50 protein-coding genes and 2 pseudogenes (1 of these 52 running past the window's edge) are annotated in these 57423 nt (G+C 60.4%); 27 read left to right on the top strand and 25 right to left on the bottom strand.

Annotation, left to right across the window (positions count from 1 at the left end):
• From ACEN83_RS24225 to arcD (ACEN83_RS24170), 12 genes are all read right to left on the bottom strand, one after another.
• On the bottom strand, positions 1-185 hold the 5' portion of the coding sequence (locus ACEN83_RS24225; RefSeq protein WP_116582958.1) for an RDD family protein. The gene continues 304 nt to the left of window position 1, outside the view; 185 of the gene's 489 nt are visible here — the first part of the coding sequence; the start codon lies at positions 183-185; its stop codon lies off the left edge, out of view.
• A gap of 95 nt (positions 186-280) precedes the next feature.
• The gene (locus ACEN83_RS24220) at positions 281-493 is read right to left on the bottom strand and encodes a cold-shock protein (RefSeq protein ID WP_007977299.1); all 213 of its coding nucleotides are present in this window, start codon (positions 491-493) and stop codon (positions 281-283) included.
• Between the two features lie 403 nt (positions 494-896).
• Positions 897-2021, bottom strand: coding sequence for a glycine cleavage system aminomethyltransferase GcvT (gene gcvT, locus ACEN83_RS24215; protein WP_095965383.1), 1125 nt, complete (start codon positions 2019-2021; stop codon positions 897-899).
• A gap of 36 nt (positions 2022-2057) precedes the next feature.
• A complete protein-coding gene (locus ACEN83_RS24210; protein WP_007977293.1) occupies positions 2058-3434 on the bottom strand; it encodes an L-serine ammonia-lyase in 1377 nt (458 codons plus the stop codon).
• Positions 3435-3619: 185 nt separating this feature from the next.
• Positions 3620-6472, bottom strand: a complete 2853-nt coding sequence (gene gcvP / locus ACEN83_RS24205) for an aminomethyl-transferring glycine dehydrogenase (protein WP_495578640.1) — start codon at positions 6470-6472, stop codon at positions 3620-3622.
• 11 nt (positions 6473-6483) lie between these two features.
• Positions 6484-6867: a glycine cleavage system protein GcvH gene (gene gcvH, locus ACEN83_RS24200; protein WP_007977291.1), complete on the bottom strand. Its 384-nt coding sequence runs from the start codon at positions 6865-6867 to the stop codon at positions 6484-6486.
• 396 nt (positions 6868-7263) lie between these two features.
• Positions 7264-8772, bottom strand: a complete 1509-nt coding sequence (gcsR, locus tag ACEN83_RS24195; RefSeq protein WP_007977290.1) for a transcriptional regulator GcsR — start codon at positions 8770-8772, stop codon at positions 7264-7266.
• Positions 8773-8974: 202 nt separating this feature from the next.
• Positions 8975-9337, bottom strand: a complete 363-nt coding sequence (locus ACEN83_RS24190) for a DUF5064 family protein (protein WP_495578639.1) — start codon at positions 9335-9337, stop codon at positions 8975-8977.
• 12 nt (positions 9338-9349) lie between these two features.
• Positions 9350-10279, bottom strand: a complete 930-nt coding sequence (gene arcC, locus ACEN83_RS24185) for a carbamate kinase (RefSeq protein WP_116582974.1) — start codon at positions 10277-10279, stop codon at positions 9350-9352.
• A 137-nt stretch (positions 10280-10416) separates the two neighbouring features.
• The gene (locus ACEN83_RS24180) at positions 10417-11427 is read right to left on the bottom strand and encodes an ornithine carbamoyltransferase (RefSeq protein WP_007974406.1); all 1011 of its coding nucleotides are present in this window, start codon (positions 11425-11427) and stop codon (positions 10417-10419) included.
• Positions 11428-11508: 81 nt separating this feature from the next.
• Entirely contained in the window at positions 11509-12765 is a 1257-nt protein-coding gene (gene arcA, locus ACEN83_RS24175) for an arginine deiminase (RefSeq protein WP_495578638.1), read from the bottom strand.
• A 33-nt stretch (positions 12766-12798) separates the two neighbouring features.
• The gene (arcD, locus tag ACEN83_RS24170) at positions 12799-14226 is read right to left on the bottom strand and encodes an arginine-ornithine antiporter (protein WP_495578637.1); all 1428 of its coding nucleotides are present in this window, start codon (positions 14224-14226) and stop codon (positions 12799-12801) included.
• Between the two features lie 444 nt (positions 14227-14670).
• Between arcD (ACEN83_RS24170) and arcD (ACEN83_RS24165) the strand changes: the two genes are divergently transcribed.
• Positions 14671-16098: an arginine-ornithine antiporter gene (gene arcD / locus ACEN83_RS24165; protein ID WP_102698362.1), complete on the top strand. Its 1428-nt coding sequence runs from the start codon at positions 14671-14673 to the stop codon at positions 16096-16098.
• On the top strand, positions 16095-16958 hold the full coding sequence (locus tag ACEN83_RS24160; protein ID WP_495578636.1) for a DNA-3-methyladenine glycosylase family protein: 864 nt from the start codon (positions 16095-16097) through the stop codon (positions 16956-16958). Before arcD (ACEN83_RS24165) ends, ACEN83_RS24160 begins: the two co-directional genes overlap by 4 nt.
• A 127-nt stretch (positions 16959-17085) precedes the next feature.
• Here the strand turns inward: ACEN83_RS24160 and ACEN83_RS24155 are convergent, their stop codons facing one another.
• The 6 genes and pseudogenes from ACEN83_RS24155 to gap form a co-directional block, all read right to left on the bottom strand.
• Positions 17086-18435 carry a CoA transferase gene (locus tag ACEN83_RS24155; RefSeq protein WP_495578635.1) on the bottom strand — a complete coding sequence of 450 codons (1350 nt, stop codon included), beginning with the start codon at positions 18433-18435 and terminating at the stop codon, positions 17086-17088.
• Positions 18436-18605: 170 nt separating this feature from the next.
• Positions 18606-19361, bottom strand: a complete 756-nt coding sequence (locus ACEN83_RS24150; protein WP_376739137.1) for a methyl-accepting chemotaxis protein — start codon at positions 19359-19361, stop codon at positions 18606-18608.
• Positions 19362-19463: 102 nt separating this feature from the next.
• A pseudogene (locus tag ACEN83_RS24145) lies at positions 19464-20480 on the bottom strand (methyl-accepting chemotaxis protein); the annotation flags it as partial.
• A 473-nt stretch (positions 20481-20953) separates the two neighbouring features.
• A pseudogene (locus tag ACEN83_RS24140) lies at positions 20954-21046 on the bottom strand (DUF454 domain-containing protein); the annotation flags it as partial.
• Entirely contained in the window at positions 21043-21507 is a 465-nt protein-coding gene (locus ACEN83_RS24135; protein ID WP_116582949.1) for a methylglyoxal synthase, read from the bottom strand. The gene ACEN83_RS24135 and the pseudogene ACEN83_RS24140, both read right to left, overlap by 4 nt.
• Before the next feature lie 504 nt (positions 21508-22011).
• On the bottom strand, positions 22012-23013 hold the full coding sequence (gap, locus tag ACEN83_RS24130; RefSeq protein WP_495578634.1) for a type I glyceraldehyde-3-phosphate dehydrogenase: 1002 nt from the start codon (positions 23011-23013) through the stop codon (positions 22012-22014).
• 220 nt (positions 23014-23233) lie between these two features.
• On the opposite strand from gap, the gene edd reads away from it, so the two are divergent.
• From edd to ACEN83_RS24075, 11 genes are all read left to right on the top strand, one after another.
• Positions 23234-25060: a phosphogluconate dehydratase gene (gene edd / locus ACEN83_RS24125; RefSeq protein ID WP_495578633.1), complete on the top strand. Its 1827-nt coding sequence runs from the start codon at positions 23234-23236 to the stop codon at positions 25058-25060.
• Entirely contained in the window at positions 25057-26007 is a 951-nt protein-coding gene (locus ACEN83_RS24120) for a glucokinase (protein ID WP_495578632.1), read from the top strand. The genes edd and ACEN83_RS24120 overlap by 4 nt, the downstream gene beginning before the upstream one ends.
• Before the next feature lie 176 nt (positions 26008-26183).
• The gene (locus ACEN83_RS24115) at positions 26184-26915 is read left to right on the top strand and encodes a response regulator (RefSeq protein WP_007974429.1); all 732 of its coding nucleotides are present in this window, start codon (positions 26184-26186) and stop codon (positions 26913-26915) included.
• Between the two features lie 31 nt (positions 26916-26946).
• Positions 26947-28374, top strand: coding sequence for an ATP-binding protein (locus ACEN83_RS24110; RefSeq protein ID WP_015096573.1), 1428 nt, complete (start codon positions 26947-26949; stop codon positions 28372-28374).
• A gap of 236 nt (positions 28375-28610) precedes the next feature.
• Positions 28611-29870, top strand: coding sequence for a D-mannose isomerase (locus tag ACEN83_RS24105; protein ID WP_495578631.1), 1260 nt, complete (start codon positions 28611-28613; stop codon positions 29868-29870).
• 117 nt (positions 29871-29987) lie between these two features.
• Positions 29988-31286 (top strand): ABC transporter substrate-binding protein, encoded by a 1299-nt coding sequence (locus tag ACEN83_RS24100; protein ID WP_429394284.1) that lies wholly within the window; start codon positions 29988-29990, stop codon positions 31284-31286.
• A gap of 132 nt (positions 31287-31418) precedes the next feature.
• Positions 31419-32327, top strand: coding sequence for a carbohydrate ABC transporter permease (locus ACEN83_RS24095; protein WP_007974433.1), 909 nt, complete (start codon positions 31419-31421; stop codon positions 32325-32327).
• The gene (locus ACEN83_RS24090) at positions 32320-33165 is read left to right on the top strand and encodes a carbohydrate ABC transporter permease (RefSeq protein WP_007974434.1); all 846 of its coding nucleotides are present in this window, start codon (positions 32320-32322) and stop codon (positions 33163-33165) included. The genes ACEN83_RS24095 and ACEN83_RS24090 overlap by 8 nt, the downstream gene beginning before the upstream one ends.
• 4 nt (positions 33166-33169) lie before the next feature.
• Positions 33170-34330, top strand: coding sequence for an ABC transporter ATP-binding protein (locus ACEN83_RS24085; protein WP_095967934.1), 1161 nt, complete (start codon positions 33170-33172; stop codon positions 34328-34330).
• A gap of 205 nt (positions 34331-34535) precedes the next feature.
• Positions 34536-35882, top strand: coding sequence for a carbohydrate porin (locus tag ACEN83_RS24080; RefSeq protein ID WP_495578630.1), 1347 nt, complete (start codon positions 34536-34538; stop codon positions 35880-35882).
• 292 nt (positions 35883-36174) lie between these two features.
• Positions 36175-37029, top strand: a complete 855-nt coding sequence (locus ACEN83_RS24075; RefSeq protein WP_495578629.1) for a D-hexose-6-phosphate mutarotase — start codon at positions 36175-36177, stop codon at positions 37027-37029.
• An 87-nt stretch (positions 37030-37116) separates the two neighbouring features.
• Here ACEN83_RS24075 and ACEN83_RS24070 read toward each other — a convergent pair whose 3' ends face one another.
• Positions 37117-37977 carry a MurR/RpiR family transcriptional regulator gene (locus ACEN83_RS24070; RefSeq protein ID WP_170948639.1) on the bottom strand — a complete coding sequence of 287 codons (861 nt, stop codon included), beginning with the start codon at positions 37975-37977 and terminating at the stop codon, positions 37117-37119.
• Between the two features lie 228 nt (positions 37978-38205).
• Between ACEN83_RS24070 and zwf the strand changes: the two genes are divergently transcribed.
• From zwf to ACEN83_RS24050, 4 genes are all read left to right on the top strand, one after another.
• Positions 38206-39675: a glucose-6-phosphate dehydrogenase gene (gene zwf / locus ACEN83_RS24065; RefSeq protein ID WP_495578628.1), complete on the top strand. Its 1470-nt coding sequence runs from the start codon at positions 38206-38208 to the stop codon at positions 39673-39675.
• Positions 39662-40375 (top strand): 6-phosphogluconolactonase, encoded by a 714-nt coding sequence (pgl, locus tag ACEN83_RS24060; protein ID WP_007974444.1) that lies wholly within the window; start codon positions 39662-39664, stop codon positions 40373-40375. The genes zwf and pgl overlap by 14 nt, the downstream gene beginning before the upstream one ends.
• A gap of 17 nt (positions 40376-40392) precedes the next feature.
• Positions 40393-41058, top strand: coding sequence for a bifunctional 4-hydroxy-2-oxoglutarate aldolase/2-dehydro-3-deoxy-phosphogluconate aldolase (locus ACEN83_RS24055; RefSeq protein WP_495578627.1), 666 nt, complete (start codon positions 40393-40395; stop codon positions 41056-41058).
• A 204-nt stretch (positions 41059-41262) separates the two neighbouring features.
• Positions 41263-42003 (top strand): peptidase associated/transthyretin-like domain-containing protein, encoded by a 741-nt coding sequence (locus tag ACEN83_RS24050; RefSeq protein ID WP_495578626.1) that lies wholly within the window; start codon positions 41263-41265, stop codon positions 42001-42003.
• A gap of 2 nt (positions 42004-42005) precedes the next feature.
• On the opposite strand, the gene ACEN83_RS24045 is transcribed toward ACEN83_RS24050, so the two are convergent.
• A complete protein-coding gene (locus ACEN83_RS24045) occupies positions 42006-43187 on the bottom strand; it encodes an aminotransferase class V-fold PLP-dependent enzyme (protein ID WP_495578625.1) in 1182 nt (393 codons plus the stop codon).
• Between the two features lie 20 nt (positions 43188-43207).
• The gene (locus ACEN83_RS24040; RefSeq protein WP_003227425.1) at positions 43208-43444 is read right to left on the bottom strand and encodes a DUF3820 family protein; all 237 of its coding nucleotides are present in this window, start codon (positions 43442-43444) and stop codon (positions 43208-43210) included.
• A gap of 202 nt (positions 43445-43646) precedes the next feature.
• Here ACEN83_RS24040 and ACEN83_RS24035 point away from each other — a divergent pair, with 202 nt between their 5' ends.
• Positions 43647-44114, top strand: coding sequence for a ferritin-like domain-containing protein (locus tag ACEN83_RS24035; protein WP_116582939.1), 468 nt, complete (start codon positions 43647-43649; stop codon positions 44112-44114).
• A 131-nt stretch (positions 44115-44245) separates the two neighbouring features.
• Here ACEN83_RS24035 and ACEN83_RS24030 read toward each other — a convergent pair whose 3' ends face one another.
• Together ACEN83_RS24030 and ACEN83_RS24025 are read right to left on the bottom strand one after the other, a co-directional pair.
• Positions 44246-44716, bottom strand: a complete 471-nt coding sequence (locus tag ACEN83_RS24030) for a MaoC family dehydratase (protein WP_095967928.1) — start codon at positions 44714-44716, stop codon at positions 44246-44248.
• Positions 44717-44758: 42 nt separating this feature from the next.
• A complete protein-coding gene (locus ACEN83_RS24025; protein ID WP_495578624.1) occupies positions 44759-45703 on the bottom strand; it encodes an alpha/beta hydrolase in 945 nt (314 codons plus the stop codon).
• A 239-nt stretch (positions 45704-45942) separates the two neighbouring features.
• Between ACEN83_RS24025 and fadD2 the strand changes: the two genes are divergently transcribed.
• Positions 45943-47631, top strand: a complete 1689-nt coding sequence (gene fadD2, locus ACEN83_RS24020; protein WP_102700519.1) for a long-chain-fatty-acid--CoA ligase FadD2 — start codon at positions 45943-45945, stop codon at positions 47629-47631.
• A gap of 356 nt (positions 47632-47987) precedes the next feature.
• Positions 47988-49688, top strand: coding sequence for a long-chain-fatty-acid--CoA ligase FadD1 (fadD1, locus tag ACEN83_RS24015; protein WP_102700520.1), 1701 nt, complete (start codon positions 47988-47990; stop codon positions 49686-49688).
• A 179-nt stretch (positions 49689-49867) separates the two neighbouring features.
• Here the strand turns inward: fadD1 and ACEN83_RS24010 are convergent, their stop codons facing one another.
• Positions 49868-50245, bottom strand: a complete 378-nt coding sequence (locus ACEN83_RS24010; RefSeq protein ID WP_008054262.1) for a hypothetical protein — start codon at positions 50243-50245, stop codon at positions 49868-49870.
• Between the two features lie 202 nt (positions 50246-50447).
• Here ACEN83_RS24010 and ACEN83_RS24005 point away from each other — a divergent pair, with 202 nt between their 5' ends.
• The 3 genes from ACEN83_RS24005 (at position 50448) to def (ending at position 52315) form a co-directional block, all read left to right on the top strand.
• Positions 50448-50639: a CsbD family protein gene (locus tag ACEN83_RS24005; protein WP_007974460.1), complete on the top strand. Its 192-nt coding sequence runs from the start codon at positions 50448-50450 to the stop codon at positions 50637-50639.
• Positions 50640-50816: 177 nt separating this feature from the next.
• The gene (locus ACEN83_RS24000) at positions 50817-51773 is read left to right on the top strand and encodes a YihY/virulence factor BrkB family protein (protein WP_495578623.1); all 957 of its coding nucleotides are present in this window, start codon (positions 50817-50819) and stop codon (positions 51771-51773) included.
• 2 nt (positions 51774-51775) lie between these two features.
• Positions 51776-52315, top strand: coding sequence for a peptide deformylase (gene def / locus ACEN83_RS23995; protein ID WP_015096556.1), 540 nt, complete (start codon positions 51776-51778; stop codon positions 52313-52315).
• Positions 52316-52446: 131 nt separating this feature from the next.
• Here the strand turns inward: def and ACEN83_RS23990 are convergent, their stop codons facing one another.
• Positions 52447-52866, bottom strand: a complete 420-nt coding sequence (locus ACEN83_RS23990) for a GNAT family N-acetyltransferase (protein ID WP_495578622.1) — start codon at positions 52864-52866, stop codon at positions 52447-52449.
• A 328-nt stretch (positions 52867-53194) separates the two neighbouring features.
• Between ACEN83_RS23990 and ACEN83_RS23985 the strand changes: the two genes are divergently transcribed.
• The 4 genes from ACEN83_RS23985 (at position 53195) to ACEN83_RS23970 (ending at position 56822) form a co-directional block, all read left to right on the top strand.
• Entirely contained in the window at positions 53195-54136 is a 942-nt protein-coding gene (locus ACEN83_RS23985) for a fatty acid desaturase (protein WP_495578621.1), read from the top strand.
• 141 nt (positions 54137-54277) lie between these two features.
• Positions 54278-55069, top strand: coding sequence for a phosphate/phosphite/phosphonate ABC transporter substrate-binding protein (locus ACEN83_RS23980; RefSeq protein WP_495578620.1), 792 nt, complete (start codon positions 54278-54280; stop codon positions 55067-55069).
• Positions 55070-55263: 194 nt separating this feature from the next.
• Positions 55264-55812, top strand: coding sequence for a sigma-70 family RNA polymerase sigma factor (locus ACEN83_RS23975; protein WP_495578619.1), 549 nt, complete (start codon positions 55264-55266; stop codon positions 55810-55812).
• Entirely contained in the window at positions 55809-56822 is a 1014-nt protein-coding gene (locus ACEN83_RS23970) for an ABC transporter substrate-binding protein (protein WP_495578618.1), read from the top strand. Before ACEN83_RS23975 ends, ACEN83_RS23970 begins: the two co-directional genes overlap by 4 nt.
• The last annotated feature ends 601 nt before the right edge of the window (positions 56823-57423 follow it).

Here is a 57423-nt window from a genome sequence, read left to right as displayed (position 1 = left end):
CCGGCTTCGGTCAGGGTGCGCATCCTTTCTTCGCCGATGATCGCCATCTGGATCATCTTGTAGAGGCCGCTGGTGACGATCAGCAGGGCGGTGCACAGCAGGAAATCATAGAACATGGCTGCCAGGCGACGACCCAGGCCAGCGGCAGGAAAGTCGCCCTGGGGAGTAAGCAGGTGTTTCGACATGGCAGGCTCTCGGCGAAAAAAGAAGCCATTTTACGGATTTACGCGCACAAAAAAGCCCCTGATGTCAGCATCAGGGGCTTTTTCGTTACAGAAGATTAGGCTTCTGCTTGTACTTCGTCAGCCTGCATGCCTTTCTGGCCTTGCACGGCGATGAAAGTCACTTTCTGGCCTTCTTTCAGGCTCTTGAAGCCGTTGCCCTGGATGGCGCGGAAATGCACGAACAGATCCGGACCGCTTTCAGGAGTGATAAAACCAAAACCTTTCTCGTCGTTAAACCACTTGACGGTACCGCTCTGACGTTGGGACATTTCTTATTTCCTTTGACGCAAAAAATTAATGACAGTCTCCTTCTCATGAAAGAGTACTGGGGCTGGTTGCAGGAGAGTAAGAAGACGTCGAACGGGATGTAGCTAACTTGTAGGCTACTGCCCAGGTCACGATTCCAAGCGACCCATGCAAACACAGTGAACAAACTCTACGCCAACTACGGGAGAAAAAACAAGCCCTGTGAAGGCCCCGTATTTCCTCAGGTTGATGGCAAAGTCAGTCCACTAGTGAGGCCTTATACGCTAGCGCTGTTCAAATGTTTTCGATCGTTATAAGCAAAGTTCATAATCGAAGCTTAGAGCCAAACAATGCACTATTTTATGGCGGTTGCGTTACACATTAGTGCACAGTTAACGCAACCGCGTTACTTATAGGAACATTCAATCAGCCGCGATAGTAGCGTTGTGGAACAAATGGCATTTTGCTTACAAGCAAAGGCACCTTTTTCCCACGCACAATCGCCCAGACGGGGGTGTCCAGTGCGATATAGGCGCTGTCGACATAACCCATGGCCAGCGGGCCGCCCAGGGTCGGCCCGAAACCGCCGCTGCAGACGCTACCGATGATGTCGCCGGCTTCGTTGACGATCTCGGCACCCTCGCGCACCGGTGTGCGTTCCTGCGGTAACAGGCCGACGCGTTTGCGGCTGACACCTGCCTGTTGCTGGGCGAACACGGTTTCGGCGCCAGGGAAGCCGCCGGCCCGTGCGCCATCGGCGCGACGCGGCTTGGAGATCGCCCACAGCAGGCTCGCTTCGATCGGGCTGGTCTCGGTGTTCATGTCATGCCCGTACAGGCACAAGCCCGCCTCAAGGCGCAGGGAGTCGCGGGCGCCAAGGCCGATGGCGGCCACTTCCGGTTCGGCCAGCAGGGCGCGAGCCAGGGCTTCGGCGTTGGCGGCGGGGACGGAAATTTCGAAACCGTCTTCGCCGGTGTAACCCGACCGGCTGACAAAACAGTCCACGCCCAGCAGCTTCACGCGGGCGAACTGCATGAAGGTCATCTTCGCAACTTCCGGGGCCAGGCGTGCCAGCACGGTCACTGCAGCCGGGCCTTGCAGGGCAAGCAGGGCACGCTCTTCGAACAGCGGCTCGATCGTGCACTGCTCACCGATGTGCTTGCGCAGGTGGGCCAGGTCCTGATCCTTGCAGGCGGCGTTGACCACCAGGAACAGTTCGTCGTTGCCCAGGTTGGCGACCATCAGGTCATCGAGGATACCGCCCGTCGCATTGGTGAACATCGCGTAACGCTGCATGCCGACCGGTAGGTCGATGATGTCCACTGGTACCAGGGTTTCCAGGGCCTTGGCGGCATCGGCGCCGGTCAGGCGGATCTGGCCCATGTGCGAGACATCGAACAGCCCGGCCTGGTCGCGGGTGTGCTGGTGTTCCTTCATCACGCCCAGCGGGTATTGCACTGGCATGTCATAGCCGGCGAACGGCACCATGCGTGCGCCGAGTTCGATGTGCAGCGCGTGCAGCGGGGTTTTCAACAGTTGTTCGGTGGACATATTCAGCTCCTGAAGAAGGGTGCAGATGAGCGCGCATCAGCACTCGATAATGTTGACCGCCAAACCGCCACGGGCGGTTTCCTTGTATTTGCTTTTCATGTCGGCGCCGGTCTGGCGCATGGTGCGGATGACCTTGTCGAGGGAGACGAAGTGTTGCCCGTCGCCACGCATGGCCATGCGCACGGCATTGATGGCCTTGACCGAACCCATGGCGTTGCGCTCGATGCAAGGCACCTGCACCAGCCCGCCAATCGGGTCGCAGGTCAGCCCGAGGTTGTGTTCCATGCCGATTTCCGCGGCGTTCTCCACTTGTTGCACGCTGCCACCGAGCACTTCGCACAAGGCTCCGGCCGCCATCGAGCAGGCGACGCCGACTTCACCCTGGCAGCCGACTTCGGCGCCGGAAATCGAGGCGTTTTCCTTGTACAGAATGCCGATGGCGGCGGCAGTGAGCAGAAAGCGCACCACCCCGTCATCATTCGCGCCGGGGATAAAACGCATGTAGTAATGCAACACAGCCGGAATGATCCCGGCCGCACCATTGGTGGGTGCCGTGACCACGCGTCCGCCGTTGGCGTTTTCTTCGTTGACGGCCAGGGCGTAGAGGTTGACCCAGTCCAGCACGGACAGCGGATCGCGCAAGGACGATTCAGGGTTGCTGCACAATTGCCGATGCAGCGCTGCCGCCCGGCGTTTGACCTTCAAGCCTCCGGGCAGGATGCCTTCATTACGGCAACCGGCGGCGACGCAGTCCTGCATGACCTGCCAGATCTTCAGCAGGCCGGCGCGGGTTTCCGCTTCCGGGCGCCAGGCGCTTTCGTTCGTCAGCATCACCTGGCTGATCGACAGGCCGTACTTGGCGCAATGAGCGAGCAGGTCCTTGGCGCTTTTGAAAGGAAAGGTCAGGGGCGTGGCGTCTTCGACGATGCGGTCGGCGCCGGCGGCGTCCTCATCGACCACGAAACCGCCGCCGACCGAGTAGTACTCGCGGCTGCGGATTTGCAGACCCGCCGCATCGAAGGCGCGAAAAATCATGCCGTTGGGGTGATAGGGCAAGGGTTTGCGAATCATCGCCAGGTGTTCTTTCTCGTTGAACGCAATGCTGTGTTCGCCGAGCAGGTTCAAGCGTGCGTTGCTGCGAATCTCTTGCAGGCGCGCAGCGACGGTTTCGGTATCCACGGTGTCCGGGTGTTCGCCTTCCAGGCCCAGCAGCACAGCCTTGTCACTGCCGTGGCCTTTGCCGGTGGCGCCGAGCGAGCCGTACAGCTCGACCTTGACGCAGGTGGTGGCCGTCAGCAGCCCTTCACGGCGCAGGCCTTCGACGAAACGCGCAGCGGCGCGCATCGGGCCAACGGTGTGGGAGCTGGAGGGGCCGATGCCAATCTTGAACAGGTCGAACACGCTTAACGACATGGTGGTTCTCCGGTTTCTTGTTATAGGCGTATCACGGGAGATGCTTTGTGTGTAGGAGCTGCCGCAGGCTGCGATCTTTTGATCCTGTTTTTTCAAGATCAAGATCAAAAGATCGCAGCCTGCGGCAGCTCCTACAGGATATTGCGGTGTTGTGAAGGGAGCGGTGTGACCGCCCCCTCATTGGTTTAAGCGTAGCTTTCGATCGACGGGCAGGCGCAGACCAGGTTGCGGTCGCCGAACACGTTGTCGACGCGACCGACCGGCGGCCAGTACTTGCCTTCGATCAGCGACGCAACCGGGTAAACCGCTTGTTCGCGGCTGTACGGGTGCGACCACTCGCCGACCAGTTCCTTGGCGGTGTGTGGAGCGTTTTTCAGCGGGTTGTCGTCCTTGTCCAGGGTGCCGTTTTCCACCGCGCGGATTTCTTCGCGGATGCGGATCATGGCGTCGCAGAAGCGGTCCAGTTCTTCCTTGGATTCGCTTTCGGTCGGCTCGATCATCAGCGTGCCGGCTACCGGGAACGACATGGTCGGCGCGTGGAAGCCGAAGTCGATCAGGCGCTTGGCCACGTCATCGACGCTGATGCCGCTGCTGTCTTTCAATGGACGCAGGTCGAGGATGCATTCGTGCGCCACCAGGCCGTTGCTGCCGGTGTACAGCACTGGATAGTGCTCTTCGAGGCGACGGGAGATGTAGTTGGCATTGAGGATCGCCAGCTGCGAAGCGCGCTTGAGACCCGCGCCACCCATCATGCGAATGTACATCCAGGTGATCGGCAGAATGCTCGCGCTGCCGAACGGTGCCGCGCAAACGGCGCCTTCCTTGCGCTCCATCTGTGCGTGGCCCGGCAGGAACGGCGCCAGGTGCGACTTCACACCGATCGGGCCGACGCCCGGACCGCCACCACCGTGGGGGATGCAGAAGGTCTTGTGCAGGTTCAGGTGCGACACGTCGCCGCCGAACTTGCCCGGCGCGCAGAGGCCGACCATGGCGTTCATGTTGGCGCCGTCGATGTACACCTGGCCGCCGTTGTCATGAACGATGCCGCAGATTTCGCGGATGCCTTCTTCGAACACGCCGTGGGTCGACGGGTAGGTGATCATCAGCGCGGCGAGGTGCTCGCGGTGCTCGATGGCCTTGGCGCGCAGGTCTTCGATGTCGACGTTGCCACGGGCATCGCACGCGGTGACGACCACGCGCATGCCGGCCATCTGGGCGGTGGCCGGGTTGGTGCCGTGGGCCGAGGACGGGATCAGGCAGATGTCGCGACGGTCTTCGCCACGGCTCTGGTGGTAGGCGCGGATCGCCAGCAGGCCGGCGTATTCACCTTGCGAACCGGCGTTCGGTTGCAGCGAGATCGAGTCGTAGCCGGTGGCGGCGCAGAGCATCGCTTCCAGTTCGTCGGTCAGTTGCTGGTAGCCGGCGCTTTGCTCGGCCGGGGCGAACGGGTGCAGGGCACCGAACTCGGCCCAGGTCACCGGGATCATTTCGCTGGCGGCGTTGAGTTTCATGGTGCACGAACCCAGCGGGATCATGGTGCGGTCCAGCGCCAGGTCCTTGTCCGCCAGTTTGCGCAGGTAGCGCATCAGCTCGGTTTCCGAGTGATAGCGGTTGAACACCGGGTGGCTGAGGATCGGCGACTGACGTACCAGCGCGGCCGGGATGGCGCTCTGCACCGAGGCGGCGAGGGCGGCGAAGTCCGGCAGGGCCTTGCCGTCGGACAGCAGGCTCCACAGTGTTTCAACGTCGGCCTGAGTGGTGGTTTCGTCCAGGGACAGGCCCAGGCGCTCGCCATCGACCACGCGCAGGTTGATGCGCTGGGCGTGCGCCTTGTCGTGCAGGGCGGCGGTTTGAGCGCCGGTCTTCACGGTCAGGGTGTCGAAGAAGTTCGCTTGCTCGACGTTCAGACCCAATGCGCTCAAGCCTTTGGCCAGGATCGCAGTCAGGTGATGCACGCGATTGGCGATCTGCGTCAGGCCTTTCGGACCGTGGTACACGGCGTACATGCTGGCGATGTTGGCCAGCAGCACTTGCGCGGTGCAGATGTTCGACGTGGCTTTCTCGCGACGGATGTGTTGTTCGCGGGTCTGCATGGCCAGGCGCAGGGCCGGGTTGCCGAAACGGTCTACGGAAACACCGACCAGGCGACCCGGCATGTCACGCTTGAAGGCGTCCTTGGTGGAGAAATAAGCGGCGTGCGGGCCACCGAAGCCCAGCGGCACGCCGAAGCGCTGTGCGCTGCCGATGGCCACGTCGGCACCGAATTCGCCCGGTGCGGTCAGCACGGTCAGGGCCAGCAGGTCGGCCGCCACGGCGACGAGGGCGTTGGCAGCGTGGAAGCGTTCGGTCAGCTCGCGGTAATCGAACACGTCACCGTTGCTTGCCGGGTATTGCAGCAGGGCGCCGAAGAACGGCGTTACGTCGGTCAGTTCGCGCTCGTCGCCAACCACCACGTCGATGCCCAGAGGCTCGGCACGGGTGCGCAGGACGTCGAGGGTCTGCGGGTGGCAATGCACGGAGGCGAAGAACTGATGGCTGCCTTTGTTCTTGCTCAGGCGTTTGCAGAAGGTCATGGCTTCGGCAGCGGCGGTGGCTTCGTCGAGCAGCGAGGCGTTGGCGATCGGCAGGCCGGTGAGGTCGCTGATCAGGGTCTGGAAGTTCAGCAACGCTTCGAGACGGCCTTGGGAAATTTCTGGCTGGTACGGGGTGTAGGCGGTGTACCAGGCCGGGTTTTCCAGCAGGTTGCGCAGGATCGGCGACGGCGTGTGGGTGCCGTAGTAGCCCTGGCCGATGAAGGTCTTGAACAGCTGGTTTTTGCTCGCGATGGACTTGATCAAGGCCAGGGCATCGGCTTCGCTCAAGCCGTCTTCCAGGCCGAGGACGCTGGTGCCCTTGATGCTGTCGGGAATCACGCTGGCGCTCAGGGCTTCCAGGGAGTCGAAGCCGAGGCTGTTGAGCATGGCTTGCTCGTCACCGGCGCGCGGGCCGATGTGACGGGCGATGAATTCGTTGGCAGTGGTCAGATTCACTTGGGTCATGTCAGTGCTCCTCAGGCTTCGGCTTGGGCTTTGATCAGGCGGTCGTAGGCGTCCTGGTCCAGCAGTTGGCCGACAGCGGAGGCATCGGCAGGTTTGAAACGGAAGAACCAGCCTTCGCCCAGCGGATCTTCGTTGACCAGTTCAGGGCTGCTGTCCAGCGCCGGGTTCACTTCCAGCACTTCGCCGTCCAGCGGCATGTACACGCCGCTGGCAGCCTTTACCGATTCCACGGTGGCGGCTTCGGCGCCTTTGTCGTAGGACTGCAGCTCAGGCAGTTGAACGAAAACCACGTCGCCCAGGGCGTTCTGTGCGAAAGCGGTGATGCCGACCGTGACGCTGCCGTCAGCTTCGGTGCGCAGCCATTCGTGATCTTCAGTAAAACGCAACTCGCTCATGGAAACTCCTAAGGGGCCAGACTCGTCTGGTGGACGCGATTGAATGCTTGGGCGATGCCCTGTGATGGAGAACTACATAGCAAGAACGCGGCCAATGTTATTTTTATTGTTATTGATCAATGATTTAGGTGGTTTCGATAAAGCTTGAAATTCATTCGCTGTAGCGAAATCGATACGGCGTATGTCGATGATAAAAGCCGAGGTGGATCAAAGCCTTGCACAGCCGTGGTCGGAGAGGGGTGTAGCGATATCGTTCCGCTGTAGCGCTTTCAGTACAGATGGAGGTCGTTTTTGAACGGGTATGTAGGAGCTGCCGCAGGCTGCGATCTTGTTGCAGGCACCATAAGATCAAAGTCAAAAGATCGCAGCCTGCGGCAGCTCCTACAGGGGGAGGGGTTAGGCTTTGCCGGGTATGCCGTACTTGCGCAACCGATGGGCAATCGCGGTGTGGGAGGTTTGCAGGCGGGTCGCCAGTTGCCGGGTCGAGGGATAGCTGACGTAGAGTTTTTCCAGCAGGGTCTTCTCGAATTCGTCCATGGCCTGTTCCAGGCTGTCGACGTCATGGTCGCCCTGGCGGGCCACTGAGGTGCCGGCGATGTCGAGGTCGCCGATGTCCACCAGGCTGCTTTCACAAATCGCCGCGGCGCGGAAGATCACGTTCTGCAATTGCCGCACGTTGCCCGGCCAGCGGTTGCCCAGCAGTGCCGGGTAAGTGCCCGGTGCCAGGCGACAGATCGGGCGCTGGATCTGCGCACAGGCCTGCTGCATGAAGTAGCGGGCCAACAGCAGGATGTCCTGGCCGCGCTCGCGCAACGGCGGCACTTCAACATTCAGGACGTTGAGGCGATAGAACAGGTCTTCGCGGAACAGGCCTTCGCTGACCATTTTTTCCAGGTCGCGGTGGGTGGCGCTGAGGATCCGTACGTTGACCTTGACCTCACGGTCACCGCCGACCCGGCGAAAACTGCCGTCGTTGAGGAAACGCAGCAGCTTGGCTTGCAAATACGGCGACATCTCGCCGATTTCATCGAGAAACACCGTGCCCTGGTTGGCCAGCTCCATCAGCCCAGGCTTGCCACCACGTTGCGCGCCGGTGAAAGCGCCGGGGGCGTAGCCGAACAGTTCACTTTCGGCGAGGTTTTCCGGCAATGCCGCGCAGTTCAACGCCAGAAAGGGGGAGCTGTGCCGGGCGCTGATGGCGTGACAGGCACGGGCCACCAGTTCCTTGCCGGTGCCGGTTTCGCCCTGGATCAGCAACGGTGCATCGAGGGCCGCCACCCGCTGGGCGCGCGCCTTGAGGGTGCGGATCACCGGGGACTCGCCGAGCAGTGCATCGAAACCTTCGGCGTGATCATGGTGCAGCGCGGACAGACGTTCGCCGATGCGGTTCGGCTGGTACAGGGTCAACAGGGCGCCGGCGTCGGTGATCGGCGTGGCGTCGAGCAGGAAGGTCTGGCCATTGACGATGATTTCCCGCAGGGGCAGGCGAAAGCCGTGTTCGAGCAGGGCGTCGAGCAAGGCCGGGTCGGCAAACAGCTCGGCCACACTTTCACCATTCGGTTCGCGGCCGTACAGGGCGATCAACGCCGGGTTGGCCAGCAACACCTTGCCGTCGCTGTCCAGTGCCAGCACCGGGTCGGTCATGGCGGCCAGCAATGCGTCGAGCTGCAAGTGCCGACGCTGGCCGGGCAGGATGTCGACCACCGTCACCGCTTGTACGCCACGCACGCTGAACAGGGCATCGCGCAGTTCTTCGAGGACTTGCGGGCTCAGGGTCGGGGCGTCGATGTAAACATTGGGCGGGACCATTTCCACCGCATCCAGGTTCAGATTGCGCCCGCCAAGCAGGGCCAGGACTTCCTGGGTAATACCGACGCGGTCGATGAAGCTGACGTGGATACGCATGGGGCGGTTTCGGGTTCTGCAGTGCGGAGGGTGGCAAGTATGCCTTGGGGCGGGCTAATGGTGAAATCTTGCGCGGACTTCGATAGGTCGATGATCTCCCCTGTGGGAGCGGGCTTGCTCGCGAAAGCGGTGTATCAGTCGCCAACGATGGTGCCTGACACGACGCTTTCGCGAGCAAGCCCGCTCCCACAGGAAATGTGGGCTACTCGAATTTCTCGAGATCTATCGGGTCGCCGGATTTCATATTCAGTTGCGTGCGGATGTCTTCGAACATCAGGTCGTAATGTTCGTGTGACGAACCAATGGCGATTTTTTCTTTGGGAATGCCATATTTCTCGGCGATTTTCGTTACGTTGCTGGCGAAGTTGTAGGCTTCCTCCTTGGGCAGGAAGAAGGGCTCCTTCAGGTCCTTGCCCTGAATGCTGCCATGCATGGTGAACTGAATGCCTTTTTCCCCTTTGGGGTTCTTGCTGACTTCATAGTCGAGGTGGATGTTGTAGCTCACATCATCCTTGGTCAGCGCGTGACGCTCGATGTGCAAGTGGCCTGGCTCAAACATTGCCATGGACGTCTCTCCTTACGAGTAAATAATGCCCGGTGTTGCCGTGCTGATGCGCGTACCGGCCTTGCCCTGAACGATCGCTTCGATGTCTGCGAGCGAGCCAATCACTGCCACTTTTCCAGTATGGCGCGCGAATTCGCAGGCTGCCTGCACCTTCGGTCCCATGGAGCCGGCGGCGAAGCCGAGTTTTTCCATTTCGTCGGGGTGCGCCTGGGCGATGGCTTTCTGCGTGGGTTTGCCAAAGTCGATGAAAGCGGCGTTGACGTCGGTGGCGATCACCAGCAGATCGGCTTCAAGCTGTTCGGCCAGCAGCGCCGAGCACAGATCCTTGTCGATGACCGCTTCGACGCCCTCGAGTTTGCCGGGCGAGGTATACATGGTCGGAATGCCGCCGCCGCCGGCGCAGATCACGATGCTGCTTTTTTCCAGCAGCCATTTGATCGGACGGATTTCGAAGATGCGCTTGGGTTTCGGGCTGGCGACCACGCGCCGGTACTTGTCGCCGTCCGGGGCAATGGCCCAGCCTTTTTCGGCGGCGAGTTGTTCCGCTTCGGCCTTGCTATAGACCGGGCCGATGGGCTTGGTCGGGTTCTTGAAGGCGGGGTCATTGGCATCGACTTCGACCTGGGTCAGCAGGGTCGCGAAGGGCACTTCGAAGTCCAGCAGGTTGCCCAGTTCCTGTTCGATGATGTAGCCGATCATGCCTTCGGTCTCGGCGCCGAGCACGTCCAGCGGGTAGGGTGAAACCGAGGTATAGGCCGCCGCCTGCAATGACAGCAGGCCGACCTGGGGGCCATTGCCGTGGGCGATGACCAGTTGGTTGCCGGGATGGATCTTGGCGATCTGTTCGGTGGCGATCCGGATGTTGGCGCGCTGGTTGTCAGCGGTCATCGGTTCGCCGCGGCGGAGCAGGGCATTACCGCCCAGAGCAACGACGATACGCATGGTGCAGTCCTTTTGGGGGTAGGAGCTGCCGGAGGCTGCGATCTTTTGATCTTGCTATTGATCTTCAAAGATCAAAAGATCGCAGCCTTCGGCAGCTCCTACAGGTCAGTGATCGATCGTGGAAGCGTGATCGGTTGTTAAAGGTCAGCCAGCGTCGACACCAGAATCGCCTTGATGGTGTGCATGCGGTTTTCCGCTTGCTCGAAGGCGATGCAGGCCGGCGACTCGAACACGTCATCGGTCACTTCGATGCCGTTGCTCAGGTGCGGGTACTGCTCGGCAATCTGCTTGCCGACCTTGGTATCACAGTTGTGGAACGCCGGCAGGCAGTGCATGAACTTGGTGCGCGGGTTGCCGGTGGCTTTCATCAATTCGGCATTGACCTGATACGGCAGCAGTTGCTGGATGCGTTCGGCCCAGGCTTCAACCGGTTCGCCCATCGAGACCCAGACGTCGGTGTGGATGAAATCCACGCCCTTGACGGCGGCTTTCGGATCTTCGGTGAGGGTGATGCGGGCGCCGCTTTCTTCCCCGTACTGTTTGCAGCGGGCGACCAGGTCGTCCGCCGGCCACAGGGCTTTTGGCGCGCAGATGCGCACGTCCATGCCGAGCTTGGCGCCGATCAGCAACAGCGAGTTGCCCATGTTGTTGCGCGCGTCGCCGAGGTAGGCGTAGCTGATTTCGTGGATCGGTTTGTCGGCGTGTTCACGCATGGTCAGCACGTCGGCGATCATTTGTGTCGGGTGATACTCGTCGGTCAGGCCGTTGAACACCGGTACGCCGGCGAACTTGGCCAGCTCCTCGACGATTTCCTGCTTGAAGCCACGGTACTCGATGGCGTCGTACATGCGCCCGAGCACGCGGGCGGTGTCCTTCATGCTTTCCTTGTGGCCGATCTGCGAGGAGTTCGGGTCGATGTAGGTGACGTTGGCGCCCTGGTCATAGGCTGCAACTTCGAACGCGCAGCGGGTGCGGGTCGAGGTTTTTTCGAAGATCAGCGCGATGTTGTTGCCCTTGAGATGCTGCTGTTCGGTGCCGGTGTACTTGGCACGCTTGAGGTCGCGGGACAGGTCGAGCAGGTAGCGCAATTCGCGAGGGGTGTGGTGTTCCAGGCTCAGCAGATTGCGGTTATGGATGTTGAACGCCATTTTGGATCTCCTAAGGTGTCGGTTATCCCCTTGGTCCGAGCATGCCCTGGGGTAGAGGGCAGCGCGGGCCAAGGTAATAGGTTAGTAGTCAATCGGATCGCGGATGATCGGGCAGGTCATGCAATGGCCGCCGCCCCGTCCCCGGCCGAGTTCGCCGGCGCTGATGGTGATGACCTCCACCCCGGCCTTGCGCATCAGGGTATTGGTGTAGGTATTGCGGTCGTAGCCGATGACCACGCCCGGCTCCACGGCCACCACGTTGTTGCCGTCGTCCCATTGCTCGCGTTCGGCGGCGAAGCTGTTGCCGCCGGTTTCCACCACGCGCAATGCCTTGAGGTTGAGGGCCTGGGCGACGGTGTCGAGGAAGTTGCTGTCTTCGCGACGGATGTCGATGCCGCCGGCCTTGCTTTCATCGGGACGCAGGGTGAAGGCGACAATCTGGTTCACCACTTCCGGGAAGATCGTGACGAGGTCGCGATCACAGAAGCTGAACACGGTGTCCAGGTGCATTGCCGCCCGGGATTTCGGCAGGCCGGCGACTATCACTTTCTCGACGGCCTTGTTCTTGAACAGGTTCACCGCCAGTTGGGCAATGGCCTGGCGCGAGGAGCGTTCGCCCATACCGATCAACACCACGCCGTTGCCGATCGGCATCACATCACCGCCCTCAAGGGTGGAGTTGCCATGCTCCTTGTCCGGGTCGCCGTACCAGATCTGGAAGTCGGCGTTGGTGAACTCGGGGTGGAATTTGTAGATGGCGGTGGTCAGCAGGGTCTCCTGACGGCGCGCCGGCCAGTACATCGGGTTGAGGGTGACGCCACCGTAGATCCAGCAGGTGGTATCGCGGGTGAACTGGGTGTTGGGCAGCGGCGGCAGGATGAAGCTGGAGTGGCCGAGGAAGTCGCGGAACATCTCGATGGCCTTGCCGCCGAAACTGGTCGGTAAGTCGTCGCCCGATACGCCGCCGATCAGGAACTCGGCGATGTGACGTGGCTCCAGGCTGCGCAGCCACGAAGCGGTTTCGTTGATCAGGCCCAGGCCCACCGAGTTGGCGGTGATCTTGCGTTCCAGAATCCAGTCCAGGGCTTCGGGAATGGCGACGATGTCCGTCAGCAGGTTGTGCATTTCCAGCACATCGACGTTACGTTCGCGCATCTTGGTGACGAAGTCGAAGTGGTCGCGCTTGGCCTGGGCCACCCACAGCACATCATCGAACAGCAGTTCGTCGCAGTTGTTCGGGGTCAGCCGCTGATGGGCAAGTCCTGGGGAGCAAACCATGACTTTGCGCAGTTTGCCGGCTTCGGAATGGACGCCGTACTTAACTTTTTCCGTGGTCATTACAGTGATCCTCCAGATGACAAAACAATTGCATTACAGGGTCAGGAAGCCGTCGTAGAGACCGTAGGCCGCCACCACGGCGCCAACGACCACCGCAGCGAAAATCAGCTTCTCGACGTTGGTGAAAACCGGTTTGTTGATTTCCAGCTTGGCCTTGGCGAACAGGATCACGCCGGGGGCATAGAGCAGGGCGGACAGCAGCAGGTATTTGGTACCGCCGGCGTACAGCAGCCAGATCGCGTAGACCAGGGCCACGGCGCCGATGATGAGATCTTTCTGCCGACCGCCCGACGCGCCCTCGTAGGTTTCGCCCCGCACGGCCAGCAGCAAGGCATAGGCCGCCGACCACAGGTACGGCACCAGGATCATCGAGGTGGCGAGGTAGATCAGCGACAGGTAAGTGCTGGCCGAGAACAAGGTGATCACCAGGAAGATCTGCACCATGGCGTTGGTCAGCCACAGGGCATTGACCGGTACATGGTTGGCGTTCTCCTTGCGCAGGAACGCCGGCATGGTGTGGTCCTTGGCAGCGGCGAACATGATCTCCGCACACAGCAGCACCCACGACAGCAACGCACCCAACAGCGAGATGATCAGGCCGACGCTGATCAGCACTGCGCCCCAGTGGCCGACCACATGCTCCAGCACCGCCGCCATCGACGGGTTCTGCAGTTTGGCCAGTTCCGGCTGGGTCATGATCCCCAGCGACAGCACGTTCACCAGCACCAGGAACAACAGCACGGTGACAAAGCCGATCACGGTGGCTTTACCCACGTCGCTGCGTTTTTCCGCCCGGGCCGAAAAGATGCTCGCGCCTTCGATGCCGATGAACACCCACACGGTGACCAGCATCATCTTGCGCACCTGGTCCATCACGCTGCCCAGGTCCGGATTCTTGAGGCCCCAGATGTCAGCGGTGAAGATGTCCAGTTTGAAAGCGAACAACGCGATCAACATGAACAGCACCAGCGGCACGATCTTGGCGACGGTGGTCACCAGGTTGATGAACGCCGCTTCCTTGATGCCTCGCAGTACGAGGAAATGCACGGCCCAGAGCAGCACCGAGGCACCGATCACGGCAGCAGGGGTATTCCCCTCCCCAAATAGCGGAAAGAAGTAGCCGAGCGTGCTGAACAGCAAGACGAAGTAACCGACGTTGCCCAGCCAGGCACTGATCCAGTATCCCCAGGCGGACGAGAAGCCCATGTAGTCGCCGAAACCGGCCTTGGCGTAGGCGTAGACCCCGCCGTCCAGGTCGGGTTTGCGATTGGCCAGGGTCTGGAACACGAACGCCAGGGTGAGCATGCCAACGGCGGTGATTGCCCAACCGATCAGAATGGCACCGACATCGGCACTGGCGGCCATGTTTTGCGGCAAGGAAAAGATCCCGCCACCAATCATCGAACCGACGACTAATGCAACCAGTGCGCCGAGTTTGAGTTTTCCGGGAGCTTCAGACATTGCATGACTCCAATGCAGGAGAAGAGAGGCAACAGACTAATTCCGTTGGCTATCCAATCAGCTGACTTGGATCACTAAATGAGAGCGTTCCCAGTTTCGTGGCGGAGTGCTATCACTTGCAAGGCGGCTGCTTGTAATGCTTGATCTAGAGCCTTTCTGTAAATCTTTTCAGTACTTTTGTACTTTGTTTCGAATTATGACGCTAGTTGGTTTTTCAGAATTCGCCAATCTTATTCACGGGTTTTTTGTACGAAATGGATGTATTGGAAAAGCGTATACAACAAATGATTATATCGGCGTCTCTAATAGCCGTTTTGTGCAAGTAAAAAGACATGGGTTGGCGTTATCCAATAAACGTTATTACGCTTCAACAGTTTAGTTGACGCCCGATATGTGACGATCTCGCGGCAGTTGTCGCCCCCCGAAAAAAATGGAGATGCAACGATGTCGCAATCACCGAGCAAGCTTCGCCTGAGCGCATTGATCGCCCTGGTGGTGGGTTCGATGATCGGTGGCGGGATCTTTTCCCTGCCGCAAAACATGGCGGCGAGGGCCGATGCCGGGGCGATCCTGATCGGTTGGGCGATCACCGCCGTTGGCATGCTGACCCTGGCGTTCGTGTTCCAGACCCTGGCCAATCGCAAGCCGGAGCTGGAGTCCGGGGTGTATGCCTATGCCAAGGCCGGGTTCGGCGACTACATGGGCTTCTCGTCCGCCTGGGGGTACTGGATCAGCGCCTGGCTGGGCAACGTCGGCTATTTCGTGCTGCTGTTCAGTACCCTTGGTTATTTCGTTCCGGTCTTTGGCGAAGGCAACACGCCGATCGCCATCGCCTGCGCTTCGGTGCTGCTCTGGACCGTGCATTTTGTGGTGATGCGCGGGATCAAGGAGGCGGCGTTCATCAACCAGGTGACCACCGTGGCCAAGATCGTGCCGTTGATCATGTTTATCGTGATTGCCGCCGTGGCGTTCAAGGCGGACATCTTTACCCTCGATATCTGGGGGCGTAACAACCCGGAATTCGGCAGTGTGATGAATCAGGTTCGGCACATGATGCTGGTCACCGTGTTCGTGTTCATCGGTATCGAGGGGGCCAGTGTCTATTCCGCCCGGGCGGAGAAACGTTCCGACGTGGGCCGGGCGACGGTGATCGGGTTCATTGGGGTATTGGCACTGTTGGTGCTGGTGAACGTGCTGTCGCTGGGGATCATGACCCAGCCGGAACTGGCGAAACTGCAGAATCCCTCGTTGGCGGCGGTGCTTGAGCATATCGTCGGCCACTGGGGGGCAGTGCTGATCAGCGTCGGCCTGGCGATCTCGTTGTTGGGTGCATTGCTGTCCTGGGCGCTGCTGTGCGCCGAAATCCTGTTCGCCACGGCGAAAGACAAGACCATGCCGGCATTCCTGACCAGGGAAAACGCCAACCGTGTGCCGGTCAATGCCATGTGGCTGACCAACTCGATGATCCAGTTGTTCCTGCTGATCACGCTGTTTTCCGCGGGCACCTACACCAGTCTGATTTACCTGGCGTCATCGATGATTCTGGTGCCGTACCTGTGGTCGGCGGCCTATGCGGTGTTGTTGTGCGTGCGCGGGGAAACGTACCAGCAGGCAAGCGCCGAGCGGAGCAAGGATTTGCTGGTTGGCGTCATCGCCTTGAGTTACGCAGTGTGGTTGCTGTACGCCGGTGGCCTGAAGTATTTGCTGCTGTCGGCGTTGCTGTATGCGCCGGGTGTGATTCTGTTTGCCAAGGCTCGCCATGAACAGGGCATGCCATTGTTCACGACGCTCGAGAAAGGCATTTTCACCGCGGTCATCAGCGGTGCCGGGCTGGCGGCTTATGGGCTGTATAGCGGGTTGCTGAGTCTGTGAAGCTGCTGCTGGCGTATCAGCCACCCTATGACTGGCCGGCCATGCTGGGATTTTTGTCGGCACGGGCGATTGCAGGACTGGAAACGGTTGCCGACGGCGCCTACTCGCGCAGCATCGATCTGAAGGGGATGCACGGCAGCTTTTCTATGCGGCCTGCCACGTCTGACGCCCTTGAGCTGACGCTGGATTTTCCCGACCCGAGCGCCGTGCCCGACATCGTTGCAAGCGTGCGGCGGATGTTCGATCTCGACGCTAACCTCGCCCCGATCCATCGGCATTTAGCGCTTGATCCGCTGATGGCCCGGTTGATTGCCGAGCGTCCCGGGCTGCGTGTGCCGGGGGCGTGGGACGGGCTGGAACTGGCGATCCGCGCGGTGCTGGGGCAGCAGATTACGGTGGCGGCGGCGATCCGCCTGGCGGGGAAACTGGTGGCGCAATATGGCGTGCCACTGGGTAAGCCGTTAGCGGGTTTGAGTCATGTGTTCCCCACGGCTGACGTGTTGGCGGGGGCCGACCTGGCTGCGTTGGGCATGCCGAAAAGCCGAGGGCGGACCTTGTCGGGTGTGGCCCGGGCATTGCTCGATGACCCGCGATTGTTCGAGCCTGGTCGGGAGGGGGGCGTAGCGCGGTTACTGGCGTTGCACGGGATTGGTGACTGGACGGCGCAGTACATTGCGTTGCGCCAGTTGCGGGAGATGGATGGATTTCCCAATGGCGACGTGGGGCTGGTCAATGCGTTGGCGGCGCTGGAGGGTGGGCCGGTGACGGCCAGGCAGTTGCTGTTGCGGGCGCAAGCGTGGCGGCCTTATCGAGGGTATGCGGCGCAGGTGCTGTGGACTTCATTGAGTCGGGTGGATTGAGCTGATCCGGAATTTGTATCGATAGTCCTGACGCCTTCGCGAGCAAGCCCGCTCCCACAGGTTACCGCGATCAAATGTGGGAGCGGCGGTGCGGCGATCCGACTTGCTCGCGAAGGCGATCTGACGGTCACCACCACTGCGCGGGATGTGAACCCAGTTCAGTCGCGGGCAATGTCCACTGTAGTGGCGTCCCGATGATCTTCAGCGGCACCTGCAACCGATGCGCCGGCCCCCAGGACGTTTGTTCCACCAGCATCCCCTGATCCTGTTGATCTTCGCCGCGCAACGACTCACCCGTCCCCGGCCCCCGCTCGATCAACAACTTCGCCGTGCGCGCCAACGACAATCGCGCCGAGCCACCTGTACCGTCGCTCAACCGTTGCGCCAGCAACCTGATCACACTGGCCGCCATCAAATACCCGGTGGCGTGATCGAGTGCCTGCACCGGCAATGGCGTCGGTTTGTCCGCCGACTTCCAGCGCATGCCCGCTTCGGCAATGCCACTGCTCATCTGTACCAGGCTGTCGAAGCCCCGGCGATTTTGCCAGGGGCCATTCCAGCCATAGGCGTTGAGGCAAACATCAATCAGGCCGGGGTTCAGTTGCCGGCGCTGATTTGTGCCCAAGGCAAGTCGCTCCAGTGCATCGGCACGATAGCCGTGGAGCAGAATGTCGGCGTCCTTGAGCAGGGATTCGAATACGGCGCGGTCGGATTTGTCGTTCAGATCAAGACGCGCGCAACGTTTTCCCAGCGTGACTTCCGGCACTACCCCTGGCTCGTTCCAGGTCGGCGGATCGATGCGCAGGACATCGGCGCCCAGGCCTGCCAGAAAGCGGCTGGCGATGGGGCCTGCCAGTACCCGGGTCAAGTCCAGCACCTTGATGCCGGCCAGGGGGCGAGCCACTGAACCTGTCCACGGTTTGTGGCTCTGGCTTGGGTGGTTGGCGAACAGAACCAAGGGTTCGGCATTCACTGCCTGGCCTTGGGGATGGACCTGCCATTGATCCCAGGTGCGCATTTCGGCGGCACAACCACCAGCATCGACCACCGCCTGTTCCAGGTCACTTTTCGCCCATTGCGCCACTTTGTCGGCCATCGCGGTACGGTCGGCACAGGCACCGAGCACGCGTTCGGCAGCGGCGCGGTGATGGGGCGCGTTGGTGTGCAGGCGAATCCAGCCGTCGCGGGTGGCGTAGTCACCGGCGACCGGGTCCCACAGCGGTGGAACGCTCCAGCCGATCGGGCGAATCGAGGTCCCGAACCAGAAGGACGCCAGGCGTCGGTCAACCTCAAGGTCGGGCCGGCGTCCGGTCTGTTGGTGCAGCAATTCGCTGACGGCCTGGCCGGCGGCGGCAATGCTCGCGCAAGCCAGCTCGGTGACGGCAAAAGCCGAGGGCAGGGCGCCCGTGGCGGTGAACGAGATCGGGGTGTTGGGCAAGCCGAGCGCGGCTTGAATGGACGTGAGTAAACCAGTCATCGAAGGCCCTCCGGAACGAGAGCGAGATCTTAGATCAAATCAGGTGACAAGCCAGGTGAAAACTGTGGGAGCGGGCTTGCTCGCGAAGACGGAGTGTCAGTCGACATCATTGTTGTCAGACACAACGCTTTCGCGAGCAAGCCCGCTCCCACATTTATCGGTGCTGCTGCTTACACCCGAAACTGATCCATCAATTTCATCTGGTGGGTGGTCAGGGTGTTGAGCTGGCTGCTGATCTGCGCCGACTCGGTGGCCTGGCCGGTCAGGGTTTCGGTGACGGTGCGGATCGCCGAGACATTGCGGTTGACCTCTTCGGCGACGGCGCTTTGCTGCTCGGCGGCGCTGGCGATTTGCAGGTTCATGTCGCTGATCACAGTGACCGCGTCGCTGATTTTGCTCAGGGCCTGGACCGCCTGCTGGATCTGCCCGGCATTGCTGTGGGCCTGGGTCTGGCTCGAGTGCATGGTGGCGACCACACCGCGGGTACCGGACTGGATGCGTTCGATCACCAGGCGAATTTCCTCCACCGAATCCTGGGTGCGCTTGGCCAGGTTGCGCACTTCATCGGCGACCACCGCAAAGCCGCGACCGCTTTCCCCGGCACGGGCCGCTTCAATCGCCGCGTTGAGGGCCAGCAGGTTGGTTTGCTCGGCGATGCTGCGGATCACTTCCAGCACCGAGCCGATCTGTTCGCTGTTCACCGCCAGGGCTTCGACTTCGGTCACGGCCTTGCTGACTTCGTCGGCCAGTTGATTGATGTCGCGGGTGCTGCGCTCGATGATTGACATGCCGTCGCGCGCCGACTGATCGGCACCCTTGGCGGCGTTGGCCGCGTTCGAGGCGCTGTTGGCGACATCGTGGGCCGTGGCGCTCATTTCGTTGGACGCGGTGGCGACCTGGTCGATTTCGCGGAACTGCACCTGCATGCCTTCACTGGTCTGGCGGGCGATTTCCGAAGACTGGTCGGCCGTGCCGCGGGCATCGGTGATGCTTTGCTTGATTTGCGCGATGGTCGGTTGCAGCTTGTCGAGGAAGCGGTTGAACCAGTTCACCAGTTCGCCCAGTTCGTCCTGCTTGCTGTAGTGCAGGCGCTGGGTCAGGTCACCGTCGCCACTGGCAATCGCCTTGAGCATTTGCGCCACGCTGTTGATCGGTCGGGTCACGCCGGACGCGGTGAGCCACATCAGCAGCAGGCCGATCACACCGGCAATCACCGCCACCGACAAGGCCTTGATCGTGCCGCTTTGCTGGGCATCGTCGAGTACCGCTTGCAGCTTCACCGAGTCGGCCAGCAGCACTTGTTTGGGCAGGTCGATGACCACGGCCCAGGCCTTGGCATCGGCAATCGGGCTGACCGGGTACACCGCACGGATCAGGTCGCCTTGCTGGAGAATCTTCGGTGCACCACTGCCAAGCAGTTGCAGGATGTCCTTGCCGTCGGCACCCAGGGTGTCGCCGATGCTCTTGCCGACCTTACCGGCATCGACACTGTAGGCGGCCAGCACGCCAGTGCCGGAAACGATGAGCATGTGCCCGGCACTGTTGAACAGGTCGTGCTGAGAGTCGATCGCCGCCGCTTGCAGGGCGTCGAGGGCGATGTCGACACCGACCACGCCGATGGACTTGCCGTCCACCAGCAGCGGGACGGAAATGGTGGTCATCAACACTTCCTTGCCGCCGACAGTATCGGCGTAGGGGTCGAGCAGGCAGGTGCGTTTGCTGTCCCGAGGGCAGGTGTACCAGACGTTGTACGGATTGCCGCTGAGGTTCAGGGTGGTCTTGGTCATGTCCTCTTCGACCATGATCGTGTTCAGCGTTTCACCACCGGCACGGCTGAAATAGGTAGCGAAGCGACCGGCCTCGTTGGATTGACGGGCGGCGTCGTTGACGAACTCGCTGTCCTTGCCGTCCAGGCCGTTGGGTTCGAAGGCCAGCCAGATGCCCAGCACCTTGGCGTTGCGCTCGAAGGCGGTTTTCAGGCTCTGGTTCAACTCTTCACGCAAGGCGCCGGGCTCGAGCGAACGCTTGGCGGCCAGGTTGCGCATGTCCTTGATCTGATCCGCCAGGGCGGTCACCACCGTCAGGGTTTCACCGAACGTCTTCTGCACCCGCACCGCTTGTTCGGCGGCCTTGGCCTGCAGCAGGTCCTGCACACTGGCGGTGAGCATTCTAGTGCTGGAATCGCTGACCAGATCATCGTTCTGATTGGTCTGGTAGATGTTCATGCCCACTATCAGGGCGACTACTCCCAGCAGGCACAGACCGGACAGCAGGACGATTTTCAGGCGGATGGACAGTGAGTCGAACATAGGGCGAACTCGCGAATGGATGAAGTGTTGGCTGTGAGCCGTTGCGGCTCACTCGCTAAATCCATTTAGCGCCGATCAATGCACATCGGCGTGAAGGCCAGGTTACATGAATGGGCTGCCGACGAACGGTAGTGGTTGAACGTTTGCGCAGAAAAATGTGCCGAAAAAGGGGGTAAAAAGAGGAAAAAGCGCGGGGTGAATTCAGGAGGGTTGCCCAGCCCCATCCCGGCAATCGCCAGGTAGACCGGCCAGCCGTGATCGAGCGTAAGCAGCATCAGACCGGCACATAACAGAAGCTTTACGCCCGACCCTGCAAATAGCTCGCGTAATCGGGAATCCGATGGGGATGCGCCTGATCCATCAACGGGCTGCTGAGCAGGTAGTCGGCGCTGCATTCGTTGCACGCCACCGGGATGTTCCACACGGCCGCGACCCGCAGCAATGCCTTGATATCCGGGTCGTGGGGTTGTGGCTCGAACGGGTCCCAGAAGAACACCAGCATGTCGACCCGTTGCTCGGCGATTTGCGCACCGAGCTGCTGGTCGCCGCCCAACGGACCACTGATCATGCTCTCCACGGGCAGGTCGAGGCGTTGTTGCAACAACAACCCCGTGGTACCGGTAGCGACCAGATCATGCTGGGCCAGCTTGTCTTTCTGCCGTTCGGCCCAGTCGAGCAAGAACACCTTGCAGTGGTCATGGGCAACCAGGGCAATACGCTTGCGCGCCGCCAGGGTCTTTTGCGTAAAAGTAATGCCGATCATTGATGCTGCTCCAGACGCCTGTGAGGTGTTGAAAATACCCGTGTAGGAGCTGCCGAAGGCTGCGATCTTTTGATCTTGGTCTTCAGCGAAGATCAAAAGATCGCAGCCTGCGGCAGCTCCTACAGGTGAGTAGGCAGTGCTTTACCCGGCGATGCCGCCCAGGGTCTTTTGTGTGAGTTGCGTGCTGCTCCAGACGCCTGTGAGTGTTGCAAATACCGGTGTAGGAGCTGCCGAAGGCTGCGATCTTTTGATCTTGGTCTGCTGAAATTCAAGGTCAAAGGATCGCAGCCTGCGGCAGCTCCTACAGGTGAGTAGGCAGTGCTTTATTCGGCGATGCCGCCAGGGTCTTTTGTGTGAGTTGCGTGCTGCTCCAGACGCCTGTGAGTGTTGCAAATACCCGTGTAGGAGCTGCCGAAGGCTGCGATCTTTTGATCTTGGTCTGCTGAAATTCAAGATCAAAAGATCGCAGCCTGCGGCAGCTCCTACAGGTGAGCAGGCAGCGCTTTATTCGGCGTTACACAGCGCCAGGCAGTTATCGAGCATGCGGTTGGAGAAGCCCCACTCGTTGTCGTACCAGGCCAGGACCTTGAGCAGCTTGCCGCTGGACTTGGTGTGGTTGGCGTCGAAGATCGACGACAGGGGGTTGTGGTTGAAGTCGCTGGAGACCAGCGGCAGGGTGTTGTACCCAAGGATCTTCGAGTGCTGGCTGGCCTCTTTCATCAGCGCATTGACCTCATCGGCCGACGCTTCGCGCTTGAGCTGCACAGTCAGGTCCACCAGCGACACATTGATCACCGGGACGCGCACCGACATGCCAGTCAATTTGCCCGCCAGTTCCGGCAGCACCAGACCCACCGCTTCAGCAGCACCGGTCTTGCTCGGGATCATGTTCTGGGTGGCCGAACGGGCGCGGTACGGATCGACGTGATAGACGTCGGTCAGGTGCTGGTCGTTGGTGTAGGCATGAATGGTGGTCATCAGACCGCTTTCGATGCCCAGCTCGCGGTGCAGCACCTGGGCCACCGGGGCCAGGCAGTTGGTGGTGCACGACGCGTTGGAAATGATCTGGTGCGACTGGCGCAGAATGTCGTGGTTCACCCCATAAACGACGGTGGCGTCGGCGCCTTTGGCCGGGGCCGAGATGATCACTTTGCGCGCGCCGGCCGTAATATGCGCGGCGGCTTTGGCCCGGTCGGTGAACAGGCCGGTGCATTCGAACACCACATCAATCTTTTCCGCAGCCCAGGGCAAGTCGGCGGGGTTGCGAATGGCGCTGACCGAAATGCGGTCGCCGTTGACCGTCAGACTCTCCAGGTCGTGTTGGACATCGGCATCGAACGTGCCGTGAACGGTGTCGTACTTGAGTAGATGAGCATTGATTGCGCTGTCGCCCAGGTCGTTGATGGCGACGATCTGCAGATCCTGACGGTAGCCCTGGGTATAGAGTGCGCGCAGGACATTACGGCCGATGCGGCCAAAACCATTGATTGCGATTCGAAGAGTCATAGTGCGGCGCTACCGTCGTTTTGTTGTTGGAATTACAAGATTATTCGCAAAAAAATAGAAAACAAGCCTTTTTGATGGCAATATTTTGTTCAATCTACAACGAGTGACCTGAATCAACTGGTCCAACCGATCAAGAAAACCGTCTGTCATCCCATCGACACCGGCCTTTGATCAGCATAGACAATCAGGTCGCCACATCCGTTAGCCTGGAGTTCTACACATGCATCCCCGCGTCCTTGAGGTCACCGAACGGCTTATCGCCCGCAGTCGCGCCACGCGTGAGGCTTACCTTGCATTGATTCGCGGTGCGGCCAGCGACGGTCCGATGCGCAGCAAGCTGCAATGCGCCAACTTCGCCCATGGCGTGGCCGGTTGCGGCAGCGACGACAAGCACAGCCTGCGGATGATGAACGCCGCGAACATCGCGATTGTTTCGTCATATAACGACATGCTCTCGGCGCACCAGCCGTACGAAGTCTTTCCGGAGCTGATCAAAAAGGCCCTGCGCGAAATCGGCTCCGTCGGCCAGTTCGCCGGTGGCACCCCGGCCATGTGCGATGGCGTGACCCAGGGCGAGCCGGGCATGGAGCTGAGCCTGCCGAGCCGCGAAGTGATCGCGCTGTCCACCGCTGTGGCGCTGTCCCACAACATGTTCGACGGCGCGCTGCTGCTCGGTATCTGCGACAAGATCGTGCCGGGCCTGATGATGGGCGCGCTGCGCTTCGGCCATCTGCCGATGATCTTCGTGCCGGGCGGGCCGATGGTCTCGGGCATTTCCAACAAGCAGAAAGCCGACGTGCGCCAGAAATACGCCGAAGGCAAGGCGACCCGCGAGGAGCTGCTGGAATCGGAGATGAAGTCCTACCACAGCCCTGGCACCTGTACCTTCTACGGCACCGCCAACACCAACCAGTTGCTGATGGAAGTCATGGGCCTGCACTTGCCGGGCGCATCCTTCGTCAACCCGAACACGCCGCTGCGTGACGCCCTGACCCGCGAAGCCGCGCACCAGGTCACGCGCCTGACCAAGCAGAACGGCGACTTCATGCCGATCGGCGAAATCGTCGACGAGCGTTCGCTGGTCAACTCGATTGTCGCGCTGCACGCCACGGGCGGCTCGACCAACCACACCCTGCACATGCCGGCCATCGCCATGGCGGCGGGCATTCAACTGACCTGGCAGGACATGGCCGACCTCTCCGAGGTGGTGCCGACCCTGAGCCACGTCTACCCGAACGGCAAGGCCGACATCAACCACTTCCAGGCCGCGGGTGGCATGTCGTTCCTGATCCGCGAACTGCTGGAAGCCGGGCTGCTCCACGAAAACGTCAACACCGTGATGGGTCATGGCCTGAGCCGCTATACCCAGGAGCCGTTCCTCGACAACGGCGAACTGGTGTGGCGCGAAGGCGTGACCGACAGCCTCGATGAAACCATCCTGCGGCCGGTGGCCCGCGCGTTCTCGGCCGAAGGTGGCCTGCGGGTGATGGAAGGCAACCTCGGTCGCGGGGTGATGAAAGTCTCCGCCGTCGCCGTGGAAAACCAGATCGTCGAAGCGCCGGCCATGGTGTTCCAGGATCAGCAGGACCTGGCCGATGCGTTCAAGGCCGGTTTGCTGGAGAAGGATTTTGTCGCGGTGATGCGCTTCCAGGGGCCGCGCTCCAACGGCATGCCCGAGCTGCACAAGATGACGCCGTTCCTCGGCGTATTGCAGGACCGCGGCTTCAAGGTGGCGCTGGTGACTGACGGACGCATGTCCGGTGCGTCGGGGAAAATCCCGGCGGCCATTCACGTCAGCCCCGAAGCTTATGTCGGCGGCGCTTTGGCGCGGGTGCAAGAGGGCGATATCATCCGCGTCGATGGCGTCAAAGGCACCCTGGAGCTTAAGGTGGACGCCGAAGAATTCGCAGCGCGCACGCCGGCCAAGGGCCTGTTGGGCAACAACATCGGCACCGGTCGCGAACTGTTTGGTTTCATGCGCATGGCCTTCAGCTCGGCGGAGCAGGGCGCCAGCGCCTTCACTTCTGCCCTGGAGACGCTTAATTGAAACTGGCTTTGGTCGGTGACATCGGTGGGACCAACGCACGTTTCGCGTTGTGGAAAAACCAGCAGCTGGAATCGGTCCAGGTGCTGGCAACGGCGGACTTCCCCAGCCCGGAAGAAGCGATCAGCCTCTACCTCAATGGTCTGGGGCTGGCGCCGGGTTCGATCGGTTCGGTATGCCTGTCGGTGGCCGGTCCCGTCAGTGGCGATGAGTTCAAGTTCACCAACAATCACTGGCGTCTGAGCCGCAAAGGGTTCTGCCAGACCTTGCAGGTGGATCAACTGTTGCTGGTCAACGACTTCTCGGCCATGGCCCTGGGCATGACCCGTTTGCAGCCCGGCGAATTCCGCGTGGTCTGCGAAGGCACGCCGGAGCCGTTGCGCCCGGCCGTGGTGATTGGCCCGGGCACCGGCCTGGGCGTCGGCACCTTGCTCGATCTGGGCGAGGGCCGGTTTGCTGCGTTGCCAGGGGAGGGCGGCCACGTCGACCTGCCATTGAGCAGCCCGCGTGAAACCCAACTCTGGCAGCACATCTTCAACGAGATCGGTCACGTCAGCGCTGAAACCGCGTTGAGCGGCGGCGGCTTGCCCCGTGTCTACCGGGCGATCTGTGCGGTGGACGGGCACACGCCTGTGCTCGACACGCCGGAAGCCATCACCGCCGCCGGGCTGGCGGGCGACCCGATTGCCGTGGAAGTGCTTGAGCAGTTCTGCTGCTGGCTCGGTCGCGTGGCGGGCAACAACGTGCTGACCAGCGGTGGACGCGCTGGCGTGTACATCGTTGGCGGGGTGATTCCACGGTTTGCCGATTTCTTCCTCGAAAGCGGTTTCGCCCGCTGCTTCGCCGACAAGGGGTGCATGAGCGATTACTTCAAGGGGATTCCGGTGTGGCTGGTGACGGCGCCGTATTCCGGACTTGTTGGCGCGGGAGTAGCGCTCGAACAGGCTTGAGATCGAGTCGCCTTCATCGCGGGCAAGCCCGCTCCCACAGGATCACCGGCATTTTCAGAATGTGTACATAACCTTGTGGGAGCGGGCTTGCCCGCGATGAGGCCAGAACAGGCAACAATTTTTCAAGGTTCATCAGGCATAATCCGCCCAATTCAAACAACAAGGATGCCTTCGAAGTGAGCTCAGTCAACAAGTCGATTTTGTTGGTCGATGACGATCAAGAGATACGCGAGTTGCTGGACACCTACCTGACTCGCGCCGGGTTCCAGGTGCGTGCCACTGCCGATGGCGCCGGTTTTCGCCAGGCGCTGAACGAGGCGCCGGCCGACCTGGTGATCCTTGACGTGATGCTGCCCGACGAAGACGGCTTCAGCCTGTGTCGCTGGATTCGCCAGCATCCGCGCCAGGCGCAGGTGCCGATCATCATGCTCACCGCCAGTTCCGACGAAGCCGACCGGGTCATCGGCCTGGAGCTGGGCGCCGACGATTACCTCGGCAAGCCGTTCAGCCCACGGGAATTGCAGGCGCGGATCAAGGCGTTGCTGCGCCGCGCGCAGTTCGGTCAGGAGCGTAACGGCGGTGAGGTGCTGGCCTTCGATGACTGGCGCCTGGACATGGTCAGCCATCGGCTGTTTCACATCGATGGCGAAGAGGTGATTCTTTCGGGCGCCGACTTCGCACTGCTGAAACTATTCCTCGACCATCCGCAGGAAATCCTCGACCGCGACACCATCGGCAACGCGACCCGTGGCCGTGAACTGATGCCGCTGGATCGCATCGTCGACATGGCCGTCAGCCGGTTGCGCCAGCGCCTGCGCGACACGGAAAAACCGCCACGGTTGATCCGCACCGTGCGTGGCAGCGGCTACCAACTGGCGGCCAATGTGGTTGCCGGCAATGGCCACTGAGATGTTCCGCAAGCTTGCCGCCAGGGTGCCGATGCCGCGTTCGCTGCTCGGGCGGATGTTGCTGTTGACCTTACTGGCCGTGTTGTTCGCCCAGGCGCTGTCGAGTGTGATCTGGGTGTCGCAACTGCGCGCCACGCAGCTCGAGGGCCTGGTCACCAGCGCCCGCAGCCTGGCCCATTCGATGACGGCCAGTGTCAGTTATTTCCGTTCGTTGCCGGTGGCGTTTCGGCCCCTGGTGCTCGATCAGTTGCGCAGCATGGGCGGCACCCGGTTCGTGGTCACGCTCAACGACAAACCCCTGGGCATGGAAGTGCTGCCCATCACCCCGCGCAAAGAGGCGGTGCTCAAGGCGGTGGACGAGGTGCTGCGCCAGTCCCTCGGCCAGGACACGGACATCTCGGTGACCTTCGTCAGCCCGGAAGACCTGCGCATCTTCAATGGCGGCCTGAAGCTCGATGAGTTGCCGCGCTCCTGGGCGCACTACGCCTTGACCCTGGAACCGGTGAACCCGCCGGTGCTGGTCACGCAGATCCAGATGGCGCCGGGTGAATGGCTGTACATCGCCTCATTGCTGCCCGAGCCTTACACCAGCCTTGAAGAACAGGGCCTGCCGGCACAACAGGTGTGGTTCATCGTCCTGACCAGCGGCTTTCTGCTGTTGTTCATCGGCCTGCTGGTGCACTGGCAGAGTCGTCCGCTCAAGCGCCTGGCGCGGGCCGCGCGCGATCTGTCGCTGGGTGCCGACGTGGAACCGGTGGCCGAGGGCGGTGGTAGCGAAGTGGTCGAGGTCGGGCGCGCCTTCAACACCATGCGCGAGCGCATCAGCCGTTACCTGACCGAGCGCAGCCAGTTGTTCAGTGCGATTTCCCACGACCTGCGCACGCCGATCACCCGTTTGCGCCTGCGCGTTGAATTGCTCGAAGACGAAACGCTGCAAGCCAAGTTCGGGCGCGATCTGGACGAGCTCGAGTTGCTGGTCAAGGGCGCGCTGCAATGCGTGAAGGACACCGACATCCACGAGAACATCGAGCCGGTTGACCTCAACCATGTGCTCGACTGCCTGGTGGAACCGTACCTGGCGCCCAACGGCAATGGTCGCGTGACCCAGCAGGGGCGGGCGTTGGCGGCGTATCCGGGCAAGCCGCTGGCGCTCAAGCGCTGCATCGGCAACCTGATCGACAATGCGTTGAAGTACGGGCAGAACGCGCACCTGCACATCGATGACGATGACCGCGCGTTCATCCTGCATGTCGATGATGAAGGGCCCGGCGTGCCGGAGCAGCGGCTGGAGCAGGTGTTCGAACCGCATTTCCGTCTGGCCGGGCAGCAGCAGGGGTATGGGTTGGGGCTGGGGATTGCCCGCAACATTGCCCATAGCCATGGTGGTGAGGTCAGCTTGCAGAACCTGCGTGAGGGCGGGTTGCGGGTGACCCTGCAGTTGCCACGCAGCGTTGACTAGTCAGACCGCGTTATCGTTCTTCGCGAGCAAGCCCGCTCCCACATTTGACCGAGTTCATCCAGATGGAATGCGATCAACTGTGGGAGCGGGCTTGCTCGCGAAGGCGTTAGAAGATTCAACACATCCCTCAAGATAAATGTCACAGCCTGGTGACATAACCCACCCCCTTCGTTACAAGCCGACCTTCGTCCGTTGTTTATGCTCCCCCTCAGTCATAACAACAAAAAAGGTACGCCATGGACACCCTCCAACCAGCCTTCAGCAGTTGGCTGAACGCACCTGCTCATCAGCAATGGCTCGCCGCCGAAGGCCTGCGCCTGTTGAGTTTTGCCAAGGCTTCCAAACTCCCTGAAGGCTTCGGCAACCTCGATGAAAGGGGCCGCCTCCCGGCCGATGCGCAAGCCCAGACCATGAACACCGCACGCATGACCCACAGCTTCGCCATGGCCCACATTCAGGGTTTGCCAGGCTTTGCCGAACTGGTCGATCACGGCGTTGCGGCACTGCGCGGGCCCCTGCGTGATGCGGTTCACGGCGGCTGGTTCGCCACTGCCGAACATCGCGACGGCAACACCGGCAAGAACGCCTACCTGCATGCCTTCGTCGCGCTGGCCGCCAGTTCTGCGGTGGTCGCACAGCGTCCCGGTGCGCAAGCCTTGCTCGATGATGCCATCGACATCATCGACACCTGGTTCTGGAGTGAAGAAGAAGGCGCGATGCGCGAATCCTTCAATCGCGACTGGAGTGAAGAGGAAGCCTATCGCGGCGCCAACAGCAACATGCACGCCACCGAAGCCTTCCTCGCCCTGGCCGATGTCACTGAAGACAACCGCTGGTTGTGCCGCGCCCAGCGCATCGTCGAACGCGTGATCCATGGTCACGCCGCTGCCAACGACTACCTGGTGATCGAGCATTTCGACCGCGACTGGCAGCCACTGCGAGACTACAACCGTGACAATCCGGCGGACGGTTTTCGCCCCTACGGCACCACCCCGGGCCACGGTTTCGAGTGGGCGCGGCTGTTGCTGCACCTCGAAGCTTCGCGGGTGAGCGCGGGGATGCTCACGCCGGGCTGGCTGGTCACCGATGCGCAAAAACTCTTCGAGCACAACTGTCGTCACGGCTGGAACATCGATGGCGCGCCGGGGATTGTCTACACCCTGGATTGGGACAACAAAGCGGTGGTCCGCCATCGACTGCACTGGACCCATTGCGAAGCCAGTGCCGCCGCCAGTGCGCTGATCAAGCGCACGGGTGACGTGCAGTACGAGCAGTGGTATCGCCTGTTCTGGGAATTCTGTGACAGTCATTTCATCGACCGCTGCGATGGCAGCTGGTATCACGAACTCGATCCGCAAAACCGCCCGAGTGCCGACATCTGGCCCGGCAAGCCTGACCTTTACCATGCCTGGCAAGCCGTGCTGATTCCGCGCCTGGCGCTGGCGCCGAGCATGGCAACGGCGCTGGCGCAGTTGTCCCAGAGCGGTTCTATGTAACCATGCGGTGACATTCGCGCATCCCTTCGTTACCTGCGAGGGGATATCCCCTGTTTAGAATCCTATGCAGCGCAAGCAACAGACTTGCATGCATAACAACAAGAAAGGTGCTCCTAGATGAATGCGATTTCTCGCCTCGCTACTGTCATTTCTCTCGCTTCCCTGTCTGCGCTCCCCCTCAGTGTCCTGGCCGCCGAATCCAAAGGTTCCGTTGAAGTCGTTCACTGGTGGACCTCCGGTGGTGAAAAAGCAGCGGTCGATGTCCTGAAGGCTCAAGTCGAAAAAGACGGCTTCACCTGGAAGGACGGCGCAGTCGCCGGTGGCGGCGGTTCCACGGCCATGACCGTGCTCAAGAGTCGCGCCGTAGCCGGCAACCCGCCAGGCGTTGCGCAGATCAAGGGTCCCGACATCCAGGAGTGGGGCAGCACCGGCCTGCTCAGCACCGATGCGTTGAAAGACGTTTCCAAGGCGGAAAACTGGGATGGCCTGCTGTCGAAGAAAGTCTCCGACACCGTGAAGTACGAAGGCGATTACGTCGCCGTGCCGGTGAACATCCACCGCGTCAACTGGCTGTGGATCAATCCGGAAGTGTTCAAGAAAGCCGGGATCGAAAAAGCCCCGACCACCCTCGAAGAATTCTATGCCGCCGGCGACAAGCTCAAGGCCGCCGGCTTCATCGCGCTCGCCCACGGCGGTCAGCCTTGGCAGGACAGCACCGTGTTTGAAGACGTGGTGCTCTCGGTCATGGGCGCCGACGGTTACAAGAAAGCCCTGGTCGACCTGGACCAGAAAACCCTGTCCGGCCCGGAAATGACCAAGTCGTTCGCCGAGCTGAAAAAGATCACCGGCTACATGGACCCGAACCGTGCCGGTCGTGACTGGAACATCGCCGCCGCCGACGTCATCAACGGCAAGGCCGGCATGCAGATGATGGGCGACTGGGCGAAAAGCGAGTGGACGGCGGCCAAGAAAGTCGCGGGCAAGGACTACCTGTGCGTAGCGTTCCCGGGCACTGAAAAGGCCTTCACCTACAACATCGACTCCCTGGCGGTGTTCAAGCTCAAGGCTGATCGCAAGGGCGATATCGCCGCCCAGCAAGACCTGGCCAAGGTCGCCTTGGGCACCGACTTCCAGAAAGTCTTCAGCATGAACAAGGGTTCGATCCCGGTGCGTAACGACATGCTGGGCGAAATGGACAAGCTCGGCTTCGACGAGTGCGCCCAGAAGTCGGCGAAGGACTTCATTGCGGACGACAAGACCGGCGGCCTGCAACCGAGCATGGCGCACAACATGGCCACCTCCCTGGCCGTGCAGGGCGCGATCTTCGACGTGGTCACCAACTTCATGAACGACAAGGACGCTGACCCGGCCAAGGCCAGCGCCCAACTGGCGTCGGCTGTCAAAGCCGCCCAGTAATCCCTTGGCACCCCCCCTGTAGGAGCTGCCGCAGGCTGCGATCTTTTGATTTTGTTTTTCAGAATCAAGATCAAAAGATCGCAGCCTGCGGCAGCTCCTACGGATCCCGAAATCTAAACCTGGATTATCCCGATGAGCTCTGTGGCGGTTTTCAGCAAAGCCTCACCGTTCGATGCGCTGCAACGCTGGCTACCCAAATTGGTACTCGCGCCGAGCATGCTGATCGTGTTGGTTGGCTTCTACGGTTACATCATCTGGACGTTCATTCTGTCCTTCACCAATTCCAGCTTCATGCCGAGCTACAAGTGGGTCGGCCTGCAGCAATACATGCGCCTGATGGACAACGACCGCTGGTGGGTCGCGAGCAAGAACCTCGCGGTGTTCGGCGGCATGTTCATCGGCATCAGCCTGGTGCTGGGCGTGTTCCTCGCCGTGCTGCTGGACCAGCGCATTCGCAAGGAAGGCTTCATCCGCACCGTCTACCTGTACCCGATGGCGCTGTCGATGATCGTCACCGGTACCGCATGGAAATGGCTGCTCAACCCTGGCCTGGGCCTGGACAAGATGCTGCGTGACTGGGGCTGGGAAGGCTTTCGTCTCGACTGGCTGGTGGATCAGGATCGTGTCGTCTACTGCCTGGTGATCGCCGCCGTGTGGCAAGCCTCCGGGTTTGTCATGGCGATGTTCCTGGCCGGCCTGCGCGGTGTCGATCAATCGATCATCCGCGCCGCGCAAGTCGATGGTGCGAGCCTGCCGACCATCTACCTGAAGATCGTCCTGCCGAGCCTGCGTCCGGTGTTCTTCAGTGCCTTCATGATCCTGGCGCACATCGCGATCAAGAGCTTCGACCTGGTCGCGGCGATGACTGCGGGCGGCCCGGGTTATTCATCCGACCTGCCGGCGATGTTCATGTATTCCTTCACCTTCAGTCGTGGCCAGATGGGCATCGGTTCGGCCAGCGCCATGCTGATGCTCGGCGCCGTGCTGACCATCCTCGTGCCGTACCTGTACTCCGAGCTGCGAGGCAAACGCCATGACTAATCAACTCGGAAAATCGGGCATCAGTTTCAGCCGCATCGCGATCTACGCCACCCTGCTGTTGGCAGCGGCGGTGTACCTGATCCCGCTGGTGGTGATGCTGCTGACCAGCTTCAAATCCCCGGAAGACATCCGCACCGGCAACCTGCTGAGCTGGCCGACCGTGATCGACGGCATCGGCTGGATCAAGGCCTGGGACGTGGTCGGCGGCTACTTCTGGAACTCGGTGAAAATCACCGTGCCGGCGGTGCTGATCTCGACTTTCATTGGGGCAATGAACGGCTACGTGCTGTCGATGTGGCGCTTCCGTGGCTCGCAGTTGTTCTTCGGCCTGCTGTTGTTCGGCTGCTTCCTGCCGTTCCAGACCGTGCTGCTGCCGGCCTCGTTCACCCTCGGCAAATTCGGCCTGGCCAACACCACCACCGGCCTGGTGCTGGTGCACGTGGTCTACGGCCTGGCGTTCACCACGCTGTTCTTCCGCAACTACTACGTGAGTATTCCGGATGCGCTGGTGAAAGCCGCAAGGCTCGATGGCGCGGGCTTCTTCACGATCTTCCTGAAAATCCTGCTGCCGATGTCGATCCCGATCGTGATGGTCTGCCTGATCTGGCAGTTCACCCAGATCTGGAACGACTTCCTGTTCGGCGTGGTCTTCGCCAGCGGCGATGCCCAGCCAATTACCGTGGCCCTGAACAACCTGGTCAACACCAGCACCGGGGCCAAGGAATACAACGTTGATATGGCCGCCGCGATGATCGCCGGGCTGCCGACACTGCTGGTCTACATATTCGCTGGCAAGTATTTCCTGCGTGGGCTGACGTCCGGCGCGGTCAAGGGGTAGAAAGATGGCAACTCTCGAATTACGCAACGTCAACAAGACCTACGGCCCCGGCTTGCCGGACACCCTGAAAAACATCGAACTGAAAATCGATGACGGTGAGTTCCTGATCCTGGTCGGCCCGTCGGGCTGCGGTAAATCCACACTGATGAACTGCATCGCCGGCCTGGAAACCATCAGCGGCGGCGCGATCCTGGTGGATGACGCCGACATCAGCGGCATGAGCCCCAAGGATCGTGACATCGCCATGGTGTTCCAGTCCTACGCGCTGTACCCGACCATGAGCGTGCGCGACAACATCGCCTTCGGCCTGAAGATCCGCAAAATGCCGACCGCGGAAATCGACGAAGAAGTCGCTCGGGTTTCCAAGCTGTTGCAGATCGAACACCTGCTCAGCCGCAAGCCCGGCCAGCTCTCCGGTGGCCAGCAACAGCGCGTGGCGATGGGGCGTGCGCTGGCGCGGCGGCCGAAGATTTATCTGTTCGACGAACCGCTGTCCAACCTCGACGCCAAGCTGCGGGTCGAGATGCGCACCGAAATGAAACTGATGCACCAGCGCCTGAAAACCACCACGGTCTACGTGACCCACGACCAGATCGAAGCCATGACCCTGGGCGACAAGGTGGCGGTGATGAAGGACGGGATCATCCAGCAGTTCGGTACGCCGAAGGACATCTACAACAACCCGGCCAACCTCTTCGTGGCGAGCTTCATCGGTTCGCCGCCGATGAACTTCATCCCGCTGCGCCTGCAGCGCAAGGACGGTCGCCTGCTGGCGCTGCTCGACAGCGGCCAGGCCCGTTGCGAGTTGCCGCTGGGCATGCAGGACGCCGGTCTCGAAGACCGCGAAGTGATCCTCGGCATGCGCCCTGAACAGATCATCCTGGCCAACGGTGAAGCGAACGGTTTGCCGACCATTCGTGCCGAAGTCCAGGTCACCGAACCGACCGGGCCGGACACCCTGGTCTTCGTCAACCTCAATGACACCAAGGTCTGCTGCCGCCTGGCGCCGGACGTGGCGCCTGCGGTGGGGGAGACCCTGACCCTGCAATTCGATCCGGCGAAAGTGCTGCTGTTCGATGCCAAAACCGGGGAGCGCCTGGGGGTGGCCGGCGTGCCGAAAACCGAAGCGCACAGCGCCAACGTCGCCCAATTCAAAGGCCGCTGAAGAACAAACCTGTAGGAGCGAGCCTGCTCGCGATGGACGTCAACGATGACACTGGAAACCTGATACCCCACGGCGCTCTCAGGTTTCTCGCGAGCAAGCTCGCTCCTACAGGGGGGGATTCGCAATGCACGGCCTGTCGCGCATTGCACCAGATGTAACCGCGTTAAAGAAGAAAAGTTAATAACAATAAAACGAGGATGTAGGGATGAAGATGAAGAACAAGGCCCGGTTGATCTGCCAGGTTTCAGCAGCGGCAGCACTGGTTCTGGCCGGCAATGCGATGGCCGATGAAGCGTTCAGCTCCGACTCCAAGTGGATGACGGGCGATTGGGGTGGCGAGCGTACCAAGCTGATCGAGCAAGGCATCGACATCAAGATGGACTACGTCGGTGAAGTCGGCGGCAACCTGCATGGCGGCTTCAACGATGACAAGACCGCGCGCTACGCCGACCAGTTCGGCCTGGGCGCGGCGCTGGACCTGGAAAAACTGTTCGGCTGGGACAACACCCAGGCCAAGATCCAGCTCACCAACCGTAACGGCGAGAACATCTCCAACGACCGTATCGGCGACCCGCGTGCCGGCACCTTGAGTTCCTCCCAGGAAGTCTACGGTCGTGGCCACATGGTGCGTCTGACCCAGTTGTGGATTCAGCACCAGTTCTTCGACAACAAACTGGACGTCAAGGCCGGTTACTTCGGTGAAGGTGAAGACTTCAACACCTTCCCGTGCGAATTCCAGAACCTGGCGTTCTGCGGATCCCAGGTCGGTAACTGGGCCACCAACATCTGGTACAACTGGCCGGTCAGCCAGGCGGCGATCCGTGTGAAGTACCACATCAATGACGAGCTCTATGCTCAGATTGGTGCGTACAACCAGAACCCGACGCAACTGGAACACGGTAACGGCTTCAAGCTCAGCGGCAGTGGTACTGAAGGCACCGTGTTGCCGGTCGAACTGGTCTGGTCGCCGAAGGTCAACAGCCTGCCGGGCGAATACCGTGTCGGTTACTACAAAAGCACCGCCAATGCCGACGACGTTCTCAAGGACGACAACGGCCAGGATGCCGCGACCACCGGCAACCCTTATCGCGTCCACGATAGCAAGCACGGCTACTGGTTCGTTGCGCAGCAGCAACTCACCAGCCACAACGGCGACGCTTCCCGTGGCCTGAACATCGCGGCCAACGCCACCTTCCACGACAAGGACACCAACTTCATCGACAACTACCAGTCGTTGATGTTCGTGTACAAGGGCCCGTTCGACGCACGTCCCAAGGATGACGTGGGCATCGGTTTCGCCCGTATCCATGTCAACGATGACGTGAAGAAAAACGCTGAACTGACCAACGTGGCCAACGGTGTTTCGGAATACGACAATCCGCTGTTCTCGCCGATTCGTGAAACCGAATACAACTACGAGATCAATTACGGCTTCCACGTGACCAACTGGCTGACCGTACGTCCCAACCTGCAATACGTCACTCACCCGGGTGGTGTGGATGAAGTGGACAACGCGCTGGTGGCCGGCCTGAAAATTCAGTCGGTGTTCTAACGCGTCTGCGATAAGCTTCTCTCCATGTGCGCATATTTGCGGACAGCCATGGCTGTCCGCTTTTTTTTGCGAGGGCTGACAAGAAATGTTGTGTCGAACGCAACTGTGGCGAGGGGGCTTGCCCCCGTTGGGCTGCGAAGCAGCCCCAAAAACAGCCAACGGGTTCTTTCAGATAACCCGCGGCGACAGTATTGGGAGCGCTTCGCACTCCAACGGGGGCAAGCCCCCTCGCCACAGTGGTTCGCTGGCCGCAACAGTATGAGTACACCCATGATTTTCAGGACCGTAGTAAATGCTTGAGCATCCGCTACAACGCTTCTTCAAATCCTTGCGCGAACGTCCGGTGTTCGCGTGGGAGCGCTATCAGATGCGCGACGTGCTGGTGATCGATCATCCGCTGTGTCAGGCGGTGTTCAGTCGGCAGGGCGCGCAGTTGCTGCACTTCCAGCCCAAGGGGCAAAAACCCTGGCTGTGGTGCGCGGCAAAGTGGCCGCAGGTCGGGGCCATTCGCGGGGGGGTACCGGTGTGTTGGCCCTGGTATGGCCGGCATCCGAGCGAAAACGCCTGGCCGTCCCATGGCTGGGCGCGGCTGCTCGACTGGAAGCTCCTCGACAGCAGCAGTGACGACGAAGGCGTGCGGCTGCACTGGCAGCTGAAGTTGTGCGACTGGCAGGTGGACCTGCATGCGCACCTGGGGGAGCGCATGGACTTGCGCCTGAGCACCGAGCATCAGGACGACATGCCGTGCCAGATGAGCCAGGCTTTGCATGCTTACTGGCGTATTGGCGATGTCAGTGAGATAGCGCTGTCTGGGCTCGACGGCGCGCAGGGTTATGACCAGTTGAGCCGACAGGTGTGTCAGCAGGAAGGCGAGTTGCGCGTGGACGGCGGTTGCCAGCGGGTGTTCCAGCATGACGGCGAATTGCAGCTCAACGACCACGCCTGGCAGCGGGCGTTGTGCATCGACACGGGCGAAACGGCCGACACGGTGGTGTGGCATCCCGGTTCGCGGCCGTTGCTTGGCGTGACCTGGAACGAGATATCCGAATTTGTTTGTGTAGAAGCCGCGAGTGGCGGGACGGACAGTTTGAGTCTGGCGCCTGGGGAGCGGGCGCATTTGAGTTTGCAGGCGCGGGTGGGGGGTTAACAGCACATCAAAAGATCGCAGCCTTCGGCAGCTCCTACAAAGGCGTGTGCACACCTATAGGAGCTGCCGAAGGCTGCGATCTTTTAATTAATTGAACTCGTCACCCACCGGATACCGGCTGGCATTCAGGCTCTCTTTGATCTTGCGCAAGTGTGGCTGGAAATCCACGCCCCGGCGCAACGTCATGCCAGTGGCGAGTACGTCCAGCACGGTCAGCTGGATGATCCGCGACGTCATCGGCATGTAGATGTCGGTGTCTTCCGGCAGCGGAATGTTCAAGCTCAGGGTGCTGGCCTTGGCCAGCGGCGAGTTCTCGGCGGTCAGGCCCAGCACCGAGGCGCCGTTTTCCCGGGCGATACGCGCCACTTCCACCAGTTCGCGGGTGCGACCGGTGTAGGAAATGATCACGAACAACTCGCCGGTATGGGCTACCGAGGCAATCATGCGCTGCATCAGCACGTCGGCGTGGGCCGTGACGGCGAGGTTGAAGCGGAAGAACTTGTGCTGCGCGTCCAGGGCCACCGGAGCCGAGGCGCCGAGGCCGAAGAAGTGGATCTGCCGGGCCTGGATCAGCAGGTCGACGGCGCGGCTGATCAGGTTCGGGTCCAGTGCCTGGCAGGCGCTGTCCAGCGAGGCGATGGCGCTGCCGAAGATCTTCTGGGTGTAGGCCTCCGGATTGTCATCGGCCTCCACCGCACGGCTGACGTACGCGGCGCCACTGGCCAGGCTCTGGGCCAGTTGCAGCTTGAGTTCGGGGTAGCCGCTGACGCCGAACGAACGGCAGAAACGGTTGACCGTCGGTTCGCTGACCGAGGCGGCCTGGGCGAGGGCGGCGATGCTGAAGCGGGTGGCCTGCTGCGGGTTGAGCAGGATCACCTCGGCGACTTTGCGTTCGGCCTTGTTCAGCTCTTCAAGGCGATTCTGGATTTGCTCCAGTAAATTTCGCACGCGGTCCATATAAGTATCCTTGATTCACCGGCGCCGATAAGCGCGCGGCTAATGCAAAAAGGGCCTTTGGTGAGGCCCATGACGGTGGCCTATCCTACTGATGGCTCAGACCGACCACCACTCGGAATCTGTATTTTGCGAAAATGTTGTGGTTATTACTACATTTTCCCTTGAGTGATGCCTTGAAAAAAGGTATTTGTAGCTTAACTTGATAAAAGAACAAACATCATGCTCTCGATTACGGTTGAACCGTGCACCTTTGCCTTGTTCGGCGCCCTTGGCGATCTGGCCTTGCGCAAGCTGTTTCCTGCCCTTTATCAACTCGACGGCGCCGGCCTGTTGCACGAGGACACGCGAATCATCGCGCTGGCCCGTGAGCCGGGTAGCGAGCAGGAACACCTGGCGTTCATCGCCTCCGAGCTGCGCCGCTATGTCGGTGCCAAAGAGCTGGACGAAGCCGTGGTCGAGCGTTTTCTGGCGCGCCTGAGTTACCTGCACGTCGATTTCCTCAAGTCCGAAGATTATGTGGCCCTGGCCGAGGTGGCCGGTACCACGCAACGGGTCATTGCCTACTTCGCCACGCCGGCCGCCGTCTACGGCGCGATCTGCGAGAACATGGCCAAGGTCGGCCTGGCGCAAAATACCCGTGTGGTGCTGGAAAAGCCTATCGGTTCGGACCTGGAATCCTCGCGCAAGGTCAACGACGCCGTGGCGCAGTTCTTCCCGGAGAACCGCACCTACCGCATCGACCACTACCTGGGCAAAGAGACCGTCCAGAACCTGATCGCCCTGCGTTTCGCCAACAGCCTGTTCGAAACCCAGTGGAACCAGAATTACATCTCCCACGTGGAAATCACCGTGGCCGAGAAGGTCGGCATCGAAGGTCGCTGGGGTTACTTCGACAAGGCCGGCCAGCTGCGCGACATGATCCAGAACCACCTGCTGCAACTGCTCTGCCTGATCGCCATGGACCCGCCGGCCGACCTGTCCGCCGACAGTATCCGTGACGAGAAGGTCAAGGTGCTCAAGGCCCTGGCGCCGATCAGCCCGGAAGGCCTGACCACCCAGGTGGTGCGCGGCCAGTACATCGCCGGCTACAGCGAAGGCAAAGCGGTGCCGGGGTACCTGGAAGAACCCAATTCCAACACCCAGAGCGATACCGAGACCTTTGTCGCCCTGCGTGCCGACATCCGCAATTGGCGCTGGGCCGGCGTGCCGTTTTACCTGCGTACCGGCAAGCGCATGCCGCAGAAGCTGTCGCAGATCGTCATCCACTTCAAGGAACCGTCGCACTACATCTTCGCTCCCGAGCAGCGCCTGCAAATCAGCAACAAGCTGATTATCCGCCTGCAGCCGGACGAAGGCATTTCCTTGCGCGTGATGACCAAAGACCAAGGCCTGGACAAAGGCATGCAGCTGCGCAGCGGTCCGTTGCAGCTGAATTTTTCCGACACCTGGAGCAGCGCACGGATTCCCGATGCCTACGAGCGGTTGTTGCTGGAAGTAATGCGCGGCAATCAGAACCTGTTTGTCCGTAAAGATGAAATCGAAGCCGCGTGGAAGTGGTGTGACCAGTTGATCGCCGGGTGGAAAAAATCCGGTGATGCGCCCAAGCCGTACGCGGCCGGGTCCTGGGGGCCGATGAGCTCCATTGCTCTGATCACGCGGGACGGGAGGTCGTGGTATGGCGATATCTAAACTGAAACTGCCGCAGGGCGTCAGCGCCCATGCGTTCAAGAGCCCGGTGTTGCTGGCTGAAAGCCTGGCACTGAATGTGGCCAAGCAATTGAGCGACGCGATCGACACCCAGGGCACTGCGACCCTGGTGGTTTCCGGTGGCCGCAGTCCGGTGGCGTTTTTCCAGCACCTGGCCAAGCAGTCGCTGGACTGGTCGAACGTGGTGGTCAGCCTGGCCGACGAGCGTTGGGTGCCGGTGGAACACGCCGACAGCAACGCGGGCCTGATCAAGCGTTATCTGTTGCAAGGGCCTGCGGCCAAGGCGCAGTTCCTGAGCCTGTACAGCGCCAGCGCCAACCTTGAACAGGCGGCGGAACAGGCGGACCGCTTGCTGTCCGAACTGCCGGTGATCGACGTGCTGATCCTCGGCATGGGCGATGACGGCCACACCGCGTCGCTGTTCCCCAACAGCCCGAACCTTGCCGAGGCATTGCAGGCCGATGGCGTCCGTCGTTGCTGGCCGATGCTGGCGCCGACCGTGCCGCACCAGCGCCTGACCATGAGTCGCGCGCTGCTGGCCTCGGCCAAGCACAAGGTTCTATCGATTTCCGGTCAGTCCAAGCTGACCACCCTGAGTACCGCACTGGCCGGCGACGATGTCGCCGCAATGCCGGTGCGCGCATTTCTGCAACCCACGTTAGAGATTTTCTGGTGCCCATGAGCCAAGGAACAGCCGCTATGACAAACCCATCCCCGACCGTTTCCATGGCGGACAAAGTTGCCCTGATCGACAGCCTCTGCGCGAAAGCGCGGATCCTGCCGGTGATCACCATCGCCCGCGAGCAGGACGTCCTGCCGCTGGCGGACGCGCTCGCGGCCGGTGGCCTGACAGCCCTGGAAGTGACCCTGCGTTCGCAATTCGGCCTCAAGGCCATCCAGATTCTGCGCGAGCAGCGTCCGGAGCTGGTGACCGGTGCCGGCACCGTGCTGGATCGCCAGATGCTGGCGGCGGCGGAAGCGGCGGGCTCGCAGTTCATCGTCACGCCGGGCATCACCCGTGACTTGCTGGAAGCCAGCGTCGCCAGCCCGATTCCACTGTTGCCAGGCATCAGCAATGCCTCGGGCATCATGGAAGGCTACGGCCTGGGTTACCGCCGCTTCAAGCTGTTCCCGGCCGAAGTCAGCGGTGGCGTTGCGGCCATCAAGGCGTTGGGCGGCCCGTTCGGCGAAGTGAAATTCTGCCCGACCGGCGGCGTGGGACCTGCCAACATCAAGAGCTACATGGCGCTGAAAAACGTCATGTGCGTGGGCGGTAGCTGGATGCTTGATCCGGAGTGGATCAAGAACGGCGACTGGACCCGCATTCAGGAATGCACCGCCGAGGCCTTGGCGCTGCTGGACTGATCGCTTCACCCTACACTTCGTTGTGTGTTCTACGGCTTTACGGTGCGCTTGGTCGGTGCACCGTTTTTTTTTGCCCGTCGTATTTGATAGCACGAACTAACGTCATAACTTAAAACATAATGCCGCCCTGTTTTCACTCGGTTTGGATATTCTGAGCCGGCCACCTGTATGGAACAGGTATTAAAAATGAATAGGGATATTAAAATGGAAGATTTCATTAAAGCTGCGCACTTTAACGATCTTGAAAAGACCCAGGCAACCCTGTGTGTGTTTTCGCCTGAGCAAATTGCCGGACCTTATTTCCGGAACGACCGACTTGAACGATATGACATAACCGAGGGTGCCGATGGAGTGCCGATGGAGTTGGTGCTCAACATCGTCAACTTTAATACCTGCGAGCCTGTCGAAGGCCTGTTGGTGGATATCTGGCATTGTAATGCCCAAGGGCTTTACTCGGGATGGAGTGAGGTAGACCCCGATCAGGAGGCGCCTTCCGGAGAGATTGGCTCGATACCACGAACCGATGAGGACAGCTACCTCAGAGGTTGTGGCCTGACCAACGAGTACGGTAATTGCAGTTTTCTCTCGGTGTTTCCCGGATTCTATGCCGGCCGATCCGTCCATATTCATGTGACGGTCAGGAAGTTGGATGAACAGCATAACGACCGGCATGTGGCCTATGTTGGACAACTGTATGCGCCCGAACTTATCTCTGCGCAGATCAATGAACTTCCAGGCTACGCTGGTCGAAAGATTGCCCGGCTGAGAAATGAACAGGACGAAATCTACAGTGAAATGCACGGATCCGGCACACTGTTGAATATGGACTGGGTCAACCGGGGCACAGCTCAAGAGCGTTTATTGGGAACGGTCGTGATCGGTGTGGATCCTGACGCCTTTTCTACTTACATCACCCCCGAAGACTTTGATAAAGACACCGTCTGACGTCAGGCCAGTTCAGTCAGTGCCCTGACCAGCACATCCATGTCGGCGGCCCTGGTCGTCAGCCCCGGTGTAATGCGGATGCACGGACCGCATGCCGCACCGCTGCGGGTCACGGTGAACAGGTTGTACTCATTGAGCAGGCGCTCGGTCATGACTTGCTGGTCGGCCTGCCGGGTAAAGCGCATCGAGGTGATGCCGCAATACAGGCGCGGGTCGTCCGGAGTCAGGACTTCAACGCCCGGCAAGCGCCGCGCCGCACTGACCCAGCGGTCGCGCAGATAATTGAGCCGCGCGCCCTTGGCCGCGGCCCCTCCCATTGCCCAATGTTCTTCGAGCACCAGCGGCAGGGTCAGCAGCGCCGGAATGTTGGGGGTGCTGTACGAGGTCCGGGCGCGGATGTCGGTGAGCGGGAAATGCATCTCGCCCATGTCCGGGTCGATGTCGGCCAGGCGTTCGGGGGCGATGTAGATATAGCCGAGCGTCAGCGGTGCGCCGATCCACTTGTGCAGGTTGTAGCCGGCGAAGGCGATACCCAGTTCGGTCAGGTCAAATTCGAGTTGGCCGAGGGCATGGGCACCGTCGAGGATGACGTCAATGCCATGCTCCTTTGCAGCGGCTGCAATCGCCTGCACCGGCATCACCAGGCCCGTGCGATGGGTGACGTGGGTCAGGGCCATCAACTTCAGCCGTGGGTGCCGTGCGAAGGTTTCGCGGTAGGTGTTCAGCAGGCTGTCGAAGGTGGCCGGGTGTGCGTGTTCGATTTCGATCACTTCAACGCCGCGATTGCGCGCCAGCCAGCGCATGGCGCCTTTGACCGTGTCGTATTCCAGATCGCAAAACAGTACCTGATCGCCGGGCTGCAGCCGGTTGTAGTTGCGGATCAGCGACTGCAAACCTTCCGACGCGTTGCGGGTCAGGGCGATGCTGTCGCCGGGGACGCCTGTCAACCTGGCCAGTTGCGCACGGATCTTCAGGCTGTCGCCCTGTTCGAAGCGCTGGCGCACGTACACCGAATTGCTGCGATTGATCAGCTCGATGTTGCGTTGGTACTCCTCGACGACCGTGCGCGACATGCGTCCGAAGTAACCGTTCTCCAGGTTGAGCGGGCCGGGTTCGACATCGTAGCGGTCGGCAAAGGTTTGCCAGAAGGCTTCATCACGGGCACGGCGGGTGTTGTCAGGCATGAGGGTGCTCGGTAGATGATTCAGTGACGCGGGGCCGGTTTGCCGTGTTTGGCGCGCAGCGGTTCGAGCAAGTCCGACAAACCGTTGTGATCGATTTCCTGCATCAAGGCCAGCAGGCCGCCCAATTCGCCGTGAGGGAAACCCTCCCGGGCGAACCAGTTCAGGTAAGGGCCGGGCAGGTCGGCAATGATTCGACCCTTGTATTTGCCGAAGGGCATTTCACGGGTGATCAGCAGTTCGAGCTTTTCAGGATTCATCGATCGGTCGTCTTGATTCAGTCAATCTGGAAAATACAGGCATTCTGCATGCAGGCCAAATGACAGATCATGCAAATAAAACGGATACAGATTTTTTGAGAATGGATAACTGTTTGAAAAACAAAGACTAGTTAAACGATTCCGAGCTGGCATGCAGGGTGCAGTACTCATTGCATCTTTCATCCACCGAAGGAATTGAAAAATGACTGACATGAATAAAGAAGCGATTTCTGTACTCAACGACCTGATTGAAACCAGCAAGGACGGTCAGGCCGGGTTCAAGACTTGCGCTGAAGACATCAAGCACCCTGAACTCAAAACGCTGTTTATCAAGCGTTCGACCGATTGTGCTACGGCCGCTGCAGAGCTGCAGTCCGCGGTGCGTTCGATGGGTGGCGATCCGGAAACCTCCACCAGTGTCAGCGGCGACCTGCACCGTCGCTGGGTCGACGTGAAGTCGATGTTCACCGGCAAGGGCGAGGAGGCCGTGCTCAATGAAGCCGAGCGCGGTGAAGACCATGCGTTGAAGGCTTATCGGGATGCCATGGAGAAAATCAACAAGCACAACCTGGTGGGCATTCGTGACCTGGTTGAGCGCCAGTACCATGGCGTGCAACGCAATCACGATCAGGTCAAGGCCCTGCGTAACCAGGCGCGTGCGCGTTCGTAAGGCAAATCGATAAAACCTGTGGGAGCGGGCTTGCTCGCGAAGGCGGCGTGTCAGTCACCATTAATAGTGACTGACACGCCGCCTTCGCGAGCAAGCCCGCTCCCACAAGGTTTGTTTTTACCCCACGTCAATCAGCCGATGCTGATCGCCGGCAGCTCCGTCAGCGTCACGCTCTGTTGCTTGCGTGGCGCGAGGATTTCCGCTTCGCCATCCACCACCAGTTCATCCCGCTGATTGAACACGCGAGTAGCAATGCGCACGCGAAACTTCGGCAGCTTTTCCAGAATCTCCAGGCGCACGGTCAGGGTGTCGCCGATCTTCACCGGTTTCTGAAAGCTCATTGTCTGGCCGATGTAGATGGTCCCCGGCCCAGGCAATTCGCAGGCGACCGCCGCGCTAATCAACGCACCGCTGAACATGCCATGGGCGATGCGCTCCTTGAACATGGTGCTGGCGGCGTATTCGGCATCCAGGTGCACCGGGTTGTGATCGCCGGACATCGCGGCGAACAACTGGATGTCACGCTCTTCGACCGTCTTGCTGAAGCTGGCGGTCTGGCCCACTTCGAGGGCTTCGTAAGGGGTGTTGGTAACCTGGGTCATCTGTCTCAATTCCTGTGACGAATTAAAAAATTCACAAAATAACTATTCGGCTCGGTGCGGCCGAGGGGTGCTCAAGACCTGGGCGATCCAGTTCAGCACATCGGCGACGATTTCATCGCGGTTGCTCTCGTTGAACAGTTCGTGCCGTGCCTGCGGGTAAACGGTCAGTTGCAGGTGCCGGCTGCCGGCCGCCCGCAACGCGTCGGCCAGATCCTTGAGACGTTTGCCTTCGCTCACCGGATCACATTCACCGCCAATCACCAGCAGCGGCAGGCCCGGGTCGATCTGGGCGAGATTGGACGCTTTGCTGATTTGCTGCAAGCCACCGAGCAAATCGATCCACAGTTGATTGGTGCAGCGGAAACCGCAGAGCGGGTCGTTGACGTACAGGTCGACCTGCGCCGGATCACGGCTGAGCCAGTCGAACGGCGTGCGTGCCGGTTTGAATTTGTTGTTGAACGAACCGAACGACAGCCATTCGATCAATGCGCTGCGGCCTTTGCCGCCCTGGCGCAGGCGTTCGAAACGGGCGATTTGCCGTGCCGCGCGATAAAGCGCCACGGGCTGGAAGTTCGAGCCGCTGAGGATTGCCCCGTGCAGGCTGGCACTGTGGTGCAGCAGATAGGCCTGGGCAATGTAACTGCCCATGCTGTGACCGAGCAGCACGATCGGTATGCCAGGGTGCTGCTGGCCGATGTGCTGGTTGAGGCACGCCAGGTCGCTGACGACCTTGCACCAGCCGTCGTCATCGGCGAAATGCCCCAGGGTCCCGTTTTCGGCAGTTTTGCCATGTCCACGCAGGTCCGGCGCACACACGCCATAGCCCTGATCACAGAGTTTTTCCGCAAGGGCTCCATAACGGCCGCTGTGTTCGGCCATGCCATGGGCCAGCAGAATCATTGCCTTGAGACTGCCGTCGGGTAGCCACTGGTTGACGAAGAGGCGGCTGTGGTCGCTCGTGGTCAGCCAGAAAGTGTCATGGATCATGGCGGTTCCTTTGCACTGAGTCGTTGCATTGTATAGCGCATCCCGTTGCATGCGTCTGATCAGCCCACAGCAAGGCAGGAAGATTCACACGGTCAATGACGGCTTTGCGCATATTTGCCTGAATCGCCATAGCTGCTAGTGTCCGTGAAGCTCCGCTTTTCGCTTTCTGCCTTTGAGGGATCAGGGAGAAATGACAGAAAAGCGGCCCCGGATAGATTCAGGTAAAGAGGACAAGAACAATGCAACCTGATTTCTGGAATGACAAACGCCCGGCCGGCGTCCCCCTGGATATCGATCTGGGTGCCTACAAGTCGGTGATCGAGGTGTTCGAGCGTTCCTGCAAGAAGTTTGCTGACCGCCCTGCGTTCAGCAACATGGGCGTGACGCTGACCTACGCCGAACTGGAACGCCAGAGCGCTGCTTTCGCCGGCTACCTGCAAGCCCATACCGACCTGGTGCCGGGTGACCGCATCGCCGTGCAGATGCCCAACGTCCTGCATTACCCCATTGCCGTGTTCGGCGCTTTGCGCGCCGGGTTGATCGTGGTCAACACCAACCCGTTGTACACCGCGCGGGAAATGCGTCACCAGTTCAAGGATTCCGGTGCCCGGGCGCTGGTGTACCTGAACGTGTTCGGCCAGAAAGTCCAGGAAGTGCTCCCCGACACTGACATCCAGTACCTGATCGAAGCGAAGATGGGCGACCTGATGCCCACCGCCAAGGGTTGGTTGGTCAACACGGTGGTGAGCAAGGTCAAGAAGATGGTCCCGGACTATTCCTTGCCTCAGGCCGTCTCTTTCAAGAGCGCATTGCGCATGGGCCGTGGCCTGGGCATCAAGCCGCTGAAGGTCGGCCTCGACGACATCGCCGTGCTGCAATACACCGGTGGCACCACGGGCCTGGCCAAGGGCGCGATGCTGACCCACGGCAACCTGGTGGCGAACATGCAGCAGGCACGGGCCTGCCTCAGCCAGTCGGCCAGCGACGGTCAGCCGCTGCTGCGTGAAGGCCAGGAGGTGATGATCGCGCCGCTGCCGCTGTACCACATCTATGCCTTCACGGCGAACTGCATGTGCATGATGGTGACGGGCAACCACAACGTGCTGATCACCAATCCACGGGACATCGCCGGCTTCATCAAGGAGTTGAAGAACTGGCGGTTCTCGGCGCTGCTGGGGCTCAACACGCTGTTCGTCGCGCTGATGGATCACCCGGATTTCAAGACCCTGGACTTCTCCAGCCTCAAGCTCACCAACTCCGGCGGCACCGCACTGGTCAAGGCTACGGCCGAGCGCTGGGAACAACTGACCGGTTGCCGCATCACCGAAGGTTACGGCCTGACCGAAACCTCGCCGGTGGCTTGTACCAACCCCTATGGCGAACAGTCCCGGATCGGCACGGTCGGCCTGCCGGTGCCGGGCACCACGCTGAAAGTCATCAGCGATGACGGCGTCGAACAACCTTTGGGGGAACGCGGCGAGTTGTGCATCAAGGGCCCTCAGATCATGAAGGGCTACTGGCAGAAACCTGAAGCCACGGCCGAAGTGCTGGATGCCGAGGGCTGGTTCAAGTCCGGAGACATTGCGGTGATCGACCCGGACGGTTTCGTGCGCATCGTTGACCGCAAGAAGGACATGATCATTGTCTCGGGTTTCAACGTGTACCCGAACGAGATCGAAGACGTGGTGATGGCTCACCCGAACGTCGCCAACTGTGCGGTCATCGGTGTGCCTGACGAACGGTCGGGGGAGGCGGTGAAGCTGTTCGTGGTGGCCCGTGAAGCGGGCGTCAGCCTTGAAGAACTGAAGGCTTACTGCAAGGAGAACTTCACGGCGTACAAAGTACCGAAGCACATCGTGCTGCGTGAGTCGCTGCCGATGACGCCGGTGGGCAAAATTTTGCGGCGGGAGTTGCGTGATATCGCGTAGCCGGTTGTAGATCGAGGCGGTCCCGAAAGATCGCAGCCTTCGGCAGCTCCTACAGAGGAATGCGATCCTTGTAGGAGCTGCCGAAGGCTGCGATCTTTTGCTTTGAGCCCCCAATTTACGAGGCTTTCAAGGCAGGTATAGAATCTTTGCTCTAAAATGACTATTTGTAAGTCTTGAGTCACAAATGTGACCGTAGAGGCCGCTTTTGGCTCTAGTCGACCCTTGGCAAAGCTGCTACTCTCGGCGCGCTTTGTGACTTCTCGGCCTTCTATCAGCCAGATTCACCAATGGCCAAACACCAATAATAATCGCATCAAATGCGGTGCTGAATTCGCGTTGCTGAGGAGTGGGCTTCCATGATCGAAGACTTTTGGAAGGATAAGTACCCAGCTGGAATTGCTGCCGACATCAATCCAGACGAGTATCCGAATATTCAGGCAGTGTTGAAGCAATCCTGCCAACGCTTCGCCAACAAGCCGGCATTCAGCAACCTGGGCAAGACACTCACCTACGGTGAACTGTACGAATTGTCCGGTGCGTTTGCCGCTTACCTGCAACAGCATACCGATTTGCAGCCAGGCGATCGAATCGCCGTGCAACTGCCCAACGTGTTGCAGTACCCGGTTGCCGTCTTCGGCGCCATCCGCGCCGGGCTGATCGTGGTCAACACCAACCCGCTGTACACCGCGCGGGAGATGGAACACCAATTCAACGACTCCGGTGCCAAGGCCCTGGTCTGCCTCGCCAACATGGCGCACCTGGCGGAAACCGTGGTGCCGAAAACCGGCGTCAAGCACGTGATCGTCACCGAAGTCGCCGACCTGCTGCCGCCGCTCAAGCGCCTGCTGGTCAACAGCGTCATCAAGTACGTGAAGAAGATGGTGCCGGCCTATCACTTGCCCAAAGCCGTCAAGTTCAACGACGTGCTGAGCAAAGGCCAGGGCCAGCCAGTGGCAGAAGCCAATCCGGCCAGCAGCGATGTCGCGGTGCTGCAATACACCGGCGGCACCACCGGTGTGGCCAAGGGCGCGATGCTGACCCACCGCAACCTGGTGGCGAACATGCTGCAGTGCAAGGCGCTGATGGGTTCCAACCTCAATGAAGGTTGCGAGATCCTGATCACACCGCTGCCGCTGTACCACATCTATGCCTTCACTTTTCACTGCATGGCGATGATGCTGATCGGCAACCACAACATCCTGATCAGTAACCCGCGTGACCTGCCGGCGATGGTCAAGGAACTGTCGAAGTGGAAGTTCAGCGGCTTCGTCGGTTTGAACACCTTGTTCGTGGCCCTGTGCAACAACGAAGGCTTCCGCAAGCTGGACTTCTCCGCGCTGAAAGTCACCTTGTCGGGCGGCATGGCCCTGCAACTGGCCGCGGCCGAACGCTGGAAGGCGGTCACCGGTTGCGCCATCTGCGAAGGCTACGGCATGACCGAAACCAGCCCGGTGGCCACGGTCAACCCGATCCAGAACATCCAGATCGGCACCATCGGCATTCCGGTGCCGTCGACCCTGTGCAAAATCGTCAACGATGCCGGTGTCGAACAACCGATGGGCGAAATCGGCGAGCTGTGCGTGAAGGGGCCGCAGGTCATGAAGGGTTACTGGCAACGCCAGGAAGCCACCGATGAGATCCTCGACAGTGAAGGCTGGTTGAAGACCGGTGACATCGCACTGATCCAGCCTGATGGCTACATGCGCATTGTCGATCGCAAGAAAGACATGATCCTGGTGTCCGGTTTCAACGTATACCCGAACGAACTCGAAGACGTGCTGGCGACCCTGCCGGGCGTGCTGCAATGCGCGGCCATCGGTGTACCGGACGAGAAGTCGGGCGAAGCGATCAAGATTTTCATCGTCGCCAAGCCAGGCGTGACCCTGACCAAGGAACAGGTGATGGAGCACATGCGCGCCAACGTCACCGGCTACAAGGTCCCGCGCTCCGTGGAGTTCCGCGATGCACTGCCGACCACCAACGTCGGCAAGATCCTGCGTCGTGAATTGCGCGATGAAGAGCTGAAGAAGATCAACGCGAAGAAAGCCACCGCGTAATCGACAAAAAGCCCCGCAGATGCGGGGCTTTTTTTGTTTGTCTGAAAGCTCAGTGGTGTCTGTCAGACCGCTTTCGCGAGCAAGCCCGCTCCCACATTTGATCGCATTCCTCCTGGAGGAACCCGGTTAAATGTGGGAGCGGGCTTGCTCCGGGCGGCGTTCCGACGAAGCTTTTGCTTTTATTGGCGAAACGGCGCGAAGTTGACGTTGGTGCCCGCCGGGCGCATGTCTTGAAGGAAGGAGTCCTTGTCGGCGCTCAGTTCCAGGCTCAATGCCGCCTTGCGCTTGCCTTCATTGCGCACCACCAGCCCTTCGAGCTTTTCGCGCAGGAACACGGTCGGCACTTTCAGGTGCAGCAGCTCGTCGGTGGCCGGCGTGTGCATCAGCAGGTGGATCCACTCGTACTGACCGATTGCCAGGCGCGTCACCGGGAGGTCGAACCACCAGATGTTGCGATTACGGTTCAATTCGGCGAAGTGGCAGTTGTTGACGCCAAGCACAGCACCGCCGAGTTCCTGGTTTCTGCGGGCAATGGCCTGCTTTTTATCGAGTTTCATAACATTCCTACGGGATTGGATCTTCAGCGCCATGGCCTGAACGTGTTGCGCATTCTCGGGGGTTGTCCCGCAAACATAAAGCGCAACCTGCACTGAACGATGAAATGTCGTGGTGAAAATAAATGAAACTCCCTGCAAAAGCCCCCGGTCAACCTTGTGTAACGACTTTTCTTCCCACTGAACTGTTCGCAGGAGAATCACCATGGGTAGCACAAGCGATAAAGTCAAAGGCATGGCCAATGAAGCCGCCGGCAACGTCAAGCAGGGCGTCGGCAAGGCCACCGGCAACGACAAGTTGCGTGCCGAGGGCGTGATGCAGGAAAAGAAAGGCGAGGCCCAGCAAGCAGTGGGCAAGGCCAAGGATGCGCTTAAAAAAGGTATCGACGACGCGTGATCCGGCCGTTTAATGGAAACACGACGCGGCCATCTCGGATGGCCGTTTTTGTGTCAGCCTGAACTTGCATCCTGAAATTGTTTCAAAGTCGCCAACTGGGCTACCTTGATGATAGAAAACGGCCCCTGAGTCACCACGACTCCAACCCAAATCCATATGCGGCGAATGGAGACGCGAATGATTTTTCCGGACATGAGAGGCATGCCCCTGCACCGTGTGATGATGCGCACGGTCACCGAGTTCGTCGCCGACGAGATGTCGACCTATGCCTCGGCGCTGGCCTATCAAATGCTGTTTTCGCTGTTTCCGTTCATCCTGTTCCTGATCGCCCTGATCGGCTTCCTGCACCTGCCGGACTTCTTTTCCTGGCTGCGCCTGCAATCGGAACTGGTGCTGCCGCCCCAGGCGCTGGAACAGGTCAACCCGGTGATCGACCAGCTTCAGCAGTCCAAGGGTGGTTTGCTCTCGGTGGGTATCGTGATTGCGCTGTATACCGCCTCCGCCGGTGTGCGGCTGATGATGAGCGCGATGAACGCGGCCTACGACGTGGTTGAAGGGCGCCCGCTATGGAAGCGCTTTCCGTTGTCGATCATCTACACCGTCGGCATTGCCGGCATGCTGCTGATCGCCGCGGCACTGATGGTGCTCGGGCCGCAGGTGATGGGCTGGATCGCTGCGCAAGTCGGCCTTGAGTACTTCATCGTCACGCTCTGGACCCTCTTGCGCTGGCCGGTGATCGTGATTCTGCTGATGGTCGCGGTGGCGTTGATCTACTTCGTCATGCCCGACGTCAAACAGGAATTCCGCTTCATCACGCCGGGCTCGGTGCTGGCGGTGGTGGTGTGGATCATTGCCTCCCTGGGTTTCGGTTTGTACGTCAAGGAGTTCGCCAACTACAACGCCATGTATGGCAGTATCGGTGCGATCATCGTGCTGTTGCTGTACTTCTACATTTCCGCCGCGGTGCTGCTGCTGGGTGCGGAGATGAACGCGGTGATCGAACACATGTCGCGAGAGGGCAAGGACCCTGGCGAAAAAGTGGCTGGCGAGCATGGTCCCGTCCATGAGGAAAAACACCACGTCTCGGGCCTGGGCCGCGATCACTCAATCAAACCGACCATTGATGAAACCTGATCATGATTCGTGAAATTCTGAAAATGGGCGACGAGCGCCTGCTGCGCATTGCCCCGCCGGTGCCGGCCGAGATGTTCGACAGCCCCGAGCTGTGGCAACTGATCGATGACATGTTCCAGACCATGGAGAGTGTGGGGGGCGTTGGCCTGGCGGCTCCGCAGATCGGCGTCGACCTGCAACTGGTGATCTTCGGTTTCGAGCACAGCGAGCGTTATCCGGATGCCGAGGCCGTGCCGCAGACGATCCTGATCAACCCCTTGATCACGCCGCTGAGCCCGATCATGGAGGAGGGCTTCGAAGGCTGTTTATCCGTGCCCGGCCTGCGCGGCGCGGTGCAGCGTTACCAGCAGATCCGCTACGAAGGTGTCGACCCCAAGGGCGAACCCATCGTGCGCGTTGCTTCGGGGTTCCATGCACGGGTGGTGCAGCATGAGTGCGACCACCTGATCGGCCGCCTGTACCCGTCGCGCATCACCGACTTCAGCAAGTTCGGCTTCACCGAAGTGATGTTCCCGGACCTGGACCCCAACGCCGACGATTAAATCGCCGCAAAACCCTGTGGGAGCGGGCTTGCTCGCGAAAGCGGTTTAACAGTCAAAACTGATGGTGACTGACACACCGCCTTCGCGAGCAAGTCGAATCGTCGCACCGCCGCTCCCACATTCGACCTTCATTAGGCTTGAGAAGGTGCCAACCCCATCGCAATCATCGGCTTGCTGCGCGCATACCGGCTCAACCGTTCAACCATCGCGTAGGGCATCGGTGGGTCGAAAGTAAACCCGTGCCGCTCATAAAACCCGCGCAAGTCCGGATGGCAGAACAACCACACCGGCAGTTCGCAATCCTTCACCGCAGCCGCAATCAACTCGGCGGCTATGCCTTGCTCCCGGCACTGCGGATCGACAAACAACCCGGTCAGCCAATGCCCGCCGGACACCGGACGCAAACACAGAGCAGCAACTATCTGGTCACGCCGGGCCACCCAGAGCTGCGCGTCGCGCACGGCTTTCATCGACGATTGGTGAGCGCGATAGAACTTGTTCATCAATGGCCATAACGGCTCGTCGAGCAGGGCGTACTGAGTGTCGGGCATGGTCTCGGACTGTCAGTGTGCAAAGCGGCGATTATAAAAGAACACGCGCGCCGGGATAGGTGTATACCTGATCTCACATCCCCCCGAGTGGAGTACGCATCATGTCCAAAGGTATGGATTCAAAGAAAGCAGACAAGAAAAAGCCGGCGAAAACCGCTATCGAAAAGCGCGCCGACAAGAAAGCCAAAAAGGTCAATGTGTTCGGGCATTGAGCCTGCGCTGACCGATCGCTCCCGCGCAATGCGGGAGCGATCCTCCTGAAAATAATCTGCAAGATTTCCCATGGCCATTGCACAGAAGGGGACTGGTCCCCGATCTGAGCAACGCCATGCCCCATTACTTTGATAGCGCCTACCAAGAAGAAATCGAAACCCTGCGTCGGCGCTTCACCGCGCGCACCGAATGGCCGACCTGGTTGCTGTTGATTGTCGTGTACAGCGCGTGGTTCGCCCTTGTTCTGGCCAGTGATTCATTGGGCCTGTGGTTGAGCACGTTGTTGCTGATTCCCGTGGTGGTGTTGTGGCTGTCGGTGCAGCACGAACTGCTGCACGGTCATCCGACCCGCTTGCCGCTGTTGAACAAAATCCTCGGCTACGCACCGTTTGCCGTCTGGTATCCCTACACCTTGTATCGCGACAGCCATTTGCTGCATCACCGCGATGAAGACCTGACCATTCCCGGTCGCGATCCGGAAAGCCGTTACCTGAATGCCGAGCAGTGGGAGGGCAGTTCGTTGTTCGAACAAGGCCTGCACTGGTTGAACAAAACCGTGCTCGGGCGCTTTCTGCTCGGTGCGCCAATCGCCTTGCTGACGCTGGCCCGGGAAGAACTGCAACGCCTGAAAAACGGCGAGCGCCAGGCCTGGTTGATGTGGCTCAGCCATGGCGCCTTGACCCTGTTGATGCTGCTGTTCATCGCGCGCTACAGCCTGTTGCCGGTGTGGCATTACCTGTTGCTGATCAGCGTACCGGCGCTGTCGATTGCGATGATTCGCTCCTACTATGAACATCGACCTCACGCGGCGCCGGAGCAACGTACCGTGCTCAATGAAGCGGCGTGGCCGTGGCGCTGGCTGTTCCTGAACCTCAATTTCCACCTGGTGCATCACGAGTTGCCGGGGTTGCCCTGGTACGACTTGCCCCGCGCCTATTGGGCCCGCCGCGAGCAATGGCTGGCGCGCAGTGGTGGATTCCTGGTGCAGGGGTATGGGCAGCTGTGGCGTGAATACAGCGTAAAGGCCATCGACAGCCCGAGGCATCCGTTTCACTGATTTTTTTGCCAGACGCTTTCCCCTGTGGGAGCGGGCTTGCCCGCGATGGCGATTTCAAATCCAGCACACCTGGTGACTGATCCAACGCTATCGCGGGCAAGCCCGCTCCCACAGGGAACTTCGTTGTATGGAGATACGATGATGACCCAACACATCGCCGAATTGCTGATGTACACAGCCCCCGATCCCATCCACCAGGCCAACGAACGCTGGCTGGCGCGAATCCTCGAGCACCTGGGCGAAACCCGCGGCGATGCCGCAGGCCTGTCACTGATGGAGATGTGGTTGTCGCCGCATTTGCAGCTCACCCAAACCTGCGGCTATCCGCTGATGACCGCCTTGCGCGGCAAAGTCCGGGTGCTGGGGCGGCCGCGTTACGAGCTGCCGGACAGCAGCGGCGGCAATCACTGCAGTCTAATCCTGGGGCGGGTCGATGATCCGCGCCAGACCCTGGCGGAGTTTCGCAACAGCCGAGGCGTGATCAATGGCCATGACTCCAACAGCGGCATGAATTTGTTGCGCCACCGGTTGGCGTCGTTGCAGTGTGACGGGCGTTTTTTTGCCGAGGTCGGCATCAGCGGCAGTCATCGCGAAAGCCTGCGCTGGTTACGCGAAGGCCTTGCCGATCTGGCGGCCATCGATAGCGTGACATTTGCCTGTCTGGCCCGATACGCCGAGGAAGAAGTGACCGGTTTGCGCGTGATTGCTCGCAGTGCATTGAGTCCGACGTTGCCCTACATCACGGCCGCCAGCGTCAGCGATCAGCAGGCTGAAGGGCTATTGCAGGCGATGAATCAGGCGTTGCGCGAATTGCCTGACGTCGCCGAAATCCTCGGGTTGCCAGAGGTGCTGCCCGCCAGTGAACGCGACTATCAGGTTGTGCTCGATTATCAGCGTGAAGCTGAGGCGCTGGGGTATGGGGATTTGCGATAGGGCTCAAATGTTGGGTCGACAGGTTCATTTTTCGCGGGCAAGCCCGCTCCCACTGGGTTTCGGTGTATCTGTTGGTTAATTCCATAAATGAATATAAAAATAAGTTTTAAGTATTATTAATGAATAAGGCTCCTTGCTAGGATTCGCCTCACCGGACCACCGGACATTCAGCGACCCCTAACCCAGGAGCCCCTATGTCCGGCGCCGATATTCTTCACCGCAAACAGGTGGACGGACTGTTCCGTGCCCACTACCACTGGCTCTGCACACGCCTGCGTCAGTCCCTGAACGATGCCGCCGCTGTCGAAGACATTGCCTGCGAAACCTTCATGCAACTGCTCCAGGCGCCTGGTCTGACGGCAATCCGTGAACCTCGAGCCCTGCTCACCACCATTGCCCGGCGCCTGCTCTTTCAGCGTTGGCGTCGAGGTGACCTGGAGCGCCAGTACCTTCAGCAACTGCAACAGGCCGAGCCGATCCACGCCGAATCGCCGGAGGAACTGGCTCAACGGTCCCAGACCCTGACCCGTGTGGAGCGCAGTCTTCAGCGGCTGCCCGGCAAAGTGCGCTCGACCTTCCTGCTATCGCGGATCGACGGCCTGACCTATCCGCAAATTGCCGCTGCGCTGGGCATCTCCCTGCGTTCGGTCAGCGACTACATGACCCGTTCCCAGGCCCTGTGCGACCGGCACAGCGCCAACCAATCCCTGAACCGCCCACTCCAGAACAAGAGGTCCGCATGAGATCGATCAAAACCCTGCTCGGCAGTTCGCTGCTGGCCCTGAGCCTGTTGTCCCACCCGGCATCGGCCACGGAAAAAGCGGCGCCTATCCACTTTGGCGACATCACATGGGAAAGCGGCAGCCTCATCACCGAAATCCTGCGCCTGATCGTTGAAAAAGGTTACGGCTACCCGACCGATACGCTGCCGGGCAGCACCGTCAGCCTGGAAGCGGCGCTGGCCAAAAACGATATCCAGGTCATCGGTGAAGAGTGGGCCGGACGCAGCCCGGCCTGGGTCAAGGCCGCCGCCGAGGGCAAGGTCTTCGGCCTCGGCGATACGGTCAAAGGTGCCACCGAAGGTTGGTGGGTGCCGGAGTACGTGATCAAGGGCGATCCCGAGCGCGGCATCAAGCCCTTGGCCCCGGAGCTCAAGTCCGTTGCCGACCTGGCGAAGTACAAGGATGTATTCCGCGACCCCGAAGACCCGAGTCGTGGACGCTTCCTCAACAGCCCCACCGGCTGGACCTCGGAAATCGTCAACAGCCAGAAACTCAAGGCTTATGACCTGACCGCCAGCTACGTCAACTTCCGCACCGGTTCCGGCGCAGCGCTGGACGCAGAAGTGGCGTCGTCGATCCGCCGTGGCAAACCGGTGCTGTTCTACTACTGGTCGCCGACGCCACTGCTGGGGCGATTCAAACTGGTAAAGCTCGACGAGCCGCCGTTCGACGCCGAAGCCTGGAAAACCCTGGCCGACGCCAACAACCCGAACCCTAAAGGCACGCGCTCGATGCCGGCGAGCCTGGTCATTGGCGTGTCGGCACCGTTCAAGACGCAATACCCGGACCTGGTGACGTTCTTCGAAAAGGTCGACCTGCCGATTGATCTGTTGAACCAGACCCTGGGCCAGATGAGTGAAAAACGCCAGAAACCCCGCGAAGTCGCCGAAGCGTTTTTGCGTGAGCAGCCACAGGTGTGGAAGGGTTGGGTGCCGGGGGAGGTGGCGAGCAAGGTGAGTGCGAGCTTGTAGTACTGTCTGAAGTTTCTGCGATGGCTGAACTGCCGTCTTCGCGAGCAAGCCCGCTCCCACAGGGGATCTTTGTTGACCACAGGATTTGTGGACACAACAGACCCAATGTGGGAGCGGGCTTGCTCGCGAATGGTCTCAAGTCTTACGCCAATTGAGTGGTCAGTGCCGCTTTCCCCGCTGGCCGCTGATCCCCCTCTCCAGAACCCGTGATGCAGGCACTTCTGGCCAGGCTCAATTAGCAACAATTCGCTGAATCGTTTTTCTGCTCGATACTGGCCGACTAGTGGCCTTGCAAGCCCTTCGTCGCTGTCTATGATCAGGTGTAACTAACTATGTCGACCGTGATGAGGCGGTCGACTTGCCGCCAGAGTGCGCAATCAAAGGCACCAACACTTGAACACAGGGAGCTGTCCGCTAAATGGAATTTGATTCGAACCTGTTAGGGCTGGCCCGCATGCGGGCTATCAAGAGAAGGATGTCTTGATGAGCGTGTCGCTGTAAGGACCCTCCGATTGATCATCGTTTATCACCTGACTAGTCCTTCTTTTTGGAGGGATGCGTGTGCCTGTTCCACGGAACGTAGTGGTGGATGTGAAAGACC

The sequence above is a fragment of the Pseudomonas sp. Pseusp49 genome (assembly GCF_059491875.1).
The sequence above is the reverse complement of the archived record's forward strand: the minus strand, read 5'-3'. Positions and strand labels throughout refer to the sequence as shown.

What these genes read in the sequence shown, in the direction of transcription:
- ACEN83_RS24220 (WP_007977299.1), bottom strand. Translation starts at nt 493, where the DNA reads ATGTCCCAACGTCAGAGCGGTACCGTCAAGTGGTTTAACGACGAGAAA.
- gcvT (WP_095965383.1), bottom strand. Translation starts at nt 2,021, where the DNA reads ATGTCCACCGAACAACTGTTGAAAACCCCGCTGCACGCGCTGCACATC.
- ACEN83_RS24210 (WP_007977293.1), bottom strand. Translation starts at nt 3,434, where the DNA reads ATGTCGTTAAGCGTGTTCGACCTGTTCAAGATTGGCATCGGCCCCTCC.
- gcvP (WP_495578640.1), bottom strand. Translation starts at nt 6,472, where the DNA reads ATGACCCAAGTGAATCTGACCACTGCCAACGAATTCATCGCCCGTCAC.
- gcvH (WP_007977291.1), bottom strand. Translation starts at nt 6,867, where the DNA reads ATGAGCGAGTTGCGTTTTACTGAAGATCACGAATGGCTGCGCACCGAA.
- gcsR (WP_007977290.1), bottom strand. Translation starts at nt 8,772, where the DNA reads ATGCGTATCCACGTCAGCTTCATCGACCGCGTCGGTATTACCCAGGAA.
- ACEN83_RS24190 (WP_495578639.1), bottom strand. Translation starts at nt 9,337, where the DNA reads ATGGCAATGTTTGAGCCAGGCCACTTGCACATCGAGCGTCACGCGCTG.
- arcC (WP_116582974.1), bottom strand. Translation starts at nt 10,279, where the DNA reads ATGCGTATCGTCGTTGCTCTGGGCGGTAATGCCCTGCTCCGCCGCGGC.
- ACEN83_RS24180 (WP_007974406.1), bottom strand. Translation starts at nt 11,427, where the DNA reads ATGGCGTTCAACATCCATAACCGCAATCTGCTGAGCCTGGAACACCAC.
- arcA (WP_495578638.1), bottom strand. Translation starts at nt 12,765, where the DNA reads ATGACCACGGAAAAAGTTAAGTACGGCGTCCATTCCGAAGCCGGCAAA.
- arcD (WP_495578637.1), bottom strand. Translation starts at nt 14,226, where the DNA reads ATGTCTGAAGCTCCCGGAAAACTCAAACTCGGCGCACTGGTTGCATTA.
- arcD (WP_102698362.1), top strand. Translation starts at nt 14,671, where the DNA reads ATGTCGCAATCACCGAGCAAGCTTCGCCTGAGCGCATTGATCGCCCTG.
- ACEN83_RS24155 (WP_495578635.1), bottom strand. Translation starts at nt 18,435, where the DNA reads ATGACTGGTTTACTCACGTCCATTCAAGCCGCGCTCGGCTTGCCCAAC.
- ACEN83_RS24150 (WP_376739137.1), bottom strand. Translation starts at nt 19,361, where the DNA reads ATGCAGGTGCAGTTCCGCGAAATCGACCAGGTCGCCACCGCGTCCAAC.
- ACEN83_RS24135 (WP_116582949.1), bottom strand. Translation starts at nt 21,507, where the DNA reads ATGATCGGCATTACTTTTACGCAAAAGACCCTGGCGGCGCGCAAGCGT.
- gap (WP_495578634.1), bottom strand. Translation starts at nt 23,013, where the DNA reads ATGACTCTTCGAATCGCAATCAATGGTTTTGGCCGCATCGGCCGTAAT.
- edd (WP_495578633.1), top strand. Translation starts at nt 23,234, where the DNA reads ATGCATCCCCGCGTCCTTGAGGTCACCGAACGGCTTATCGCCCGCAGT.
- ACEN83_RS24110 (WP_015096573.1), top strand. Translation starts at nt 26,947, where the DNA reads ATGCCGCGTTCGCTGCTCGGGCGGATGTTGCTGTTGACCTTACTGGCC.
- ACEN83_RS24105 (WP_495578631.1), top strand. Translation starts at nt 28,611, where the DNA reads ATGGACACCCTCCAACCAGCCTTCAGCAGTTGGCTGAACGCACCTGCT.
- ACEN83_RS24100 (WP_429394284.1), top strand. Translation starts at nt 29,988, where the DNA reads ATGAATGCGATTTCTCGCCTCGCTACTGTCATTTCTCTCGCTTCCCTG.
- ACEN83_RS24095 (WP_007974433.1), top strand. Translation starts at nt 31,419, where the DNA reads ATGAGCTCTGTGGCGGTTTTCAGCAAAGCCTCACCGTTCGATGCGCTG.
- ACEN83_RS24090 (WP_007974434.1), top strand. Translation starts at nt 32,320, where the DNA reads ATGACTAATCAACTCGGAAAATCGGGCATCAGTTTCAGCCGCATCGCG.
- ACEN83_RS24085 (WP_095967934.1), top strand. Translation starts at nt 33,170, where the DNA reads ATGGCAACTCTCGAATTACGCAACGTCAACAAGACCTACGGCCCCGGC.
- ACEN83_RS24080 (WP_495578630.1), top strand. Translation starts at nt 34,536, where the DNA reads ATGAAGATGAAGAACAAGGCCCGGTTGATCTGCCAGGTTTCAGCAGCG.
- ACEN83_RS24075 (WP_495578629.1), top strand. Translation starts at nt 36,175, where the DNA reads ATGCTTGAGCATCCGCTACAACGCTTCTTCAAATCCTTGCGCGAACGT.
- zwf (WP_495578628.1), top strand. Translation starts at nt 38,206, where the DNA reads ATGCTCTCGATTACGGTTGAACCGTGCACCTTTGCCTTGTTCGGCGCC.
- pgl (WP_007974444.1), top strand. Translation starts at nt 39,662, where the DNA reads ATGGCGATATCTAAACTGAAACTGCCGCAGGGCGTCAGCGCCCATGCG.
- ACEN83_RS24055 (WP_495578627.1), top strand. Translation starts at nt 40,393, where the DNA reads ATGACAAACCCATCCCCGACCGTTTCCATGGCGGACAAAGTTGCCCTG.
- ACEN83_RS24050 (WP_495578626.1), top strand. Translation starts at nt 41,263, where the DNA reads ATGGAAGATTTCATTAAAGCTGCGCACTTTAACGATCTTGAAAAGACC.
- ACEN83_RS24045 (WP_495578625.1), bottom strand. Translation starts at nt 43,187, where the DNA reads ATGCCTGACAACACCCGCCGTGCCCGTGATGAAGCCTTCTGGCAAACC.
- ACEN83_RS24040 (WP_003227425.1), bottom strand. Translation starts at nt 43,444, where the DNA reads ATGAATCCTGAAAAGCTCGAACTGCTGATCACCCGTGAAATGCCCTTC.
- ACEN83_RS24035 (WP_116582939.1), top strand. Translation starts at nt 43,647, where the DNA reads ATGACTGACATGAATAAAGAAGCGATTTCTGTACTCAACGACCTGATT.
- ACEN83_RS24030 (WP_095967928.1), bottom strand. Translation starts at nt 44,716, where the DNA reads ATGACCCAGGTTACCAACACCCCTTACGAAGCCCTCGAAGTGGGCCAG.
- ACEN83_RS24025 (WP_495578624.1), bottom strand. Translation starts at nt 45,703, where the DNA reads ATGATCCATGACACTTTCTGGCTGACCACGAGCGACCACAGCCGCCTC.
- fadD2 (WP_102700519.1), top strand. Translation starts at nt 45,943, where the DNA reads ATGCAACCTGATTTCTGGAATGACAAACGCCCGGCCGGCGTCCCCCTG.
- fadD1 (WP_102700520.1), top strand. Translation starts at nt 47,988, where the DNA reads ATGATCGAAGACTTTTGGAAGGATAAGTACCCAGCTGGAATTGCTGCC.
- ACEN83_RS24010 (WP_008054262.1), bottom strand. Translation starts at nt 50,245, where the DNA reads ATGAAACTCGATAAAAAGCAGGCCATTGCCCGCAGAAACCAGGAACTC.
- ACEN83_RS24005 (WP_007974460.1), top strand. Translation starts at nt 50,448, where the DNA reads ATGGGTAGCACAAGCGATAAAGTCAAAGGCATGGCCAATGAAGCCGCC.
- ACEN83_RS24000 (WP_495578623.1), top strand. Translation starts at nt 50,817, where the DNA reads ATGATTTTTCCGGACATGAGAGGCATGCCCCTGCACCGTGTGATGATG.
- def (WP_015096556.1), top strand. Translation starts at nt 51,776, where the DNA reads ATGATTCGTGAAATTCTGAAAATGGGCGACGAGCGCCTGCTGCGCATT.
- ACEN83_RS23990 (WP_495578622.1), bottom strand. Translation starts at nt 52,866, where the DNA reads ATGCCCGACACTCAGTACGCCCTGCTCGACGAGCCGTTATGGCCATTG.
- ACEN83_RS23985 (WP_495578621.1), top strand. Translation starts at nt 53,195, where the DNA reads ATGCCCCATTACTTTGATAGCGCCTACCAAGAAGAAATCGAAACCCTG.
- ACEN83_RS23980 (WP_495578620.1), top strand. Translation starts at nt 54,278, where the DNA reads ATGACCCAACACATCGCCGAATTGCTGATGTACACAGCCCCCGATCCC.
- ACEN83_RS23975 (WP_495578619.1), top strand. Translation starts at nt 55,264, where the DNA reads ATGTCCGGCGCCGATATTCTTCACCGCAAACAGGTGGACGGACTGTTC.
- ACEN83_RS23970 (WP_495578618.1), top strand. Translation starts at nt 55,809, where the DNA reads ATGAGATCGATCAAAACCCTGCTCGGCAGTTCGCTGCTGGCCCTGAGC.